General features: G+C 44.2%; 57 protein-coding genes. 21 read left to right on the top strand and 36 right to left on the bottom strand.

Annotated elements, in window-relative coordinates; translation table 11 throughout:
• Positions 1-657 precede the first annotated feature (657 nt).
• Positions 658-867, bottom strand: a complete 210-nt coding sequence (locus tag F0364_RS25925; RefSeq protein ID WP_153800728.1) for a hypothetical protein — start codon at positions 865-867, stop codon at positions 658-660.
• Positions 868-983: 116 nt separating this feature from the next.
• On the bottom strand, positions 984-1,328 hold the full coding sequence (gene ytxJ, locus F0364_RS25920; RefSeq protein ID WP_153800727.1) for a bacillithiol system redox-active protein YtxJ: 345 nt from the start codon (positions 1,326-1,328) through the stop codon (positions 984-986).
• A 250-nt stretch (positions 1,329-1,578) separates the two neighbouring features.
• Here ytxJ and F0364_RS25915 point away from each other — a divergent pair, with 250 nt between their 5' ends.
• The 4 genes from F0364_RS25915 (at position 1,579) to F0364_RS25900 (ending at position 7,854) form a co-directional block, all read left to right on the top strand.
• The gene (locus tag F0364_RS25915; RefSeq protein ID WP_153800726.1) at positions 1,579-2,943 is read left to right on the top strand and encodes a UDP-N-acetylmuramate--L-alanine ligase; all 1,365 of its coding nucleotides are present in this window, start codon (positions 1,579-1,581) and stop codon (positions 2,941-2,943) included.
• 104 nt (positions 2,944-3,047) lie between these two features.
• On the top strand, positions 3,048-5,660 hold the full coding sequence (locus F0364_RS25910; RefSeq protein ID WP_235921293.1) for a zinc-dependent metalloprotease: 2,613 nt from the start codon (positions 3,048-3,050) through the stop codon (positions 5,658-5,660).
• A gap of 808 nt (positions 5,661-6,468) precedes the next feature.
• Positions 6,469-7,425 (top strand): BON domain-containing protein, encoded by a 957-nt coding sequence (locus F0364_RS25905; protein ID WP_207632888.1) that lies wholly within the window; start codon positions 6,469-6,471, stop codon positions 7,423-7,425.
• A 225-nt stretch (positions 7,426-7,650) separates the two neighbouring features.
• Positions 7,651-7,854 (top strand): cold-shock protein, encoded by a 204-nt coding sequence (locus F0364_RS25900; RefSeq protein WP_153800725.1) that lies wholly within the window; start codon positions 7,651-7,653, stop codon positions 7,852-7,854.
• Positions 7,855-7,910: 56 nt separating this feature from the next.
• Here F0364_RS25900 and F0364_RS25895 read toward each other — a convergent pair whose 3' ends face one another.
• Positions 7,911-8,159, bottom strand: coding sequence for a short-chain dehydrogenase (locus F0364_RS25895; protein WP_153800724.1), 249 nt, complete (start codon positions 8,157-8,159; stop codon positions 7,911-7,913).
• A 139-nt stretch (positions 8,160-8,298) separates the two neighbouring features.
• On the opposite strand from F0364_RS25895, the gene F0364_RS25890 reads away from it, so the two are divergent.
• The 4 genes from F0364_RS25890 to F0364_RS25875 all read left to right on the top strand — a co-directional run bounded on the left by F0364_RS25890 (position 8,299) and on the right by F0364_RS25875 (position 10,606).
• Positions 8,299-8,772 carry a c-type cytochrome gene (locus F0364_RS25890; RefSeq protein ID WP_153800723.1) on the top strand — a complete coding sequence of 158 codons (474 nt, stop codon included), beginning with the start codon at positions 8,299-8,301 and terminating at the stop codon, positions 8,770-8,772.
• A 66-nt stretch (positions 8,773-8,838) separates the two neighbouring features.
• On the top strand, positions 8,839-9,048 hold the full coding sequence (locus tag F0364_RS25885; protein WP_153800722.1) for a hypothetical protein: 210 nt from the start codon (positions 8,839-8,841) through the stop codon (positions 9,046-9,048).
• 46 nt (positions 9,049-9,094) lie between these two features.
• Positions 9,095-10,213 carry a hypothetical protein gene (locus tag F0364_RS25880; protein ID WP_153800721.1) on the top strand — a complete coding sequence of 373 codons (1,119 nt, stop codon included), beginning with the start codon at positions 9,095-9,097 and terminating at the stop codon, positions 10,211-10,213.
• A 33-nt stretch (positions 10,214-10,246) separates the two neighbouring features.
• Entirely contained in the window at positions 10,247-10,606 is a 360-nt protein-coding gene (locus F0364_RS25875) for a Spx/MgsR family RNA polymerase-binding regulatory protein (protein WP_153800720.1), read from the top strand.
• A 198-nt stretch (positions 10,607-10,804) separates the two neighbouring features.
• Here F0364_RS25875 and F0364_RS25870 read toward each other — a convergent pair whose 3' ends face one another.
• From F0364_RS25870 to F0364_RS25760, 23 genes are all read right to left on the bottom strand, one after another.
• A complete protein-coding gene (locus F0364_RS25870) occupies positions 10,805-11,872 on the bottom strand; it encodes a TlpA disulfide reductase family protein (RefSeq protein WP_153800719.1) in 1,068 nt (355 codons plus the stop codon).
• Between the two features lie 2 nt (positions 11,873-11,874).
• Positions 11,875-12,471, bottom strand: coding sequence for a bifunctional phosphoribosyl-AMP cyclohydrolase/phosphoribosyl-ATP diphosphatase HisIE (gene hisIE / locus F0364_RS25865; RefSeq protein ID WP_153800718.1), 597 nt, complete (start codon positions 12,469-12,471; stop codon positions 11,875-11,877).
• Positions 12,472-12,807: 336 nt separating this feature from the next.
• Positions 12,808-13,599 carry an imidazole glycerol phosphate synthase subunit HisF gene (gene hisF, locus F0364_RS25860; protein WP_153800717.1) on the bottom strand — a complete coding sequence of 264 codons (792 nt, stop codon included), beginning with the start codon at positions 13,597-13,599 and terminating at the stop codon, positions 12,808-12,810.
• Between the two features lie 56 nt (positions 13,600-13,655).
• Positions 13,656-14,375, bottom strand: coding sequence for a 1-(5-phosphoribosyl)-5-[(5-phosphoribosylamino)methylideneamino]imidazole-4-carboxamide isomerase (gene hisA, locus F0364_RS25855; RefSeq protein ID WP_153800716.1), 720 nt, complete (start codon positions 14,373-14,375; stop codon positions 13,656-13,658).
• Positions 14,376-14,477: 102 nt separating this feature from the next.
• Positions 14,478-15,167 carry an imidazole glycerol phosphate synthase subunit HisH gene (hisH, locus tag F0364_RS25850; RefSeq protein WP_153800715.1) on the bottom strand — a complete coding sequence of 230 codons (690 nt, stop codon included), beginning with the start codon at positions 15,165-15,167 and terminating at the stop codon, positions 14,478-14,480.
• An 86-nt stretch (positions 15,168-15,253) separates the two neighbouring features.
• Positions 15,254-15,820, bottom strand: coding sequence for an REP-associated tyrosine transposase (locus F0364_RS25845; RefSeq protein ID WP_153800714.1), 567 nt, complete (start codon positions 15,818-15,820; stop codon positions 15,254-15,256).
• A 193-nt stretch (positions 15,821-16,013) separates the two neighbouring features.
• Positions 16,014-16,811: a tryptophan synthase subunit alpha gene (gene trpA, locus F0364_RS25840; protein WP_153800713.1), complete on the bottom strand. Its 798-nt coding sequence runs from the start codon at positions 16,809-16,811 to the stop codon at positions 16,014-16,016.
• 217 nt (positions 16,812-17,028) lie between these two features.
• Positions 17,029-18,270, bottom strand: a complete 1,242-nt coding sequence (trpB, locus tag F0364_RS25835; protein ID WP_153800712.1) for a tryptophan synthase subunit beta — start codon at positions 18,268-18,270, stop codon at positions 17,029-17,031.
• A gap of 70 nt (positions 18,271-18,340) precedes the next feature.
• On the bottom strand, positions 18,341-18,841 hold the full coding sequence (locus F0364_RS25830) for a GNAT family N-acetyltransferase (protein WP_153800711.1): 501 nt from the start codon (positions 18,839-18,841) through the stop codon (positions 18,341-18,343).
• 21 nt (positions 18,842-18,862) lie between these two features.
• Positions 18,863-19,552 carry a phosphoribosylanthranilate isomerase gene (locus tag F0364_RS25825; RefSeq protein ID WP_235921291.1) on the bottom strand — a complete coding sequence of 230 codons (690 nt, stop codon included), beginning with the start codon at positions 19,550-19,552 and terminating at the stop codon, positions 18,863-18,865.
• Between the two features lie 32 nt (positions 19,553-19,584).
• Positions 19,585-20,385 (bottom strand): indole-3-glycerol phosphate synthase TrpC, encoded by an 801-nt coding sequence (trpC, locus tag F0364_RS25820; RefSeq protein WP_153800710.1) that lies wholly within the window; start codon positions 20,383-20,385, stop codon positions 19,585-19,587.
• Positions 20,386-20,427: 42 nt separating this feature from the next.
• A complete protein-coding gene (trpD, locus tag F0364_RS25815; RefSeq protein WP_235921290.1) occupies positions 20,428-21,483 on the bottom strand; it encodes an anthranilate phosphoribosyltransferase in 1,056 nt (351 codons plus the stop codon).
• A gap of 63 nt (positions 21,484-21,546) precedes the next feature.
• A complete protein-coding gene (locus tag F0364_RS25810) occupies positions 21,547-22,179 on the bottom strand; it encodes an anthranilate synthase component II (RefSeq protein WP_153800709.1) in 633 nt (210 codons plus the stop codon).
• A 50-nt stretch (positions 22,180-22,229) separates the two neighbouring features.
• Complete coding sequence (locus F0364_RS25805; protein ID WP_207632887.1) at positions 22,230-22,652, bottom strand: endonuclease domain-containing protein; 423 nt, start codon at positions 22,650-22,652, stop codon at positions 22,230-22,232.
• A 66-nt stretch (positions 22,653-22,718) separates the two neighbouring features.
• Complete coding sequence (locus F0364_RS25800; RefSeq protein WP_153800708.1) at positions 22,719-24,137, bottom strand: anthranilate synthase component I family protein; 1,419 nt, start codon at positions 24,135-24,137, stop codon at positions 22,719-22,721.
• 280 nt (positions 24,138-24,417) lie between these two features.
• Entirely contained in the window at positions 24,418-24,678 is a 261-nt protein-coding gene (locus tag F0364_RS25795; RefSeq protein ID WP_153800707.1) for a hypothetical protein, read from the bottom strand.
• A gap of 136 nt (positions 24,679-24,814) precedes the next feature.
• The gene (hisB, locus tag F0364_RS25790; RefSeq protein ID WP_153800706.1) at positions 24,815-25,954 is read right to left on the bottom strand and encodes a bifunctional histidinol-phosphatase/imidazoleglycerol-phosphate dehydratase HisB; all 1,140 of its coding nucleotides are present in this window, start codon (positions 25,952-25,954) and stop codon (positions 24,815-24,817) included.
• 59 nt (positions 25,955-26,013) lie between these two features.
• Positions 26,014-26,742 (bottom strand): tRNA pseudouridine(55) synthase TruB, encoded by a 729-nt coding sequence (truB, locus tag F0364_RS25785; RefSeq protein ID WP_153800705.1) that lies wholly within the window; start codon positions 26,740-26,742, stop codon positions 26,014-26,016.
• Positions 26,743-26,919: 177 nt separating this feature from the next.
• Complete coding sequence (locus F0364_RS25780; protein WP_153800704.1) at positions 26,920-28,263, bottom strand: DUF58 domain-containing protein; 1,344 nt, start codon at positions 28,261-28,263, stop codon at positions 26,920-26,922.
• 2 nt (positions 28,264-28,265) lie between these two features.
• Complete coding sequence (locus tag F0364_RS25775; RefSeq protein ID WP_153800703.1) at positions 28,266-29,243, bottom strand: AAA family ATPase; 978 nt, start codon at positions 29,241-29,243, stop codon at positions 28,266-28,268.
• A gap of 338 nt (positions 29,244-29,581) precedes the next feature.
• A complete protein-coding gene (locus tag F0364_RS25770) occupies positions 29,582-30,817 on the bottom strand; it encodes a DUF4350 domain-containing protein (protein WP_153800702.1) in 1,236 nt (411 codons plus the stop codon).
• A 17-nt stretch (positions 30,818-30,834) separates the two neighbouring features.
• The gene (locus F0364_RS25765; protein WP_153800701.1) at positions 30,835-31,674 is read right to left on the bottom strand and encodes a DUF4129 domain-containing protein; all 840 of its coding nucleotides are present in this window, start codon (positions 31,672-31,674) and stop codon (positions 30,835-30,837) included.
• A gap of 7 nt (positions 31,675-31,681) precedes the next feature.
• Positions 31,682-32,632 carry a stage II sporulation protein M gene (locus F0364_RS25760; protein WP_153800700.1) on the bottom strand — a complete coding sequence of 317 codons (951 nt, stop codon included), beginning with the start codon at positions 32,630-32,632 and terminating at the stop codon, positions 31,682-31,684.
• A gap of 141 nt (positions 32,633-32,773) precedes the next feature.
• Between F0364_RS25760 and F0364_RS25755 the strand changes: the two genes are divergently transcribed.
• Positions 32,774-33,568, top strand: coding sequence for an RDD family protein (locus F0364_RS25755; protein WP_153800699.1), 795 nt, complete (start codon positions 32,774-32,776; stop codon positions 33,566-33,568).
• Between the two features lie 190 nt (positions 33,569-33,758).
• Here F0364_RS25755 and F0364_RS25750 read toward each other — a convergent pair whose 3' ends face one another.
• A complete protein-coding gene (locus F0364_RS25750; protein ID WP_153800698.1) occupies positions 33,759-34,217 on the bottom strand; it encodes a DUF5362 family protein in 459 nt (152 codons plus the stop codon).
• Between the two features lie 126 nt (positions 34,218-34,343).
• Here F0364_RS25750 and F0364_RS25745 point away from each other — a divergent pair, with 126 nt between their 5' ends.
• From F0364_RS25745 to F0364_RS25720, 6 genes are all read left to right on the top strand, one after another.
• A complete protein-coding gene (locus tag F0364_RS25745) occupies positions 34,344-34,697 on the top strand; it encodes an ArsR/SmtB family transcription factor (RefSeq protein ID WP_153800697.1) in 354 nt (117 codons plus the stop codon).
• 217 nt (positions 34,698-34,914) lie between these two features.
• Positions 34,915-37,962 carry a tetratricopeptide repeat protein gene (locus F0364_RS25740; protein ID WP_153800696.1) on the top strand — a complete coding sequence of 1,016 codons (3,048 nt, stop codon included), beginning with the start codon at positions 34,915-34,917 and terminating at the stop codon, positions 37,960-37,962.
• 48 nt (positions 37,963-38,010) lie between these two features.
• Positions 38,011-39,756: a TonB-dependent receptor gene (locus tag F0364_RS25735; RefSeq protein ID WP_153800695.1), complete on the top strand. Its 1,746-nt coding sequence runs from the start codon at positions 38,011-38,013 to the stop codon at positions 39,754-39,756.
• 30 nt (positions 39,757-39,786) lie between these two features.
• Entirely contained in the window at positions 39,787-40,353 is a 567-nt protein-coding gene (locus F0364_RS25730) for a hypothetical protein (protein ID WP_153800694.1), read from the top strand.
• Positions 40,354-41,595: 1,242 nt separating this feature from the next.
• Positions 41,596-42,276, top strand: a complete 681-nt coding sequence (locus tag F0364_RS25725; RefSeq protein WP_207632886.1) for a redoxin domain-containing protein — start codon at positions 41,596-41,598, stop codon at positions 42,274-42,276.
• A gap of 179 nt (positions 42,277-42,455) precedes the next feature.
• Positions 42,456-43,679 (top strand): sterol desaturase family protein, encoded by a 1,224-nt coding sequence (locus F0364_RS25720; RefSeq protein ID WP_153800692.1) that lies wholly within the window; start codon positions 42,456-42,458, stop codon positions 43,677-43,679.
• 172 nt (positions 43,680-43,851) lie between these two features.
• On the opposite strand, the gene F0364_RS25715 is transcribed toward F0364_RS25720, so the two are convergent.
• Both F0364_RS25715 and F0364_RS25710 read right to left on the bottom strand, forming a co-directional pair.
• Positions 43,852-44,196 (bottom strand): hypothetical protein, encoded by a 345-nt coding sequence (locus F0364_RS25715; RefSeq protein ID WP_153800691.1) that lies wholly within the window; start codon positions 44,194-44,196, stop codon positions 43,852-43,854.
• Between the two features lie 28 nt (positions 44,197-44,224).
• Positions 44,225-46,690: a penicillin acylase family protein gene (locus F0364_RS25710; RefSeq protein ID WP_153800690.1), complete on the bottom strand. Its 2,466-nt coding sequence runs from the start codon at positions 46,688-46,690 to the stop codon at positions 44,225-44,227.
• 529 nt (positions 46,691-47,219) lie between these two features.
• On the opposite strand from F0364_RS25710, the gene F0364_RS25705 reads away from it, so the two are divergent.
• A complete protein-coding gene (locus F0364_RS25705) occupies positions 47,220-47,627 on the top strand; it encodes a nucleoside deaminase (RefSeq protein ID WP_153800689.1) in 408 nt (135 codons plus the stop codon).
• 18 nt (positions 47,628-47,645) lie between these two features.
• On the opposite strand, the gene F0364_RS25700 is transcribed toward F0364_RS25705, so the two are convergent.
• A complete protein-coding gene (locus F0364_RS25700) occupies positions 47,646-48,647 on the bottom strand; it encodes a GlxA family transcriptional regulator (RefSeq protein ID WP_235921289.1) in 1,002 nt (333 codons plus the stop codon).
• Between the two features lie 115 nt (positions 48,648-48,762).
• Here F0364_RS25700 and F0364_RS25695 point away from each other — a divergent pair, with 115 nt between their 5' ends.
• The 3 genes from F0364_RS25695 (at position 48,763) to F0364_RS25685 (ending at position 50,040) form a co-directional block, all read left to right on the top strand.
• Positions 48,763-49,155, top strand: coding sequence for a VOC family protein (locus tag F0364_RS25695; RefSeq protein WP_153800688.1), 393 nt, complete (start codon positions 48,763-48,765; stop codon positions 49,153-49,155).
• A 61-nt stretch (positions 49,156-49,216) separates the two neighbouring features.
• On the top strand, positions 49,217-49,615 hold the full coding sequence (locus F0364_RS25690) for a VOC family protein (RefSeq protein WP_153800687.1): 399 nt from the start codon (positions 49,217-49,219) through the stop codon (positions 49,613-49,615).
• Between the two features lie 41 nt (positions 49,616-49,656).
• Positions 49,657-50,040: an iron chaperone gene (locus F0364_RS25685; protein ID WP_153800686.1), complete on the top strand. Its 384-nt coding sequence runs from the start codon at positions 49,657-49,659 to the stop codon at positions 50,038-50,040.
• Between the two features lie 96 nt (positions 50,041-50,136).
• Here F0364_RS25685 and F0364_RS25680 read toward each other — a convergent pair whose 3' ends face one another.
• The 4 genes from F0364_RS25680 to F0364_RS25665 all read right to left on the bottom strand — a co-directional run bounded on the left by F0364_RS25680 (position 50,137) and on the right by F0364_RS25665 (position 52,511).
• On the bottom strand, positions 50,137-50,709 hold the full coding sequence (locus F0364_RS25680; RefSeq protein WP_153800685.1) for a pentapeptide repeat-containing protein: 573 nt from the start codon (positions 50,707-50,709) through the stop codon (positions 50,137-50,139).
• Between the two features lie 16 nt (positions 50,710-50,725).
• Positions 50,726-51,139, bottom strand: coding sequence for a DUF805 domain-containing protein (locus F0364_RS25675; RefSeq protein ID WP_153800684.1), 414 nt, complete (start codon positions 51,137-51,139; stop codon positions 50,726-50,728).
• 64 nt (positions 51,140-51,203) lie between these two features.
• Positions 51,204-51,638 carry a DUF805 domain-containing protein gene (locus tag F0364_RS25670; RefSeq protein ID WP_153800683.1) on the bottom strand — a complete coding sequence of 145 codons (435 nt, stop codon included), beginning with the start codon at positions 51,636-51,638 and terminating at the stop codon, positions 51,204-51,206.
• A gap of 126 nt (positions 51,639-51,764) precedes the next feature.
• A complete protein-coding gene (locus tag F0364_RS25665; protein WP_153800682.1) occupies positions 51,765-52,511 on the bottom strand; it encodes a sulfite exporter TauE/SafE family protein in 747 nt (248 codons plus the stop codon).
• A gap of 90 nt (positions 52,512-52,601) precedes the next feature.
• Between F0364_RS25665 and F0364_RS25660 the strand changes: the two genes are divergently transcribed.
• Both F0364_RS25660 and F0364_RS25655 read left to right on the top strand, forming a co-directional pair.
• Positions 52,602-53,195, top strand: a complete 594-nt coding sequence (locus F0364_RS25660) for a nucleotidyltransferase family protein (RefSeq protein ID WP_153800681.1) — start codon at positions 52,602-52,604, stop codon at positions 53,193-53,195.
• Positions 53,196-53,551: 356 nt separating this feature from the next.
• Positions 53,552-54,334, top strand: a complete 783-nt coding sequence (locus F0364_RS25655; RefSeq protein WP_153800680.1) for a class I SAM-dependent methyltransferase — start codon at positions 53,552-53,554, stop codon at positions 54,332-54,334.
• A 154-nt stretch (positions 54,335-54,488) separates the two neighbouring features.
• Here the strand turns inward: F0364_RS25655 and F0364_RS25650 are convergent, their stop codons facing one another.
• Both F0364_RS25650 and F0364_RS25645 read right to left on the bottom strand, forming a co-directional pair.
• Positions 54,489-56,810 carry an FdhF/YdeP family oxidoreductase gene (locus tag F0364_RS25650; protein ID WP_153800679.1) on the bottom strand — a complete coding sequence of 774 codons (2,322 nt, stop codon included), beginning with the start codon at positions 56,808-56,810 and terminating at the stop codon, positions 54,489-54,491.
• A gap of 61 nt (positions 56,811-56,871) precedes the next feature.
• Positions 56,872-57,360, bottom strand: coding sequence for a DUF421 domain-containing protein (locus F0364_RS25645; RefSeq protein ID WP_153800678.1), 489 nt, complete (start codon positions 57,358-57,360; stop codon positions 56,872-56,874).
• Positions 57,361-57,671: the final 311 nt, after the last annotated feature.

The raw sequence follows: 57,671 nt of genomic DNA, 5'->3' as shown, positions 1-57,671 counted from the left end.
TACCGATAACGGGCTTTCGGATACCCCCACAATCGTGGCAAAGCTCCGTAGGAGCGATATATTAGTAGCAAACATACAGTCACGACCTGTTTGTAAAGCCTCGTAGAGGCGGCATGTTAAGCGGCCTCCTGCAACAGAACCTGTTAATTACCCAACATGCTGTTTCCATCACCCTGCTTAACATATCGCACCTACGGCGCTCTTTGCAAACCGTATGTTTCCTTGTCTACTAACATAGCGCCTCTACGAGGCTCTGTGTTCAATGTCTTTTGTTTAAAGTTTAATGTTTGCCGCAGTGGAGAACTTGCACATCATCCCCCCTAAAAAGCCTCAACCACTTACACAATCAACAGACCTGTAACCAGTAACCGGCAACCGTTCAATTTTCGTTTGTTTAAAAGTTTAATATTAGCAGCGGGTAGGTGTTTCTGCGCTTCCGCAGCTAAACAACTCATCAGCCTTTTACACTTCAACAGACTGGTAACCAGCAACCGGCAACTGTCTTTTGGGTGAGGGATTGAAGCGGTTACCCCGGTGAAGGTCTTGTGCGGTTGGTCTGTGCCGGAGTATGAGCGGAAAGCCCGACCCCTTGCGCAGCTTGGGGGCACCCCCTGATTAATTTAATTGATTATGGCAAAGAATGTTTTTTAAAAGATACTATTCTTTGGCTGCGCTATTTATGCGCTTAAACAGTCCAAAGAACACAGCGCCCATTACGGCAAAATAAATAGTACTGCGGTATGGGTTGGAAGTAATGGCGCAGGTACCGGTAACACAGCCTACCAGCTTCCAGTACAGCCAGCCTGCTACAGCGCCAGTAAGGGCGCCAATAAGATAAAGCCGGTTTAAAGCAAGCCATTTTTTCATACCCTCAAAGGTAATGATGCTATGGTTTAAACTACCAGCATTGTAAACGACTCAATAATTATCAGCGAAAAGAAGCCATACCGGTAAGCAACCGGTAAAATAATGGGCAGCAGTAATCAGTTAAGGTTAACCTTATTTACCTGCTCTTCAAGGTCGTCTGTAGAAATGCCGAAATGGCTTTCGTCGTAAATGCATTCCCCTTTTACAATCAGCAGCACCTGGGGAGATTCGTGGTACACATCAAACTCTTCCGCTACTTTATTGGATACTTCGCGATAAGTGATTAAATCAAGGAAATGAAAATCCACGCCGGCTATTTCGCCGCCTCTTTCCAGCCTGTTTTTAACCATGTTGCTGGTACCGCACCTGGTGCTGTGCTTAAATATTACCTGGGGGGTTTGGAAGGATTTTTCTTTGATATGATGGATCTGCTCAGTGGAGTTTAACTTTTTCCAGTTCATGCCTGCAAAGATATTGCATTAGCGCCTGAAAAAGTTTTTGTCGTTGGTTGGACAATGGCCGCCCCTTTTTGCTGTAATGCAAGATGACATGCTTGCAACAATAATGATTATAAAGAGCAGCGCTGCAAATTTTCTTGACATAAAAGTTCAGGATTAAGTTTTAAAAATTACTTTGCGCTTTTTGTGTAAACGCAAAGATACTCGTAACCCGTTATTATCAAATTAATATCGGCGGAAAAAATTATTAAAAATGCCTAAAGTTCATTTTACTTCTGTTGGTGGCAGCGTTATGCACCAACTGGCTATTGCTTTAAAAAAGAAAGGCTACGATGTTTCAGGTACCGATGATGAGATTTTTGAACCGGCCAAATCTAACCTTGAAAAAGAGGGCTTGCTGCCGGCCACGATAGGCTGGGACGCCAGCCAAATAATCCCTCAACTGGATGCCGTAATACTGGGCATGCATGCAAAAGCCGATAACCCTGAAATTTTAAAAGCAAAAGAACTGGGTTTAAAAATTTACTCTTTCCCCGAATATATTTACCAGGAAAGCACGGGAAAAACCCGCATTGTGGTTGGTGGCAGCCATGGCAAAACCACTACAACCAGCATGATTATGCATGTGCTGCGCAACACCGGCAAACAATTTGATTACCTGGTAGGCGCCAGGCTGGAAGGCTTTGAACAAAGCGTAAACATTACCGATGCCCCGGTAATAGTTTGCGAAGGCGACGAATACCCGGCCAGCGTTATTGAAAAACGTCCCAAGTTTCATTTTCTTTTTCCGCATGTAGCTATTATTACCGGCATAGCGTGGGACCACATTAACGTGTTCCCCACTTTTGACAATTACCTGGAACAATTCCGCATCTTTATAGATAAGATTGTGCCGGGTGGATTATTGATTTACAACGAAACCGATGCTGTACTGAAACAACTGGTTGAAACACATAACAGGGAAGATATACGATACCAGCCATACGGTGTGCCAGTGCACCAGATAACAAACGGCACAACCACGGTAGAAATCGGAGCCGCAAAAAGTACATTGAAAGTTTTTGGTAATCACAATTTGCTTAACCTGCATGCGGCGTGGTATGCCTGCAAAGATCTGGGGTTGCGCCCACAGGATTTTCTAAGTGCCATAAGCAGTTTTACAGGGGCAGCCAAAAGGCTTGAACTGCTGGCAAACAGCCCGGGAGTAAATGTGTACCGGGATTTTGCCCACGCACCCAGCAAACTTACCGCCACCATTGAAGCGGTGAAACAGCAGTACCCCAACCGCAAACTAGTAGCTGTTTTTGAGCTGCATACGTTTAGCAGCCTTAATGAAGCCTTTATGAAAGAATATAAAGGATCCATGGACAAGGCCGATGTAGCAGCCGTATTTTTCAGCAGGCACGCACTGGAACTGAAGCGTATGCCCGATTTACCCAAAGAAAAAGTAGCAGACGGATTTGCCAAACCAGGGCTGGCGGTAATAACAGACAAAAACGAATTGAATGCCTGGCTGCAGCACCAGGATTATACCAACAGCAACCTTTTGCTAATGAGCAGTGGCAATTATGATGGCCTGGATGTAAATGCCCTGGCCGCAAAAATTACCAGCATTTAAAGCTCCAAAATGGCCACATCACACCCTAACGCACCATTCATAAAAAAGGAAAATCAGTTTGTCAATTATTCCCTTATCTTACGTTTTTTAAAAATATTCACTGCATGAAAATGAAATTTACTGCGCTAACCCTGGCGGTACTGTTGCCCGGGCTTGCCGTACTTGCTCAAAAGAAAGAAAAAGACGTTGTGGCTTTGCCTAAAGCGGTTGTTGATTCTGCGTCCAAAGCGGCTTCTGCCAAAAAAACAACCACTATTGCGGACAAGACCAAAGGAAACACCAAAATGGAGGGTCTTTTTACGCTTTACCAGGATACCGCTAACGGCAGTATACAGATGTATGTGAAAAAAGACCAGCTTGACAAAGAATTCATCTATCAGAGCTTTTCCATCAGCGGCCCTACTTCCCTGTTCCTTAACCAAAGCATGCACAGGGCAACAGTTGTTTTTGAAGTAAAAAAGACCTTTGACAAACTGGAATTTCATGAAGTAAATACCAACTTTTTCTACGACAAAGAGAACCCCATCAGCAAAACCGCGGATGCTGATAAACCAGAAGCAGTATTTTATTCAGATAAAATCGGTGCAGAAGACTCCCTGGGTTATCTCGTGAGTGCAGACGGCTTATTCATCAGTGAAAAATTAGACCCGGTGAAACCCCAGTTTCCACCGGGCCCGTTCAGCTCTTTTATCTTTAACCTGGGCGGTTTAAATCCATCCAAATCAAAATACTATACCGTACGTTCCTTCCCCAACAATACAGATGTTGTAGTAGATATGGCCTATGATAACCCTATGACGATGGCGTCGGGCGGGCCGGATATCACAGACCCCCGTTATGTACGGGTAAGGATGCAGCACAGCCTTATTGAAATGCCTAAAAACGACTTCAGGGCAAGAAGGGACGACCCCCGGGTGGGTTATTTTATGCAGGAACGCAACAACCAAACCAGCATAAGCCCTACGCCTTATAAAGACATGATCAACCGCTGGAGCCTGGTAAAGAAAGACCCTTCCGCCGCGCTTAGCGAACCGGTTGAACCCATTGTTTTCTGGGTAGAAAACACCACCCCCTACGAATACCGCCAAACCATTATAGATGCAGGCTTAAAATGGAACGAAGCGTTTGAAAAAGCGGGCTTTAAAAACGCAGTGCAAATGAAAATAATGCCTGACACCGCCACCTGGGATCCTGCTGATATACGCTATAACGTTATTCGCTGGGTATCCTCGGCTCAGCCGCAATATGGAGCAATCGGGCCCAGTTTTGTTAACCCGAGAACCGGCCAGATATTAGGCGCGGACATTACGGTTGAATGGTATTCAGGCAGTGCCACGCCTATACAGGATGAGTTGTATAACGACAATAAAACGGCAGCGTTATTACAATCAAAGGAGCCTTTTACCGCTTATGCAAAAATGCAGGAAGAAAAATATGGTCACGATGCTTATGGCTGTGTGCTGGCCAGCGAAATAAAAGCCCAGTTTACCGCAGGTTTAACGGTAATGGATGCAGATGGCGCCTCCCAAAAAGAAATAGGCCAGATGCACAAAGAGTTTCTCACCTATCTCATACTGCACGAAATGGGGCATACGCTTGGCCTTAACCATAACATGAAAGCCACTCAAATGCTTTCGCCTGCTGAGGTAAACAATAAGGAACTTACACAAAAGGTAGGCCTCATGGGTTCTGTAATGGACTACCCCGCAGTAAACGTGTCTTTAGACAGGAGCAAACAGGGCGAATACTATACCACTAAAGCCGGCCCTTATGATTTGTGGGCAATAGAATATGGCTACAAACCTTTTAGTGAAGCTGAAGAGGAAAAAGGCATAACCACCATCCTGGCCCGCAGCACAGAGCCTCAACTGGCATTTGGTAATGATGGGGATGACATGCGTTCCCCCGGTAAAGCCATTGACCCCCGGGTGAATATTTACGACATGAGCAGCGATGCCCTTGCCTATGCTGAAGACCGTTTTAAACTCATTAACCAGTTAATGGGCAAGATTGTTAAAAAATACAGCAAACCCGGCCAGTCTTATGCTGAATTAAGGGCCCGTTATGGTACATTAAATTCCCAGCGCTTACAAATGGCCAGTGTGGTAAGCCGTTACGTTGGCGGCGTATTTATTGACAGGAGCTATCCCGAGCAAAAATCTGCCACCAAACCCTACACGCCTGTAAGCCTGGCACAACAGAAAAAAGCCATTGAATTACTGGGTAAATATATTTACGCCCCCAATGCGCTGGAAGCAGATGCGCAGGTGCTGCCTTACCTGCAGTTACAGCGCCGCGGCTTTAACCAGCCTTACACCGGCGAAGATTACAAAGAAACCAATATGGCTTTAAACCTGCAGGTGGCGCCCCTGGCACACATTCTGCACCCCATAACCATGCAGCGTATTACCAACACCAGGCTTTATGGCAACCAGTACAGCCTGGTGGACGTAATGACAGACCTGCAGAAAGCCATTTTTGACGCCGACCTTAACGGCAACGTCAACGTATACCGCCAGTACATACAAACCATCTTTGTAAGAGGGGTTGCTTCTTACCTGGATAGCCCGGTAGATGACGTTTCCAAAGCTGCAGCCAGGTATTCGCTCAAAAAGCTGAAAACCAAACTGGCCACCGCCGTTTCACCCAGCGAAGAAACAAAAGCCCACAGGGCCAACATGATCTTCCTGATTGATGAAGCCACAACAGTAAAATAAAACTCACTTTATCTGCATAAAAAGCGGGGCCTGAAAAGCTCCGCTTTTTTTATGGCCGGTTTTATGGGCCCGGCAGAAGAATATGCATGTAGCTGCCGTTGCGTCGCACTCTTGTACTTTTGGATTCGCTATTCAGCTTTTCCCACCGGGTATAATTGGTTCTGCCGTTGCCCCGGAAAGTGGCAAGACCATGCATTCATCACTCAGATTAAAAATTCAAACGCAGCATCTCCCCTATTCCGTTCTTGAACCTTTTGAGGTTGCCCCAGGCTGCGCAAGGGGTCAGAACTACGTTCGCAACCTTCATCAAAGCACATTTAGTTGCCTTTCCTCGGTTGTGCTATTACTGCACCACAAACAATGCTGCGATGGCTTCAGCGGGGTAGCCTTTTCAATCCCTCACCCGGGGTGTAACATGCGGCTTACGCTACAACCAGCTCAGAATAAATTACGGCATCGGTATCAGCACCAACTTATCAAAAAACGTGGAAATATGCCTCGCGATACCAACGAATTACCCACAAAGATTAACACTTCAACATTTGATTATGAAAGCGTTTGATATAGTTTATTTATATAAAGTGAAGATATTTTTTGGGGGTACAAATTGTTTAATCAAATGGCAAAGAAATATACATCCATATTTTAAAAACCAGTCAATAGACCTTTACTATAGTCTCTCACAGCAGCCACACATTAAATAAATAAACATACGAAAATAGGGCCTCTCAATATTTTGGCTTATAGCGGGCACAGTTATGGATGCTGTTATTACCGCTAACATTGTTAACCACAAAAACTAAGTTTTATGGAAAATAACCGCAATCAACGTTTTCCAGAAGATGAAAACAGGGAATACCAGCAACGCAACAGGCAGGGTTACGAAGATAACCGGGACCGGGATAGAGACGAAAGAAGCGAAGATTACCGCCAGCGGAGCAGGGGCTATGAAGGTGGGAATTTCGGCAGCTCAAATGACCGTAATCACTGGAATGAAGACCCCCAGAGAGGCGGCTTCACCGGCAATTATGGCTCGCAGGATTATGGCAGCGACGATTATGGCCGCCGTAACCAGGACATGAACCGCAGACAGGATACGGGCCGCTGGCAAAACAACGAAAATAACCGCCGGAGCGGTAGCCAGCAAGGAAGGGGTTACGGAGACCAGGGCAGCTACGGTAATGAGTATAATTGGGGCAACCAGGATTATAACCGTGGCAATTCCGGTAATTCCGGCAATTACGGGAGAGGCTTTAGGCCAGATGCCAACGATTACGACCGCAACCGCTGGAATGAAAACAACAACCAAGCCTCATGGGCAAACAGCGGCAGTAATGAAGGATGGGGCAACAGGGATACGGGCCGCAACTATGGCCAAATGCAGGACAATAATAGCAGCCAGCACCGCGGTAAAGGACCTAAAGATTACCGGCGCTCTGATGACCGTATAAAGGAGGATGTTTGTGACAGGCTGTGTGATGATGGCAGCATTGACGCATCCGATATTGAAGTACAGGTGAATGGAGCGGAAGTAATTTTAACAGGCAGCGTGGAAGACCGGAATGCAAAGCGCCGTGCGGAAGATGTGGCGGAATCTGTATCGGGGGTTACCAACGTGCAAAACCAGTTGAGGGTTGGGGCACAAAAGAGCCAGCAAGAGAATTCTACCGGTGGTTCTTCGGGCAAAGGAAAATCCCAGGTGAGCACTACATCTACAACCAACGTTGGCAACTCAGTGAAAGCCGATAAATATCAACATAGTTAGGCCGTCTTTACTTGCCTGCTTTACAGCCGTAACGGTAAAACGTTGCGGCTTTTTGCTTGTAATAGCCTCACAACAAAGGGAAAAGATCGTTTTTGACTTGCGTTCCGCATAGATTGGTTAAAACATCATAATGCCCCGGATGTGCAAATGTTATCAAGGGATTATACAAAAGAAATAGCCTTCCATGATATAATCCCCTACCTTTGGCGCTTAATACATTACACAATGAGCACAAAACAACAGGGAACCGTTAAGTTTTTTAATGCCGATAAGGGTTTCGGCTTTATCAAACACAGCGATTCCGGCAAAGAAACCTTTGTACATGCAAGCGGGCTTGTAGATCAGGTTACTGAAGGCGACAAAGTAGAATTTGACGTACAGGAAGGCAGAAAGGGCCCAAATGCAGTTAACGTAAAAAAGACTTCCTGAGTTAGAAGGGATAAGTTTAAAAGAAAAGGGTTGCCGGTGGCAACCCTTTTCTTTTATTACGCTTCGGAAAGTTTAGTTATCTCGGAACCGCTGAAGATTCTCGCCAGGTTGTTATCCGGCTTCTTCATCCAGTTGTTCATATTGTCACCAACCACTATACGCCAAAAATTTTTGGATTTCAGATCCTGGTAATCCGGCGTTTGAATAAATAAACCAGTTAAGGCATTACGGGTTTTAAAGTGGATTTTTACAGGACTTTTAAAAAGATTTTTAGATAAAAACTTTTCAATTTGCTCGTTCGTCATATTATCACAATTTGGCGAAAGGTAAGCTATTTTTTACCAAAAGATTGGCTTTTAACATTCTCTAACTCCTCCCTGCTACAGCGTAGCCGTATTTGTTAAAATTATGTACACCGGCAAAAATTTGTAGTGTACTTAAGGCATGAACAAAGAACTAATCCATATCGTGAAAGCACTGCCATTGATTGTTATTTTCTTCTTATCGGCAAGGGTAGCTAAATATGCATGGCAAACCCCGGGCAACTTATTATCGGAAGACGGTGAGGGCTTTTGCGGTACTACAAATGAGGTTACAAGCCCGTCAGTAACCAGCTTTCCCGAAGGCAGGAATTTATTCATGGCTAACTGCGCATCCTGCCATAGCCTCTCAAAAAATTTAACCGGCCCTGCGCTGGCAGGCGTTACCGGCCGGGTAAACAGAAAGCTGCTACATGAATGGATAAAGAACAGCCCAAAGGTGCTGAAAAGCGGCAATAAGTATTTTAATGAGTTGTTCCTTCAATATGACAAAATTCCGATGAGCAGTTTTCCCAACCTTACTGATGCGGAAATTGATGCCATACTGGATTACATTGATAATAATGTGGCTACTCAAGTAACATCCATGAAAAACTAACAGCACAAAAATTGCTCAGGAATTAGCCGCATACATGTTAATTTACGGCTTCAATTTCTATAATTCATGAAGCAACAAAAATTATCCCCCAAAAAATATATTGAGACAAAAGCCAGATCGCTGCCTATTTATAGATGCTATGCTACACAGGATTGGGAAGCGACTAAAATGGCCAGTGTAGTTGTAATGCGCAGGCATGTTAACGGCAATGTTACAGTTGGCTTTTACCTTGTTGACCTGATGTGCCTGGGCATAAAAGATACTTTCTTTTTTTAATGAAACGGAAGATGAAATAAATGAAAGAATACAGATTGCATCCGGCATGTATACAGAGATTGATTATACCCTTGCCCATAACATTATTTACGCCGGTCATGATTTTGCGGCTGAATTTGAAATTAACCCTCACAAAGAATTTGCAACAACACGTTTTATACTGGAAGAAGATGATGACAAGGTTCCACTGATAGAAATAGAAACCGGGGATGAGGATGGCAACCCATACCTTATGGTTGACAAATCTTACAACTACGGGCCTGCCTTAAGCAAGCTGGAAAAGAATGCAGGGGAAGGTAATTATTCGTTTTATATAAACGACGAGGATGATTTTGACGATGAGAACCAGGAAGATATGGATGATGATGCTTTTTTAGATGATATTGAACCTGATTACATTGACTTTAATAATATAGTCCCCGCATTAGATGAAGAGTTAGAGGTTGAATTGGAAAATGAAAACCGGACGATTGCAGACCTGATATTATTGAGAGCAGAGTTAAATATACGCTACAGGGAAGACCTATTCGCAGATAAGATGGTAGAAATAGCTAAAGAAACCACAGAGTACAACCGTTATGAGGAAGCCATTGAGTTACATACTAATGCATTTAACCAATGCAAAGACATGCTGGGCAGCCTTGTGAATGACTTAAACAGCTTTGATGGAGAGAAAATGCCTGTAAAAAACAGTGAAGATTCAGACTTTTACTTACTTTTTACAAAATATATTACAAACGAATTATGTGCCCACAGCTTTTTGAACTCGGTACCTACCGCACATACTTTGCTTCATCTTGAATTGCTGCAGAAAAATATAGATGAATACCCGCCGCTGGTGCAGCTTACAATCGCGGCCTTTTCTTACGGATATCAAAAAAAGCTGTTGCCAGTTTTTGAAAACCTGCCCCGGTGTAAAGACGTGCAGGAACTTTTTCCCACAAGGGTTGGCCTGCATGCCATGCACCATAAACTATTTTGGTTGCTGAAAGCAATTGAAGCTATTGACAATGAAGACCTGCAGCAGCTACTGCACTACCACTCCCTGCTGAGGATTACGGGAGTTGGCGGCAGACTGAAGCAGTGCTATGCACTACGGATAAACGAGCGGCTTGATGAAGGTACTGAAGGTGAAGACGAAACAGAAGAAGAAAATGAACCGTAACACACATCTCTTACATTTGCGCAAATTTTTTCTATGTACGTGGTTTATGGCATCCCTAATTGCGATACGATAAAGAAAACACTTGACTGGTTAAACGAACACAAGATTAGTTACAGCTTTCACGATTACAAGAAAGAGGGCATAAGCATGGATAAGCTGAAAGCGTGGAGCAAGCAGGTGGGCTGGGAAACCATTTTTAATAAAAAGAGTACTGTTTGGAAGGAGCTTGGCGCTGAAGCACAGGCCAAAGTGGTTAATGAAAAAACGGCCTTGCCTGTTTTAAAAGAAAATACCAGCATCATTAAAAGACCGGTGATTGAACTAAACAGTAAAATTGTGGCGGTAGGCTTTAAAGAAGCCGAGTTTAAAAAGGTTTTCATGGCTGCTGGGTAGCAAGACTTTTTGAGGCTGCACTTTATAGGCAATTTGCAATGCGAACAGGCTACACCACGAACTGCAGATGCCCACTGATATGCAGATGAACGGATTGCGACGCAAGGGACGATGCCATGAAAAACCAATGCCGGTACCCAAAAAAACAAAAGGCGCATGCAGCGCCTTAATTTAATATGGTTTGTTGCTACAGTTAATTTATTTAACCACTTCGCTTAGCTTGGAAATCAACTCTTCGCCACGAAGATTTTTGGCGATGATGGTGCCGTCGGGGTCAACAAGTATGTTGTGAGGAATGGACTGCACATGGTACAATTGCGCCACCGCATTGCTCCAGAACTTAAGATCGCTAACATGGCTCCAGGTAAGGTTATCGGCTTTTATGGCCCTTAGCCAGTTGTTTTTATCCTGGTCTAAAGAAACGCCCAATACAGTAAAATTTTTGTCTTTAAACTGGTTATAAGCAGCTACCACATTAGGGTTTTCCATACGGCAGGGTTTGCACCAGCTTGCCCAAAAATCTACCAGTACATATTTGCCCCTAAACTGCGATAATGAAACAGGCTTACCCTCGGTATCGTTCTGCGTAAACTCAATTGCCTTGGTACCCACAGAACCTATTTTAGCAGCGTCAATAGCCTGCTTAATGTATTTGCCATATACACTTTGCTGAACAGCCGGGCCAAGATTATTGTAGTGCTGCTCTGTCATTGCAATATCGTCTTTAAACTGCAGCAGCAACAGTGGTGTAACAAAAGAGTTTTTGTATTCCTTTACAAAGGCATCGGTTTTAGTTCTGAACTCGCCGTTAAGTGCCATTGCTTCCTCCCTTAGTTCGGGGGTAACGCCTGAGTCAGCAGCCACTTTTTGAAGGCGTGCAAATTTTTCAAAAACAGGGTCGAAAACAGCATGCATCTGTTCGTATTCTTTCTGAGCAACGGAACCGCTTATCTGCGGCTTGCTTGCGTCCTTGGTATCGGTATTTATATCTATGGTACTGTTTTCTACAAAGAACACCACTTTTTTATTGATGCCGCTAAAGTTTAAGCTTGTTAAAGAAGGCTCTGCAACATTGCCCTTTAAAATAAACTTTCCTGCTTTTGCTTTTGCTTTGGCTATGGTGTCTGCCTTTTCAGTTAATGTTACCAGCGACACTACTGCGCCATCGTTAAGCCCTGTCACGGCTCCGTTTATTACAAAATTTTTCTGCTGGGCAATAAGCGAAAGTGGCGCCGCCAAAAACGCGGCAAGAATATGCTTAGTCATAATTATCTGGAATGTCTTTGTTGCAACACGTCAATTACGTCGTGCAATTTAAACCCTTTGGCGTTAAGCAAAAGTAAATAGTGAAACAGCAGGTCGGCAGCTTCTCCCAGGAACAAATCCTTGTTTTCATCTTTGGCTTCAATTACAAGTTCCACCGCTTCTTCTCCCACTTTTTGCGCCACCTTGTTTATTCCCTTACCCAATAACCTTGCCACATAAGATTCATCCGGCGAGGCCTGCTTGCGCAGCCTGATGATATCTTCCAGGTAAAACAAAAAGTCTTCGCTATGGTTTCTTTCGCTCCAGCAGGTATCGGCGCCCGTGTGGCATACAGGGCCGGTGGGGTGGGCCTTAATCAGCAACGTGTCTTTATCACAATCCGCCGCTATGGATTTCAACTCGAGAAAATTGCCGCTCTCCTCCCCTTTCGTCCATAACCTTTTTTTACTGCGGCTGTAAAAGGTAACCTTGCCCGTTTGCTCGGTTTTTTGCAGCGCTTCGGCGTTCATAAAACCCAGCATTAATACTTTGTGGGTATCATAATCCTGCACTATGGCAGGCGCAAGGCCATCGCTGTATTTATTGAAATCAATCTGCATAATCGTGTAAATAAATTTTATGTTCCCGGCTGAGGTTTGTTGTGGCATCGCCGGTTGAGCAATCTTGCGTGACAAAGCAGCAAGATTGGCACACTTGTACGTTCTGAACTTTATTAAGCAACCCGTCTGAACCAGGATTTTAAACTGATTGTTATGATTCAACTGATTGCATGTAAGCTGTGCAAATACTTTGGCTAAAGCCTGTATCCTGATTCATCATTAACCCAAGGCTTAAGCCTTGGGTTAATGATGCTTTTAGTTACACTGGCTTTAGCCGATGCGTTTAATCAGCATCTGCAGAGCATTTATAGTGTAGCAATATGCGTTGCTGGTTCTCTATTCTTCAATCCTCACATTAACCGCTTTGCCTTTCAAATACTGCTTTAGTTCCCCAATGCCCATCTCCTTAAAGTGAAAGATACTGGCCGCCAGCCCGGCATCCGCTTTACCTTCTTCAAAAACATCCACAAAATGCTGCATGGTACCGCCTCCGCCGCTTGCAATAACCGGAACTGGCAATTGCGTTGCCAAAGTTCGGGTAATATCCAATGCGAAACCCTGTTTGGTTCCATCGTGGTTCATAGAGGTAAGCAGTATTTCTCCGGCCCCGAGTTCAACCGCATGCCTGGCCCAATCCACGCAACGTGTTTCTGTTTTGGTACGGCCACCGTTCAGGTACACATACCATTCGCCATCTTCTTCTTTTTTAGTATCAATAGCCAGCACCACGCACTGGCTGCCAAAGCTGCGCTCTAATTCCCGTATTAACCCGGGCCTTTTATACGCTGCGGTATTAACAGATATCTTATCTGCGCCGTTTTGCAGCAGCACGCTTACATCCTCAACAGAAGCAATACCACCGCCCACAGTAAACGGTATATTAATGTGGTGCGAAATTTTGTTTACAAGCTCACTTAATGTTTTGCGCTTTTCAACAGTGGCGGTAATGTCCAAAAACACCAATTCATCAGCGCCCTGCTGTGCATATAAAGCACCCAGTTCAACCGGGTCGCCGGCATCACGCAGGTCAACAAAGTTGGTGCCTTTTACGGTGCGGCCGTCTTTAATATCCAGGCAAGGGATGATTCGTTTGGTTAAACCCCTGGCAGCGTAATTATTTTCAGTCATTGATTATTCTTTAGTAAGCTTTAGGCATTTTGTTGTTCACAGTAGCTGTCACCCCTTCACACTCCAAACTTCTTTAACTCTTCCAAGCCAATCCTGTTTTCATATATCGCCTTACCTACAATAGCGCCGCTGCAACCGGCTTGCTGCAGGTCATCCAGGTCTTTTACAGAGCTTACGCCCCCACTGGCGATAAAGTGCAACCCGGGAAATTTTGCGATGATATTTTTATACAAACCCACGGCCGGCCCTTCCAGTTTTCCATCCTTGCTTACATCGGTACAAAAAACCTGCTGTATGCCATGCTCAATATACTTCTGAATAAAATCATACACCCATACATCCGTTGTTTCCAGCCAGCCGCCAACAGCTATCTTTTCATCTTTTACATCCGCACCTAACAGAAATTTACCGGCGCCGTAAGTAAGCAGCCATTTTACAAATTCGGTTTCATTTTTTACGGCTATGCTGCCGATAGTGGCCAACGCCGCGCCTGAGTTAAATACAATCTTTACGTCATCTTCCTTTTTTATACCACCACCAAAATCTATCACTAAAGATGTTTTACCGGCAATGGCTTCCAGTACTTTCCAGTTTTTTACTGCACCGGCTTTTGCGCCATCCAGGTCAACAAGGTGAAGCCTTTTTAAACCGGCATCCTCAAATTGCTTTGCCACTTCCAACGGATGTTCGTTGTAAACTTTCTTTTGCGCATAATCGCCTTGCGTTAAACGAACGCATTTGCCATCAATTACATCAATCGCAGGTATTATTTCCATCCTTTCTTTTTTTATGGGCCCGGCAGGACTGCTACTATGAAGCTTTGCTTGCGTCGCACTCTTCTGCGTTCTTATCAATATTCAGCATTGTGCAGCAACTCATTAAATCAATTCAACAAAATTTTTAAGGATACGTTCCCCCACTTCTGCACTTTTCTCCGGGTGAAACTGGACACCATAAAAATTATCTCTGTGCAACGCGGAACTGTAAGGCTGCACATAGTCCGTTGTTGCAATGGTATGTTCACCCAAAGCGGCGTAGTAACCGTGTACAAAGTAACAATAGCTTTCTTCCTTAATTCCTTCGAACAAGCTTGTTTTAAGGTTATAGATATTGTTCCAGCCAATCTGTGGAATTTTTAGCACCGGCTCTGCCTCTTCCTCTACATTGTCCCTTAGCATTGACGCTTCCCTCATGGCCAGCATTTCATTCAGCCCATGCAGCAGGTGATGGCGTTTAGCGTGTTCTTCAGGGCGAAAAAGTTTGACTTTTTCATCAAATATGCCGAGACAGTCTGTATTGTTCTCCTCAGAATACCGGCACATCAACTGCATGCCCAGGCAAATGCCCAGTACCGGTTGTTTCAACTGCCATATAAGCTTATCCAGGTTTCTTTCCTGCAGGTAACGCATGGCACTGCTGGCCTCCCCCACACCGGGAAAGATAACTTTATCCGCAGCCATGATGGCTTCGTGGTCATCTGTAACCACGGCTTCCATTCCAATACGCTCCAGCGCATACAATACTGATTGTATGTTACCTGCATTATATTTAATGATTGTAAGAACCATGATTAGAATGATTTAGATGTTTGTATTGATTTTTTGCTCTGCGAAGTCTCTGACTTCGCAGAATTATGCAATGAGTCTCTGACTCATTAAAGTAACTCTACATCAATTATTCCTTTTTTGCCGGCATAGTTGGCAGCACTGAAATATATATAATCTTCCGGGTTTTCCACTATTCCGGCCCTTACAGGATTATCATGAATATAATTCAATTTGACATCCGTAAACTTCTTAGTAATACATTCTTCAGGGTGATTGCTGTTTGTCCATATTTGCATCGCTTCATTTTTAGGATTTTTTCTTCCGTAATAAGCAAACTGGTGCATCATCCACTCTCTTCTGCTTTCTCTCTCACTTTTGATAACAGTAATCATTTCACGATGAGTAAATTTTTTAAAGTCCCGTATAATATCACTTAACGTTTTCCTTTGTTTCTCTTCAGCTCTTGCAATAAGATGCATGTGGTTGCTCATGATAACATAAGCATACAAAACAAGTTGCTGTTGCTTTTGTGTATATTTCAAAGATTCAATTACAATATCCTTATACACTTTCCGGGTAAACAAGTCAATCCAACCGCATACAGTAAAAGTTAGAAAGTGAGTAGCGAATTGGTCTTTAATTGAATAGCCTTCAGTAAAATACGGATTTTGCATGGCTGTTGTTTTAAACCCGTCGGAGACGGGAGCATAAGGCTACAAAGTCTCCAGACTTCGCGGAGCAGGAATGGATTTTAATAGCCTTCGTTAAAATACATCTTTTATAGTGTTACTGGTTAAACCCGTCGGAGACGGGTGGCATAGCTCTGCGAAGTCTGGAGACTTCGCAGAGCAGAAAGCTGCTCTCAAATCATTTTTCCAGCACACTACTTAAAAATGCTTTGGTTGACGCAGCAATGTCTGTGCTGTTTTCAACCGCTTTTATGTAAGCTGTTCCTATAATGGCGCCATTGGCATACCTGCATGCTGACTGAAAAGTGGATTTGTCTTTAATACCAAAGCCAACCATTACCGGATTTTTTAACTGCATGCCCTGCAAACGTTGCAGGTATTTTTCCACTGCCGAAAAATCTTTGTCTGTACCCGTTATGGAAGACGATGATACAGCATACAGGAAACCAGTGCTTAAACTATCCAGCTTCCTGATCCTTTCTTCTGATGTTTCCGGGGTAATGAGAAAAATGAAATTAAGCCCGTAACGCTGCATGACAGGGCCGTACTCTGTTTCAAATTCGTATTCCGGCACATCGGGAATTATTAAGCCATCAATTGGAAGGTCTGCAGCGTGCCGGCAAAATTTTTCAAATCCATACTGCAAAACCGGGTTAAGATAGCCCATCAGGATAACCGGCACATAAATGCCCCCGCCATCACCAAAGGCTGTTGCTTTCCGGAAGCCCTGTAGTTGTTCAAAGAGTTTTTCTATGGTCATACCGTTGGCAATGGCACAGGAACCGCTGGCCTGTATAACGGGGCCATCGGCAAGCGGATCGCTGTAAGGCATACCCAATTCAATAATATCGGCGCCATTATCCTGCAGGGCTTTCATTACCTCCACTGTACTGTTAAGGGCCGGAAAACCTGCCGTACAGTAAACATTTAAAACGTTCTTATCCTTTTGCTGAAACAATTCCTGTATACGGTTCATGTTGGTATTAAAATGTTACGCTGATAGTTGACTAACTGTTACACTAAAGTTTGTTGCCATTTGCAAACCTGCGGCGGATTGCCGGGTAAAGAACAAGGCCCTTCGGTTTACCCAGGGATGGCCACCGCAGCAATTGTTGAATAGAATTGCTGCAGTACAAGTGAGTGACACAACGATGCTTAATAGTAGCAATGCAGCTAAGTTCATAATACTTCGCTTACATATATTTCATGTAAGTGCCCAAATCTTTATCGCCACGTCCGCTCAGACAAACCACCACCACATCGCTTTCTTTGTACTTCATTTCTTTAATGGCAGCGAGGGCATGTGCACTTTCCAGCGCAGGAATGATGCCTTCCAGCTTGCACAGCTCGAAAGCCGCCTGTACGGCCTCTTCGTCTGTAGCGCTTAAGAAAGTGCCACGGCCGCTATCGAACAAATGCGCATGCATGGGCCCAATGCCTGGATAATCAAGCCCTGCCGAAATACTATGCGGCTCTACCACCTGGCCATCCGCCGTTTGCATAACAAGGCTTTTGCTGCCATGCAATACACCCGGCTTGCCCAATTGCGTTGTGGCCGCACTCATGCCGCTGTTAACACCATGGCCCGCCGCTTCAACGGCTACAAGCTGCACACTTAATTCATCAAGAAAATGATAGAACGCACCAGCCGCATTGCTGCCGCCACCAACGCAAGCCATTACATGTGTGGGCAGTTCGCTGCCTGTTTGTTGTTTAAGCTGCCAGCGGGTTTCCTGGCTGATGACACTTTGAAAACGCGCCACCATATCAGGATAAGGATGGGGGCCCACAACGCTGCCGATGACATAATGCGTATCTGCGGGGTTATTAATCCAGTGCCGGATGGCTTCGTTGGTTGCATCTTTTAATGTTTGGCTGCCACTGGCTGCCGGCATTACTTTAGCGCCCAGCATTTTCATGCGGGCTACGTTTGGTGCCTGTCGCTCTATGTCTTTCACACCCATGTACACAATACACTCCACACCTTTTAAAGCGCATACCGTTGCCGTGGCTACCCCATGCTGGCCTGCACCGGTTTCAGCAATGATGTGCTTTTTGCCAAGCCGCTGCGCAAGCAACACCTGGCCGATGGCATTGTTTATTTTATGTGCGCCCGTATGGTTTAGATCTTCCCGCTTTAGATAGAGTTTGGTTTTGTATTGCTCACTCAACCGCTTTGCATAATACAGCGGTGTAGGGCGGCCAACATAGTCACGCAGCAGGTCATTAAACTCCTGCTGGAAAGAAGGCTCCTGCATAATTTCCAGGTAGCGGTTGCGTAATTCTTCCACATTGCGATGCAACATTTCGGGGATGAATGCGCCGCCAAACTTTCCATAATATCCAAAGCTGTTGGGGAAAGTATAACCCGGCTCGCCACCATCGTTTAAAATGGCTGTGGGGGATGATGTTGTATTTATTGTTGTGTTTGACATTGTACTGACCGGGATTTTAAATTGATTTTTCGGATTAGCCTGATTTTTTAATGGATCTCTATTAAGAAAATTATCGCTCATTTATTATCAACTGCATAAATACCAAATCAAGCCATCGGTTAAACTTATAACCTACCTGCTTAAAGTATGCCACTTCTTCAAACCCGAACTGCGCATGCAGCCTAATACTAACTTCGTTAGTGGCGTCTATGCCTGCTATAATGGTGTGCAGTTTCAATTGTTTTGCGGCATCAATCAAGGGCGCCAGTAATAACTTTCCTATTCCTTTGCCACGGCAACCATCCTTTACATAGATGGAATTTTCCACAGAAAACTTATATGCCTCCCAGGCCCTGAATGGCCCAATGGAACTAAACCCTACAATTACATCATTCTCTGTAGCCACAAATACCGGGAAACCTTGCTGCCGCTTCGCTTGAAACCACTGCTGCCGCATGGATAATGTGTGTGGTTCATAATCATACACAGCGGTAGTATTAAGAATGGCATCGTTGTATATTTCCAGGATGGCGGGCAAATCAGCCGCCAAAGCTTCACGTATATTTATCATTACTCATCGGCTTCGTTCATGTTATTGTTTCAGCCCCTCCAAAAACTCCTTTATCACCACCATATCTTTAACACCCGGCACCACTTCAAATTTGCTGTTAATGTCTACGGCGAATAAGTCTTTGGCTACAGGGTCGTAAGTAAGCTCTTTAAGTTTATCCGCATCATCAGGACTAATACCACCACTTAAAAAGAACGGCTTACGGATATTTTTTCCCTTCAGCAATTCCCAGTTAAATTTTTTACCGGTTCCGCCATATCCCGCTCCTTCGGTATCAAACATAAACATATCTACAGCCTCGTAATACTCCCTCACTTTCCACTCTATGTTATCGTTTTCGCTAACGCGAAAGGCTTTGATTACAGATACATAGTTGGCAATCTTTTCGCAAGTTCTTGGGCTCTCGTCCCCATGTAACTGTACCAGATATAAGCCACATTCATCCACCATTTTTAAAACCTGCTCCGGTTCCGGGTTTACAAAAACACCCACTTTATTTATTTTGCCTTTTATTCTTTTTATGTCTGCAACAGACATGCTTTTTAAAGCATACCGTGGGCTTTTAGGATAAAAAATAAAGCCGGCAAATTCAACACCCCAATCGTTAAGCTGCAACACCTGCTCCATTTTTGTCATGCCGCATACTTTAACACGCAGTTTACCTTTAAGGTAAGAGGCAGGCGCTGTGTTATTACTTGTAGGTTCACTCATACCAAATGCTGATGATTAAAAATTGACATGCCTTACACACTAACCTGCAGGGAAGTACGTAAGGTATTTACAAATTCAGCAAAGGCAATCGAAGGCTGTGCCGCTTTCATAAAATTCTCTCCAATCAAAAAACCTTTAAAACCGGCACGCTTCAAAGTTACAATTGTATCTACATTACTAATGCCACTTTCTGCAATGGCAAGTTTATCAGCAGGTATATGTTGTATCAGCTTCAGCGATGTATTGATATCAACCTCAAAGGTTTTTAGGTTGCGGTTATTTACACCCACAAAATCCACCTCATCGCAAATATGCGGCAATTCGTCTTCGTTGTGTATTTCCAGCAATACTTCAAGCTGCAGTTCTTTTGCAATACCGGCAAGCTTTTTAACCTGTTGTGGTGTAAGGCAGGCTGCTATTAATAAAATAACATCTGCTCCCATGGCCCGGGCTTCGTAAAGCTGGTAAGCATCTATCATAAAATCTTTTCGCAGTATGGGTATGTTGTTTGCCCTTGCCGCTATTAAATCGGCTGGTGAACCGCCAAAAAATTTCTCATCGGTTAATACCGATAAGCAGGATGCCCCATACTTTTCGTAAGCGCCAGTTACCTCTGCCACAGTGGCCTTATCATTAATAATACCCTTGGATGGAGACTTACGCTTAAACTCCGCTATAATTCCCGTCCTTTTCTCATCCACCAAAAATTGCTTTAAAGAAAGTGTTGGCCTGCCAAAAGCTGGCCGTTGTTTCAACTCATCAACGGAAACCTTTGCTTTGGCAGCTTCCACTTCTGTTTTTTTGTGAGCCACTATTGTTTCTAATATGTCCATTGTTCTGTTATTGTTTTTATACGGGCATACTTTTTCTGCGGTTCAGGCAGCATTCATCTCCACCAGTTTTTTTAATACGCCATAAGCCCTTCCACTTTCGAGGCTCTCCACAGCAGCATGATAGGCATCATCATAGTTCTTATAGTCAGCCGTACAATGTAATGCCATTGCGGCATTGGCCAGCACTACAGCGTTTTGCGCAAAGGTTCCTTCCCCTTTAATAATTTTCAAAAATATTTTTGAAGCTTCTTCAACTGAGTTGCCGCCCAATATATTTTCGGGAGATACCATGCGTTTACCTAACTGTTCCGGCGTCATAATATATTCACCCTTATTGGTAATTACCTTAGTGTCGTTGGTTAAGGAAATTTCGTCGTATCCGTCAAGTCCATGAATGATGGTAAAAGGCTTGCCGCTTTGCTGCAACAGGTAGGTATAAATGCGGGCCATTTCCAGGTTGTAGACACCTACCAACTGGTATTCCGGAGATGCAGGATTAACCATAGGCCCCAGCATATTAAAAAAGGTTCTTATGCCAAGGTTTTTTCTTATAGGCCCAACAGTTTTTAACGCCGGGTGAAACATGGGTGCATGCATAAAACAAATGCCGGCTTCTTCAATTTCTTTCTTTAGCTGGCTGCTGTCGTTTTTAAACTTGTAACCCAGTTGCTCCATTACATTACTGGCGCCGCTAATGGCAGAAGCTCCGTAATTGCCATGCTTAGCCACCCGCTGCCCTGCGCCAGCCACAATAAAGCAGGCAAGCGTAGATATGTTGAAGGTATTCTTTCCATCGCCGCCGGTACCCACAATGTCCATCGTTTTATGGCCATCCAGGTCAACTTTTACGCAAAGCTCCAGCAAGGCATCCCGAAAGCCCTGCAGTTCTTCTATGGTAATACTTCGCATGAGGAAAACGGTAATAAAAGCGGTAACCTCATGTTCACTATACAGGGCCTTTGAAATATTGGTTAATATCTCCTTAGCCTGCTCACGGCTTAGTGTTTTATGCTCAAATAAGTATTGAAGAATCTTTTTCATACCCCTAACCCCAAAAGGGTGATTTTTTTTATCGTGATTATATTTTACTTCTTTCAAACAATCCGATATTGTTTATTTAAAAACTTTTCAACTCGACAGCACAGGTCCCCTTCAGGGAATTCAGGAGTTCAGCCAGTTTCTCATAATTTTTTCACCATCTGGCGTTAGTACACTTTCCGGGTGAAACTGCACCCCCTGTACATCGTATGTTTTATGCTGCAGTGCCATAATATATCCATTGTCATCTTCAGCAGTAATTTCCAGTTCATCCGGAAAACCTTCACGGCTTACAACCCATGAGTGATAACGCCCCACTTCCAACTCCTGCGGAAGCCCATTAAAAACTTTTTGCGAATGGTTACTGGCCAATGTTTTATTTCCGCTATGTTCTACTAACAATTCTCTATTCTCCGTTAGCGGCGCCACCTGATTAATCTTCGTTGCCACACCATGATATACAGACGACAAATTAACCAGCTTACCCCCAAACGCCTCACCTATAGCCTGGTGCCCCAAACACACACCCAGTATGGATTTGGTTGCTGCATACTCCTTTATCAAGGGTAACAATAAACCAGCTTCTTCAGGTATGCCCGGCCCTGGCGACAGAATAATTTTATCATAGTCCTGTACTTTCTCCAGCGCAATTTGGTCGTTGCGGTAAACATCCACTTTGCTGTGGATTATTTTTTCAACCAGGTGTACCAGGTTGTAGGTAAAAGAGTCGTAATTATCAAATACTAATACTTTCATGATAGTAACCCTCCTAAATCCTCCCTATAGGGAGGACTTTAGCTCTTGTGCTATTTTGAACTTTTACTTAAATTTTCAGCTATTAACCCTATTTCGGCAATAACCGTAACAATTTCCTTTAATACTTTGTCGTTTGTAAATCTTACTACCCTATATCCTTCATTTTTCAGTTCAGTCTCCCGTTTGATATCGTATAGTTTGACGTCATCTTTCTCATGTATATTTCCATCTACCTCAATTACCAGCCTAATCTTGTGACAATAGAAATCCGCTATATAAATTCCTAATGGGTGTTGCCTTCTAAACTTCAATCCTTTTAGGCCCGCCTTTAAGTAACCCCATAAAACCTTTTCTGCATCTGTCATATTTTTCCTCAGGCTTTTTGCCAATTCAAAAATCAGAGGATTTGCTTCGTTGAACATTCCTTCTCTCGAAAAAGCTGATTTACTTTTCTTTAGCGGCTTATTTGTCATATTATACGGATTAAAATAAAAACTTACTCTGTCACCTCAACAGCCAAAGTCTCCCTTTAGGGAGATTTAGAGGGTCTCAGCCAGCTCAATTGCTTTTTTAAGTGCCCCGAGTTTGTTATTTACTTCCTGCAGTTCGCTTTCAGGTTTGGAAGCTGCCACCACACCTGCCCCGGCCTGGTAATGCAATGTGTTTTGCTTACTCAGGAAGGTGCGTATCATAATCGCATGATTGCAGCTTCCATCAAAGCCAATAAATCCTATACAGCCTGCATAATATCCGCGAACAGAAGGCTCGTACTCATCTATCAACTGCATGGCCTTAAACTTGGGTGCGCCGCTGAGTGTGCCCTGGGGAAACGTTAAGGCTATTAACTCAAAAGGGTTGGCGCCTGGCCTTGTTTTGCCGGTAACTTCACTTACAAGATGTATTACATGAGAATAATAATGCACCTGTCTGTAATGATTAACCACCACTTCATCACAACAACGGCTAAGGTCGTTACGGGCCAAATCCACCAGCATGGTATGTTCCGCGTTTTCCTTGGCATCTTTCAAAAGTTCTTCAGTAAGCTGTTTATCACGTTCTGCATCGCCTGTTCGCTTAAATGTGCCGGCTATTGGGTGCACTATGGCGTATCCATTCTTTATAATCAACTGGCTTTCCGGGCTGGAGCCCATCAGCTTGTAATCGCCATAATCAAAATAGAACAAATAAGGAGATGGGTTTACACTGCGCAAAGCACGGTACACATTAAATTCATCACCACTAAACTGCTGGTTATACCGGCGGCTTAATACAATCTGGAACACATCGCCCCGCAAACAACTGGCTATGCCTTTTTTAACCATAGACCTGTAATCCTCATCCTCCATATTGGTTGTTTCCGCACCCTGCTGTTTAAAGGGAAACACAGGCACATCCTTGCTCCTTATCAAAGATTCCACAACTGCCACGTCGCTTTCCACTCCGCCTATTACGTTTTCGCAGAGAAACATTTCATCTTTAAAATGATTAATCACAATCACGTACTGGTATAACCTGTAACGCATCAGCGGTATTTCGGGGGCTTGCTGCGCTTTAGACGACTTCAGTTTTATTGTTTCAAAAAATTGCACAGCATCGTAAGTGCAATACCCAAAAAAGCCCTGCGCCATTTTAAGGTTTTTATCTTCGGGTTCATTCACTTCAAAGTTTTGCATAAACTCCCATACCAGCGCCGGCACATCAACACCTGCATCTATATTCTGGCGCTGCGGTTTTTGCGCAGGCAGTTTAAATTCAACCGAATCATAACCGCTTATTTCTATGCCACCAATGGCATTTACGCCAATGTAGGAATAACTGTTTTCCGCGGCGCGGTTATCAGCGCTTTCCATCAGTATAGTATCCCTGAAACGGTCCCGCAACCGCAGGTAAATACCTACCGGCGTGTAAATATCCGAGAGCATTTTTTTGTAGCGTGTGGTAATGTTAATCTTCTTCATATCCCTATCCCCAAGGGGAAAATTTGTTTCGTAAATGGTGAATATTTTTATGGGCCCGGCGGCATTACTACTATGATGCTTTGCTTGCGTCGCACTCTTGTACGTTCTTATCGCTCTTCGGCAATGTGCAACATCTTAACAAATCTTACAAACCCTTACACTCAGTTCGCAGCAAAAAAAAACCCCGACATATATGTCGAGGCCTACTATTTTATAGAACATCATCAGCAATGACGCTACAAGCCCCGACAGGAGTTTGTGTGCCACCACCAATGAATATTTAAAATTGTTTTTTGCATTGCGTTGCGAATATGATACAGAAAATTGAAACGAACAAAAGTTTTTTAAACAGTTCGCTGCCACTATCGTTCGCATTGCCGGACTTTTTCATTTTTTGCAACCAGCAATTGATTTGCTTTTGCATTTCTGCATGTGTTATAAAACGGCCCTGCTCATAATCATTCAATGCTTTCTGTAACTTATTCTGCAATTCCGGGCTAAGTAAACTAAAATCAACCGGCTCCAGTCCTTTTATTTTCAAAAAGTCTCACATTTTGCGAAGCTGTCTACCCGGGTCTGAAAAGCCCCCCAATGAACCGAACGATGAAAGGATTGCGACGCAACAGGCGATGCCATGAAATTCTATCGCTGGTATCCAAAACCTATTGCACAAAATTCTACAGCACACCTTTGGTGCTTGGCAAATAGTTACTCAACGGATCCCTTTTTACGGCCATGCGTATGGCTTTGGCAAAGGCTTTAAATATAGCTTCTATTTTATGGTGCTCATTGGTACCATCGCACTCAATGTTAAGATTGCATTTAGCAGCATCGCTGAAAGATTTAAAGAAGTGGTGAAACATTTCGGTAGGCATCTCCCCCACTTTTTCCCGCTTGAATTCCGCATTCCACACAAGCCAGTTACGGCCCCCAAAATCAATCAGCACTTTTGCATCTGCTTCATCCATCGGCAGGGCAAAACCATAGCGCTCCATACCACGTTTGTCAGCCAATGCTTTAGCGAAAGCCTCACCAAGCGCCAACCCGGTATCTTCTATGGTGTGGTGTTCATCTATATGTAAATCGCCCTTTGTTTCAATAGTCAAATCCATTTTACCATGGCGGGCAATCTGCTCCAGCATGTGGTCAAAAAAACCAATACCGGTATGTATGCTGGCGTGGCCGCCGCCATCAACATTCAGCTCAACATGTATTTTTGTTTCGTTGGTATTGCGGTTGTGCTGCACCTGGCGCAACCCAAGTTTCAAAAACTCATAAATGTCTTTCCAGCTAATGGTTTCCAGTGCAATAAAAGGCCGGAGCGCATCAATACCAGATTTAATTTCGGACGCACCAAGCGAGGCATCGTTATTGAGCCAGATAGCTTTGCAGCCCATGTTTTTTGCCAGTTGAACATCCGTAATCCTGTCGCCAATTACAAAAGAGTTTTCTATATCGTAGGCAGCATTATGCATGTAGCCGGTAAGCATGCCGGCATTAGGCTTTCTGGTAGGGGCATTGTCTTTTGCAAAAGTTCTGTCAAAATGAAAAGCGGAAAAATGTATGCCTTCGTTCTCCAGGCTTTTGGTTACAAAATTCTGCACGGGCCAAAAAGTATCTTCAGGAAAATCAGGCGTTCCCAGGCCATCCTGGTTACTAACCATTATCAACTCGTAATCCAGTTCTGCCGCAATAGCCGACATATACTTAAACATGCCGGGGTAAAACTCCAGCTTTTCAAAGCTATCAATCTGGTAGGTTGGCGGTGCTTCTTTAATAAGCGTTCCATCGCGGTCTATAAAGAGTATGCGTTTCATGCTGCAAGAATAATGATTTTACCATAGCGAAGTGTTTTGACACAAGCCATGTTACAGGTTTAGCCAATTATATTGAACTGTTCGAATTTTTCTTTAAGGGCTGTTATCTCTTTTTCAAAATCTTCCAGGCTTTGCGCTTCAGGCAAGCCAAACATACCAATTCTTGTGCGGCACAACTTGCTGAGGTAGGCGCCAACGCCAAGTGCTTTTCCAAAATCGTTGGCAAGGCTTCTGATATAAGTGCCGGTTGAGCACACAACCCTAAATTCTACCAACGGCATATTTAGTTTTGTTATTTCGAATTCTTTAATGGTTACAGGCCGGGGTTCCAATTGCACTTCAATGCCCTTTCTTGCCATAAGGTAAACTGGTTTTCCATCTTTTTTTATGGCGGAATGCATGGGCGGCACCTGCTGTATTACACCGGTGAACTGTTTTGTTGTTTCCTTCAATAATTCCGCGGTTATGTGGGAGGTATCCTTAATATTTTCCGGCACGGATTCAAGATCGTAAGTGGGTGTTACCGCACCTAAAGTAAATGTTCCGGTATATTCCTTTTCCATGCCCATGTACTCATTAATCTTCTTGGTAAACTTTCCGGTGCATATAATCAGCAGGCCGGTAGCCAGCGGGTCAAGCGTACCGGCATGGCCAATTTTGGAGATCCTGGTAAGTATGCGTATTTTTTTAACGGCGTCAAAACTCGTCCAGTGCAGGGGCTTGTCAATCAATATCACTTTGCCATCAAGATAAGGCTGCAGCGCAGGATGAATGGGCTTTTGCTTCATAGCGGCGAAGGTAAAGAAAATAGAGGTTAAGCTACCTGACCTGCGCCTGCCCAGGTAGCTACATGTTGTTGCACATTGCTGCGCAGAGAAATGAAAGTACAAGAGTGCGACGCAACGGAAGCCCAATGCTTATTCTTCTGCCGGGCCCATAAAAAGTATTTGCTTTGGCAGGTATGCCTACAGCATCTGCTGTGCTTTTATTTCCAGGTATTTATTAATAGCATTAACGGTTAACTGTTGCGGCGTGGTAAGCAGGGTAAGTATGCCCTGGTGCTGCAATTCTTTAACCATCTGCCTTTTTTCCAGTGTAAACTTTTCGGCAATGGTCTTTATGTAGATTTCTTCCGTATTGGATGCCGGGCTGTGCAACAGCGTTTTAACCTCTGTATTTTCAAAGAATACCACCAGCAGCAAATGATAATGGGCAATCATTTTAAGGTAAGGCATCTGGCGCTGAAGGCCGTACAAAGATTCAAAGTTGGTAAACAGCACCAGTAAGCTTCGCTGTTTTACACGGCCGCGTATATAGGCATACAAGGCTTCGTAACTGGCATCGGCAAAATTTGTTTGCTGCCGGTAAAGCGTTTCCAGTACAGCTTCCATTTGCATGGATTTTCGTTCAGGCGGCAGGTAGCTGTCCACTTTCTGTGCAAACGTAAGCAAGCCCGTTTTATCCTGTTTATGCAGGCCAATGCTGGATAAAACCAGCGCAGCGTTAATGGCATAGTCCAGCAATGTAAGGCCGTCAAAAGGCATCTTCATGCTGCGGCTTTTATCAACCAGGCAAATAATTTGCTGGCTTTTTTCATCTACATAGGTGTTTACCATCAACTGAGATTTCCGGGCCGATGCCTTCCAGTTGATGGTGCGGTAGTCATCGCCGCGTACATATTCCTTTATCTGCTCAAATTCAACACTCTGCCCGCTTTTGCGCAAGCGCTTGGTACCGGTTTCCTGCAAGTCGTTGGATACAGCCTGCAAGCTGTACCTGCGCATCTGCACATAAGAAGGATAAACCTGCACTGTTTGAGCGGCCGGAAAGCTAAATTTTCTTTTGGCCAGCCCCAGCGGACTGCAAACTATAGCCACAATATTGCCAAACAGGTACTCGCCTCTTTCATAAGGCTTTACTATATATTCCAGTTCAGTTTCACTTTCAGGCTGCAGTTTAATACGCTTAAGCATTTTACCAAATTGAAACTGGATGGGCAGTTCATCAATAATTTCAGCCTCTGCAATAAAGTTGTATTGGTTATTCAATACCAGCACCACCTTATTATCATCTCCGTTGCTAAAACGGGGGGATGTTATGCGTTGTGCCTGCAGCGCCTCTTTTTTGCGATACAGGATAAACACATCCACCAGTATGGCAAAGCACAAAAAAGCCAACCCGGCTTTGCCAACGTTCAGCAATGCCGGCACATAAAACGAAATAATAAACAGCAGCACCAATGCGGCGCCGGCCACATAAGTACGTTTACCCAGGTAAAAGCTATGGTAAAAGGTAGCGGGGTTTGCCAAGGTTAACGCGGTATTTCAAGTGAGTGAATAATCTGCTGTATAACGTCATCGGTGGTAACGCCTTCCATTTCTTTTTCAGGCGAAAGGATGAGCCGGTGGCGCAGCACATGCGGTGCCGCAAACACAATATCGTCGGGTATTACAAAGTCGCGGCCACTGATGGCAGCTATGGATTTGGATGCATTCATCAATGCCAGCGACGCCCTTGGCGATGCACCGAGGAACAGCGATTTATGGCTGCGTGTGCTGGTTACCAGTTTGGCTATAAACTGCAGCAGTTTTTCATCTACAAGTACCTGTTTTGAAAGGGCCCGCACAACCTGCACATCTTCCGCACTTAAAACAGGCTGCACGTTAGAGAACACATCACTGTTGCCCAACTGGTGAAAATTGGCAAGTATTTTCGTTTCCTGTTCCTCTGTTGGGTAAGGCACGTTTATCTTAAACAAGAACCTGTCAAGCTGCGCTTCGGGCAGGCGGTAGGTACCCTCGTATTCAATCGGGTTTTGTGTAGCTACAATCATAAACGGCGGCTGCATCGCGTAACTGTTACCGTCAATAGTAACCTGCTTTTCTTCCATTACTTCAAACAGGGCCGCCTGCGTTTTTGCCGGTGCACGGTTTATTTCATCAATCAGTACCACATTGCTGAAAACAGGGCCTCGTTTAAATTCAAACTGCGACTCTTTGGGGTTGAATATGGATGTACCCAGTACATCGCTGGGCATAAGGTCTGGCGTAAACTGTATGCGGGAAAAATCCACCGCCATACTTTTGGCTACCAGCTTGGCGGTTAAGGTTTTGGCAACACCAGGTGCGCCTTCAATCAGCACATGGCCATCAGTAAGTACAGCCGCTATAATAAGCCTTATCATTTCATCCTGCCCCACAATTACCTTCTTTATTTCACCGGTAATCGCAAACACGGCCTCGTTAAGTTTGGCCAGGTTAATCCGCTCTTCAAATATGCTTTCTTCCATTATGTATGTTTTATGTTCTTTTATAGATAAAGGATTTATATTCCATTATTCTTTATGCCCGCATTTTTTTATGGGACGAGCTTTGGTTACTACTATGATGCTTTACTTGTGTCACTCACTTGTACGCCTTGTCCGCTACTCAGCATTGTGCAACAGGTTTTGATTGTTCAATGTTCGTTTGTTCAATGTTCGTTTGTTCTTTATTCCGGCTCAAACATTAGCACCTTTTTTTAAAATCCTACATGCTCAGTACTTGTCCGCATCATACACCCCACATCTAACATCTTACATATTTAGGTTGCCTACATCGTACATCCCACATCATACATCTTACATTTTCACGCTGCTGTTGCATAAAACTCAGTAAATTCCTGGTGCAGTTCAATTAATCTCTGTTCGTCAACATATCCGTCTGCCTGTACAAGCTGTACTTTTTCAATCAGCCTGCGTGTTTTTTCTTCATCGTAACCAGATTTACCAGACAGCGTTTTTATAAAATCATCATCCAGTTGCCCGGTTGGGATAAGGTATTTGGTACGCACAAAATCAAGAAAATAAACCACCATTTTCCGGGCCAGGTTAGCATGGTCGCCTTTCTCAAAATAAAGCCTGCCAATGGTTTTAATAAAATCCATTGAATCATTTTTAGGCTTCTCCAATACAGGCACAAAACGCTGTGCCCGTTTGGCATTCAGCAGTATAAATATACCTATCATCGCCATGGCTAAAAGCAGGGCCCAACGGAAAGGCTCATGCTTCATCAACACCCTGAAAACAGAGGGTTCTTCACCGTCCTCATCTTCCGCCAGCTTATACCTGTAATACTCATCCCAAATTACCTTTTTCGTTGAACCCTCCGGTACCAGTGACAGAATACTTTCCAGATATCTGATGTTTTCCTTGTACAATAAAAAATAGTTAGCCAGCAGTAAGGGATCGCTATGAATCAAAAAGCTGCCCTTTCCGGAGCGTAGACGTAGAAAATTTATTCTGTTATCAGAATTTTTTCCAAGCAGTTCATAATACGAAGTATCATAAGAACGAAAAAAAGTGGAAAAAGAAATTCCCGGGTTAACATAGCTGCTAACACTTGCAGGAAACTGCGGCGTTACGAGGCTTACCTTATTAGACGGTTCAATGAAATATGAATTACCCGTTTGTCCATTTGATGATCCGCTTTCAATTTCCAAACCCAGAAAATCTTTTGCCTTGCTGCTCATATCACTTGTACTGATGAAAATGGTATTGCCCTCTTTTACAAATTCATTCAAAAACTTTAATTCATCATGTGAAGGATTAAACTGTTGACTTACTATAAACATAAGCGTTTTGCCCTCACTTATATAGTCATAATCGCCCCACTGTGCAGGTGATGTGCGCCCAATACTTGTTTCTGCCCCTCTAAACATACTATCCAGCAGGTTATACACCGCGTACAGCCCGTAAGGGTTTTTATACTTGCGGTTGAGTGTAATGCGTTCGTCAAAAGTTTTGCTTTTGTTACCGGCTATGACTAATATTACCACCAGCAGCACAACCGCCCCCAAAATGATATAAATAATATTCTTCTTCAACAGTAGGTTTGTTTCAGTTAATTAAATTTTTCAAAGCTGCCCTGTATAGCCGCAAACTGTTGCTGGCTGATGGTAAAGTTGCCATACCACACATACTCGTAATTGCGGGCCGCTGCTGCAAAGTCTTTAAAATATGCGGAGCCATTCAGTTCCAGCAAATAATCCATATTGGTTTTATCTTTTTCGTACCGCAGCAGGCTTTTCTCAGACATGGTTTTGAGCATGCGCAAAAAAAACAACCTGGTGGCAAGCCGGTAGTTATTTTCCGCAACGGCCTTATTAATGTGCGTATTAAAATCAATATCAAAAATATTCTCCGGCAATTCACCCTGCGCTACCTGCTGTTGAATGCGCTTTCCGTGAGACCCAAATCCAATTCTATTATTTACCAGGTACATAATAAATACAACCACAAGGGTACCAATCATTAATGTCCAGATAATGGCTTGGGCTGTTGAACTGCCGAGTATTTTAAAGAAAGACTGCCAGAAATCTGAAGAATTGTTAACCGCCTCTTCCTTTTTTTTGAACTCCTGGTTAATGTACCAGAAATCTTCGTCTTGTTTAATATTGCTGACGGCTGTTGGTGGAAAACTGCGTACGGAAGAAAGGGTATCGGGCTGTTTTAAAGAAAACCGGGTACCGAAATCGCCAAAAGAAGTATCGGCTTCTTCATCGTATTCTTCTTCGCTATCGCCGTAAACTACAGAAGTATCAACCATGGCATCAGTAGAATCTACGTAGTCTTCGTCATCCAGGGATCGTGTTTGCGTAGTATCTGTAACCTGCCCGGTTGCGGCGGAACAGATAACCTGCATCAACAATAATAACAATAACAGGGGCCTCAATTGCTTCATACTATCACTATGCGGTTCTTAATTTTTTACTCAAATTACGCGGATACACTACAAAGTAGCCAATAATAAAAAAAAGCGACAGCAGCAATATTGGCAGGCTTAACCAAACCGGCATACGGTAATAACGGGTGATAAAGCCTTCTACAAAAGCCGCTACAACAAACACCGGTACCAGGCCTATAATTATTTTAACCCCTTCTTTCGCGCCAAGCTTTAAAGCTTCCAGCCGCTTTAACGTACCGGGAAAAAGCCAGCTTTTACCCAATACCACGCCGGCAGCGGCGGCTATTATAATAGCTGAAAGCTCCAGCGTACCATGCAGCATAACCGTTAAAAAAAACAAGCTGCCATAGCCCTTGTTATAAAACATGTACTCAAAAGCGCCGAGCCTTACGGCTTCTTTTATCATGCTGTATAAAGTAGGTATGCCCGCCAGTATGCCCTCAGCATAGTATTTAAAAGATACGCCGCAATTATTGATCATGATGCCCAGCCACATTAAAGTACTGTTGCCCCCTTGATAAACCCCAAACGGGTTACCGTCTTCAATATTTTTTTCCGTCATATTCACGTAACCGTCGCCCATCATATCCCTTACAAACCGTTCATCAGTTTTAGAGGAGTAAAACCCAACAAAAAAGAAGAGCATAAATAATACAAAGCAAACCAGCAGTACATAATGGTGTTTGGCTACGGTAAGCGGCAGGTCGTACTTAAAAAAGCGTACAAAACGGTTGGCTTCCTCCTTCCTGTTGCGGTAAATGGACAGGTAGCGCCTGGCAGCTTCCGCGTTTAAAAACCGGGTTACTTTGCTGTGCGGGTAAAAAGTTTTGGAATAGCCGAGGTCGTCTGTTAACTGTATAAACTCCGAAGCCATTTCATCTGTATCGGCAGAGGGTTGGCTGCTGAACTGTTCCCACCGGTCTTTGTTCTTTTTAATAAATAAGGCTTCTCTCAAGGGTATTTTTTTTCAAAATAAACAATTAGTTGTTACACACGCCACTAAATAATAATTTTAATCTTTGGGGCTGCGCCGGTAACCAGTTCTAAACCCTCCGGCAGTTAGCTGTACCTTTTTTTGCATCAACAAGTTTTTTACATGAGCCGGCTTAAAATCCTTACATCCTTTAACATTGAGCTTGATTTTGAAACCGCGGAGTTTCACAAAAGGCTTTTTGCATGGATAATAGATTACATCATCATCATCATTTACATGTTTATCGCGTTCAGGCTTAGTAGCTCACTGCTACAAAATACCGCTAAAGTTGATGACATGGACCTATGGTCTATTTTTTTAATCATTCTTTTACCCACTTCTTTTTACCCCCTGGTAACAGAACTTACCATGAATGGCCAAACTATTGGCAAAAAGCTGCTGGGCATACGGGTAATTAACGAAACCGGTGGCAACGCTACCGCCAGCCAGTTTGTTATCCGCTGGATGCTGCGGTCTTCCGGCTTGCTGGTGATTATAGTTATTTTGGCAGTTCTGAGCCTTAACCAGCAATTAATAGGCTCTTTATCTTTTACATCAATCATTGTAATAGTAGATATTCTTTGTGCAGTTATTTCCAAAAAAGGCCAGCGCATAGGAGACCTTGCGGCCGGTACATTGTTAATTAACACACGCAGCAAGGCAGACCTGCAGGAAACCGTTTTTGTGGAAACGGAAGACACTTATGTTCCCGTTTACCCGGAGGTGATGAAACTGAGTGACCGCGATATGAATGTTATCAAAACCGTATTGAGCGCCATCTCTAAAAGAAGCGACTGGGCCCTTGCAGACCGCACAGCAAGTAAAGTTGAGTCTGTACTGAAAATTAGTTCCAAACACGATTCTGTTACTTTCCTGGAAACGTTGATGAAAGACTATAACCACTTATCAACCCGGTAGTGCCAGGGTAAGGGTTTACATTTTAAACTGCCAGGTATATTGCCTGCCTGCAAAAAAAACAGCGTGCTGCACTTTTGGGTGAGGGATTGAAGCGGATACCCCGGTGAAGGCATTGTGCGGCGGCTTTGTGCCGGAGTATGAGCGGAAAGCCCGACCCCTTGCGATAGCTTGGGGGCACCCCCTAAAAGATTTATCCAACCGCAGCGCCAACTACAATCAATATTAATATAAGAGCATATAAAGCAAGGCCTATAATAGTTAACACACCCAGAAATTTAAAGCAGGACTTAAGTTGGGAGAAAGACCGTACGAGCTTTTCCTGGTCCTGCGATTCCAGCGCTTTAAGCATTGAACTGGAATAGTTGTAAAGAAACAGGCAGGGAAAAAAATACAATATTGCACAAACAACATAAATAACAGTAAGGGTTGTAGCGCCTAACACACCGGCGTTGGAATACCTACCCCCACCATCCATACTGGCCAATGTATTAAGAAAAGTACCAGTAAAAGCAGCAAGCAATAAAGCTAAGCCACAAAACACAAACCCGACAATGGCTAAAAATTTTCCCCATTTGGCTGAGCTGTAAAGATGGGCAGAAGCTGGCTGGTCAATGTGCAGCTCAAATAAAGACACCTGGTTTGTTTCCATAACTGGCAGTTAGTTTAAGGTTTATAAAGAACTGAAAATACAACATTCTTATTAATGGCGGCAATTACTGTTGTTTAGCGTAACCAACCCGCTACATATCTTTGCTGCCGGAAATTTTACTAATTTATGAGAAGAGATGTTTTTCAGGCCATTGCCGACCCCACCCGCCGCGAAATAATCAACATTATTGCCCGCCAGTCGCTTAACCTGAACGCCGTGGCCGACAACTTTGAAGTAAGCAGGCCTGCTATTTCGAAACATATTAAAATTTTAACGGAATGCGGTCTTGTTATCATCAGGCAGCAAGGACGGGAACGCTTTTGCGAAGCCAATCTCTCCTCGCTGGGGCAGGTTTCTGACTGGATAGACCAGTACCGTGTATTTTGGGCCGGCAAGCTGGATGCACTTGAAAATTTTCTTGCCAACGAAAAAGTTACTCCCCTAAAAAAAGAACGCAGAAAAAAAACGAAAAACAAATAGCATACACTGTTATGCCGGCCTGCAATTATCTCACCTGGTAAAATTGAACTTTTTATTGGCTCTTTCAGGTTTTTAACGAGCGGCAGCAACGTTATCCACAATTGTGGAATGCTCTTTGTTTGTAAGCCCTGCCGTGCATGTTACCTTAGCGGCGATTTTACGTTTTCTTAAGAAAGCATTCAAAATATTCGCAAAAAATATTCGTTCGGAACAAGATATGAACCAACATATAAAAAAGGCTGCCCTGTTAAGCGTAATTCTACTTTCCACCTACGTTTCAAGGGCGCAGTTTACCAAGGCCAATGATGACCCCGATGCAGATTTTAAACTTGCCAAGGAGTTATTTCAGAAAGACCAGTTTAGCCTTGCATATCCTATGTTTAAAATGCTGGATGAAAAAACGAAAGCCAACAGCAGCATACCTGTAACCATACAGTTGGAAGCCCGGTATTATTCACTGGTTTGCGGGCTGCAGTTAAACGATATTACAGCGGAAGACAAAGCCAAAGAGTTTATTGCCATAGAGCATAATACGCCACGCATACAAATGCTGAGCTATCACCTTGCTGAATATTATTACCGGAAGCAAAAATTTGAGCAGGCGATTGATTATTACGAGAAAACAGTGGAAGATAACTTAGGCAACCGCGAAATTGCCAATATGAAATTTCACATGGGCTATGCTTACTTTACTATGCAAAGGTTTAATGAAGCAAAACCGTTATTCAATGCTATAAGGCAAATACCATCCGATCCAAATTACTACGATGCCAACTACTACTACGGCTTTATAAGCTTTAATGAAAAAAATTATAAGGAAGCGGTAAGTGCTTTTACTGTGATAGATAATCAGCCTGCTTACCAAAGCGTTGTGCCCTACTATGTTGCGGAGATATACTATTTTAACGGTGAGCGGGATAAAGCCATTGAATATGGCGAAAAGGCTTTACAAAAAGGCGGCCAGTACTACGATTTAAAATTGCGCCAACTGTTGGGCCATGCCTGGTTTGAGAAGAAAGAATTTGCCAAAGCCATGCCTTACCTGGAAAAGTATGTAAGCAATACTGAAAAAGTAAGCCGGGAAGATTTATACGAGCTTTCTTACTGTTATTACGAAGCCAAACAATGGAAAAACGCGATAGCCGGGTTTAAAGAACTTGGCGGCAAAGAAGATTCGTTATCGCAAAACAGCATGTACCTGCTGGCAGACGCTTATTTAAAAACAGGGCAAAAGCCAAGCGCCAGGAATGCGTTTTTATTCTGCGCTTTAAACAGCAGCAACCTTACCCAAAAAGAAATTTCCAAATTTAACTATGGCAAGCTTTCTTACGAACTTGGCTACCAGGATGTAGCATTAAACGAGTTGCAGGGTTTTGTAACGGGCTACCCCAAAAGCGAATACATTGTTGAAGCAAAAGAATTGCTGTTAAGCGTACTGGCCAATACCAACAATTTTAAAGAAGCCCTTAGCCTTTTTGAAAGTATGGGCTCGCAAAGCGAAACTGTACGCAAAGTATATCCGCGGGTTTTATATGGCAGGGCTGTTGAACTGGTTAACGACCAACAGGTGGCACAGGCCGACAATCTGTTGAACAGGTTGTATGCGGCGCCTTATAACCAGGCGCAGTTACCCTACGCCAACTTCTGGAAAGGCGAGATAGCTTACCGTACCAACCAGCTTGATTCGGCTATTTACTACATGGAAAATTATCTTAAATCTTCCGTTAGCCTGGGTGATGTAAACCCCGCCAACGCAAAGTATATTCTGGGGTATGCCAATCTTAAACAGGAGAACTACCCCAAGGCGCTCAGTTGGTTTGAACAGGTTACCAAAACAATTTCCGCACAGTCTGACAACGTGCAGCAGGATGCCTACTTACGCAGCGCAGACTGCTACTTTATGGATAAGAAATTTCCGAAAGCTTTGCAGATGTACGAAACTGTGTTAAACTATAACCTGCCCGCTGCAGACTATGCGCTTTACCAGAAAGCCATTATTTCCGGTGCATCTAACAGGTATGCGGAAAAGATTAGCCTGATGCAATCCCTCTCCCAGCGTTACCCGGCTTCATCGCTGGCCACCGATGCCAATATGGAAATAGCAGGCACCTACATGGCCAATGAAGAATTTCAAAACGCCGTAGCGCCGCTCAGCAATATTTTAAAAGCCAAAAACAGCGAAGCATACAAGCCACAGGCTTATTTGAAACTTGGCGTGGTATATTATAACCTGAACAACAATAATGAAGCGCTGAACAATTTTAAAAAACTCATCTCCGGCTACCCTAACTCATCAGAAAGCGAGGAAGCCGTAGAGTATGTAAGAAGCATTTTTATAGAAAACCAGAAACCATCAGAATTCATTGCTTTCATGCGCCAGAACGGCAAGAATGTTAGCTATACAGAGGAAGATTCCATTACTTATGTTGCAGCCAACATTGCTTACGAAAACAAGAACTATGATGCCGCTGCCGGTGCCCTTGGTAATTATGTAAAGCAATATCCTGATGGGCGCTATGTAATTGATGCCACCTACCAGATGGCGGATATTTACAACAACAGGAAAGATTTTCGCAATGCGGCCAATTATTACCAGGCCGTTGCTCAAAAAGCGCCTAACAAATACGCAGAGATAAGCGCCCTGCAGGCAGCCCGCATCAGCTACTTTGAGCTGAAAGATTACAATACAGCGGAAACCTATTTTATACGGCTGAAGGATTTGGCCGTATCTCCCGAAAACAAACTGGAAGCTATGCGTGGCTTGTTGCGCTGCCAGTACAAGCTGGCCAAATGGAGCGATGCGGCGCCCAACGCACAGGATTTATTGCAACAAAAAGGCATAGCTGCAGATGATAAGATGATGGCCAATATGGTTATTGCCAAAAGCCTGCAGGCCAACAACGAGCTTGACAATGCTATTACTACTTACCGCCAGGTGGTGGCGTTGGGCAAATCAGAATATTCTGCTGAAGCCCGCTACCGCATAGCAGAAATATTGCTTAGCCAAAACAGCTATGCGGATGCTGAAAAAGCTGCTTTTGATGTTATTAACAAAGCCGGTTCTTACGATTACTGGATTACGAAATCTTACATATTGCTGGGAGATATTTACTTTAAGCAAAAAGATTATTTTAATGCCGAAGCCACGCTGAAGAGCGTATCAGAAAATGCTACGGATGAAACATTGCGTAAAGAAGCGCAGCAAAAGCTGGATGTTGTAATTGTTGAAAAAAACAAAAACAGCAAAGTAGCCAGCAACCAGTAATACCAGTATTACATTAACAGCGCAGCAGCGCCAATTAAACAACACTGAATGAAAAGGATATTCGTCATCATACTCCTGTTAGCCGTAGCTGCATCTTCTGTAAATGCACAGGGCAGAAAAAAACGCACAAGGGCAAAACAGCAAAAGGCACGGACAACAGCGCCTGCTAAAAAACGGCAGGCAGCGCCTAAGGCAGATGAAGATAAAACCGATACGTTGCTTCCTAAAAACGTTATTATCACCTCTACTTTTAAACCCGTTTTAAAGAATGCTTCTAAAATAAACTTCAACGGTACGGCCCTGGCACCGGATAATGAAAGGCCGCAACTGGCTTACAATATCCCATCGCAAAACCTGTTCTTTGCGTACCAGCCTGCTACCCTGCAGCCTATGGCCGCCAATATAGATTCCTCTATTCAATGGGAAAATAAAAGCTTTGTAAAGGCAGGCTACGGTAACTATACCTCCCCATATTTTGAAGCGGGCCTTTCCCTCGGCGATGGCACCAATTCAGTTGTTAATGTGCATGCAAAGCATACTTCTTCCAAAGGCAGCTTGCCTTTTCAAACAGTAAGCAGAACGGGTGCGGATGTTACCGGTGTTTTTCATAATAAAGACAATACACAAGAATGGGCGGGCAAGGTTTTCTTTGACAACAGCGTGCAATACCAATATGGTTTTCAGCCCGATTCTCTTAAAGATATATACACCAAAGACAGCCTGCGCCAGCGCTTTACCCTACTGGGCATGACGCTCGGCCTGCGCAATAAAACGCAGAACATGTACGGGCTTAACTATAACCCCAACATTTACATGGATTTTTTCAGGGATAACCGCGGCGCCAGCGAGCAAAACTTTGTACTCAATACACCCTTGGAAAAATCAATAGGTAAAATATTTGCTTTGGCACTGGGCTTTACCGCTGATTTTACCACTTACAAAAGGGATACCGCCGACAGGATAAACAACAACCTGTTCTACCTTACCCCTGCCGTGCATTTTAAAACACCCAACTTTAACCTGGTGGCGGGTTTTACCCCTTCCTGGGATAACAAGACTTTTCACTGGCTGCCCAACTTTAGTGCGGATGTAAAACTGAAAGAAGAGAAGTTTATCTTCCAGGCTGGCTGGGTGGGCTACTTCAACAAAACCAATTACCGCAATTTGGCCCAGATGAACCCATGGCTACAGCAGCCAACTTTCCTTAACAATACCAAGATAACTGAAATGTATGCTGGCTTCAAAGGCTCGGCAGGCAGCCACGTTACTTATAATGCAAGGGTATCTTACCTGCAGTTTACCAACCAGCCTTTATTTGTAAACGATACCCTCACCGGTAAATCTTTTGAGGTAGTGAACGAGCCTGAAATGAAAGCCATAAGGCTGCACGGAGAGTTGGGCTATACACTGCAGGAAAATTTCTCGCTGCTGGCAGGCGCTACGTTTACACAGTACAGCAACCTTAAGGTAAATGAAAAAGCCTTTGGGTTACTGCCAATTGAAATAAATGGCGCCCTGCGCTGGCGTGTAATGAAAGACATCCTGGTAAAGGGCGATGTATTCTTTTGGGATGGCCCCCGCTACCGCAACAAACAACTGCAGGCCGGCAAGCTTGACCCCGCCTTCGATCTTAACGGCGGCGTTGAAGTTGCCGTATTGCCAAAGTTGAATGTTTGGCTGCAGTTCAACAATATCTTCAACAACAAGTACTACCGCTGGAACCAGTACCAGATGCTGGGCTTTAACGTATTGGCAGGAGTTGTATATTCGTTCGGCCAACCGGCTGCAAAATAACCGGCAAAGGCAAAAACGGAAATACGTATTATGTACGAAGCGCTGCACAATTACCTGGTATTACACAAACAGTTAAACCTACCCGGCATTGGCATGTTAAGGCTGGAGCAGGAGCCTGCAAGGCTTGATTTTATTGAAAAAACGCTTCATTCGCCAAAGCCAGCCATTCATTTTTTAACCGATACGCCTGCACCTGCCAGGCACTTTTATCAATATCTCTCCCGTTGGTTCTCCTTCGAGGAAACCGATACCATCCGCCGCTTTAACGAGTTTGTTTTTGACCTTAAAAGCGATATTGCCGGCAAAGGCAAAGCTATATTGCCTGGTATTGGCACCATTGCTAAAAACCAGGCGGGCGCCTACACTTTTCAAACAGAAGACATAGCTGTTGAGCAGTACTTTCCGTCCATCAGGGCAGAAAGGGTATTGCGGGAAAACGCAGAACACAATATCCGTGTTGGGGAAGATGAAAAAACCTCCACCCAAATGCAGGAACTGCTGTCTGAAAAGCCCCAAAGCCAGCGCTGGTGGATAGCCGCTGTTATACTTGCCGCCGCGGGTATTGCCGTAATAGTTTATTACCATCTTACACATTAAAGCTTTTTTCAGGGGGTGCCCCCAAGCTATCGCAAGGGGTCGGGCTTTCCGCTCATACTCCGGCACAAACCAACCGCACAAGACCTTCACCGGGGTATCCGCTTCAATCCCTCACCCGAAAGACAGTTGCCGGTTACCAGTTGCTGATTGCCGGTCTGTTGATTGTGTAAGTGTTTGAGGCTTTTTAGGGGCGATGGCGTGCAAGTTCTCCACTGCGGCAGAGCCGCAAACATTGAGCTTTGAACAAAAGACCATCGAACAGCAAGCCCCGTAGGGGCGGCATGTTAGTAGATAAGGAAAGATGCGGTTGCAAAGAGCGCCGTAGGTGCGATATGTTAAGCAGGGTGATGTGAACCGCATGTTGGAGGATTACCAGGCTCCGTTGCAAAAGGCTGTTTAACATACCGCCTCTACGAGGCTTTACAACAGGCCGCGATGGTATACCTGCTACTAACATATCGCTCCTACGGAGCTTTGCAGTTGGTTGCGGAAAGGTAAATCAAAAAGCTACCAGAAGGCAGGTTTCCGGTTGCAGGTAGCTGGTTTGTTGTTGGGTAAGTGGTTGAGGTTTTTTAGGGTGATTATGTGCAAAGCCATACAAGGTCAGAGCCGCAAACATTGAACGTTGAACAAAAGAACATTAAACAACCAAAGCCTCATAGAGGCGGCACGTTAGTAGCTAACGAAAGAAAGATTACCCGGAGCGCCATAGGTGCGATATGTTATGCTAATGATGTAAAACAAAGTCCCTGAAAGCAATAAAATAAACGAAGAATATTAAGTGCCGAGGTAGCCAACATTGAACGTTGAACAAAAGAACATTAAACAACCAAAGCCCCGTAGAGGCGGCACGTTAGTAGCTAACGAAAGAAGATTACCCGGAGCGCCGTAGGTGCGACATGTTTCTCACGGGTTTTGAACAAAAAAGGAGTAGCACAAAGCAAAACAAACACGGGCCACGCTATTGCCACTAATACTACCTATCTGCAAGTTACCATCAGGTAAATACGTATTTTCAGTAACCCCAAGCCGCTCTTCCGATTAAAAATAAATTTTTTCAAAAATTAGTCCATTAAATTTGTGGACTAATAATTTTGCAGTATTCTTGCACTAACAAATCACGCTTTATGCAGGTATTTCTTCCACATGTACGATGTTGTTGTGTTTGCTGAAACACATTTTCATTTCCGCCCCGGAAATTCAACCTCAACCTATTTACTCATATCCAATTATTATAGTTTTATGTCAACCATAGTTACTGGCAGTACAAAATTACGCCCTGTAAATCCAGACGATTTACTTTCCGCCCAATCCCGGCATTACGGGTATTACCCGCTTATTAAAGGCAATACAGCACCCTCTTTTTACCTGCACGGGCAGGATGGCATTGCACGCCACCTTGCATCAGGTACGCTAAGCAACGAACTCTTTATTTCCATACAGGATTTTCTTGATTACCAGCAACCGCTGGTACTTACTTTCTATAATGGCCGGCAGGGACAGGAGCCTGCTGTAAAAGCTTTGGAAAGCCTGCAGGCCGATATACAGGTAATGGGTGGCCGCCTGGTTGTACTAACCAACACCTCTGCGAGGTACTTCAAAAAAGCTTTGCGGCATCAAAATAACCTCACCATATTTTACGACAGGGATAACGCCATTGCAGAGCTATTCGGTCTTTACGATGCCTTCAACCCGCTTTGGCAATGGGTTTCCGGTGTGGAGCAGGATGACCTGCCTTTACCGGCTTTCTACGTAATCTCGCCAGACAGGCAAATAGCCTGGCACCACATAGATTACAACCTGTTAACCTATACGAATGACAACTTTGCCCAGCAACCATTCGTTCGGGATTTACTTACTGCGGTATACCATACCCATCAACGGTATAGCTATCAGCCGGTACAATACCGGTCAGTTTCGTAACAGTGTGGGCAGGCATGTACCTGTTTATTGCTGTATGCCTGAATACTAAAACATAAAAATTTCTACCGTTACACCAAACGGAAAGCCAAAATATATCGTGTACCAAACGTTGGCCCGCAGGGCGTATAACCGGGGCACAAACTTTCAAGCAGCATATACCGAACCGATTATTTATAAAGATGCAGATTAATATTCTTGCTTTCGCGGTGCCATTATTTATCAGCCTGATGGTATTGGAGTACCTGGTAGCCAAAAAGAAAAAACTTGATTATTTCAGCCTGCACAACTCCATTGCCAACATAAGCATCGGCATAGCCGAAAGAATTTGCGATGTACTGGTAACCGGCTCTTTTTACTTTGTATATGATTACCTGCAGAAAAACTATGGCCTTATAACCATAAAGCCCGGTATTATACTGTGGATAGTATTATTGCTTTGCACGGATTTTATATGGTACTGGTATCACCGCCTGGCACATGAAGTAAACCTGCTCTGGGCGGTACATGTAGTGCATCACCAAAGCGAAGATTTTAATTATACCGTTTCAGCAAGGATAACTGTAATGCAGGCAGTTGTACGCACCGGCTTTTGGGCGGTACTGCCCCTGCTCGGTTTTCCGGCAGGCATGATAACATCTATGCTGCTGATACACGGTATTTACCCTTTTTTTATACATACCAGGCTAATTGGCAAACTGGGCATCCTGGAATACATACTGGTAACACCCTCTCACCACAGGGTACACCATGCCTCTAACGAAAAATACCTGGACAAAAACTACGGAGACGTATTCATTATTTGGGATAAACTCTTCGGCACCTTTCAAAAAGAAGAAGAAGCGCCTGTATATGGGCTAACCAAGCCGCTAAATACGTACAGCTTTTTATGGCAGCACTTTCATTTTTATATAGAGCTGTGGCTTAGCATAAAAGCCGCTAAAACCTGGAAAGAGAAGATTTCCGTAGCATTTGCACGGCCGGAAAAAATTGACCCATCTTTACGGGAGAAGGCAGAAAAGATATTCCACATCCAGAAAAACCCGGCAGCTATCACCAAGCCGTTAAACAATTATGTTATCTGGCAAATGGCGATATTGCTATCGGCCCTTTTTCTGTTCATCCTGTTTGAGCACCACTTTGACATTTCAGTAAAACTGATTTTTACAACAGCCGTTATTATTACCCTTATTAACTGCGGCGCTATAATGGAGCAGAAAAACTGGGTTTTTTACCTTGAAATATCCAGGTTAGTGGTACTTATGCTTGTTCCGTTTTGCTACCATTACAGTTATGCTGGTACCGCCACCCTGCTTTTCTTGTCTGCGATAGCCATGGTTTTAATAGCCGCATATCACAAAAGCCTGCAGCAACGTTACCTGGATATAGTATACCAGCAACGCTGATTGTAAAGACGTTTTACTGCAGTATGTAAACTGTGGTTGCCCTCCCAAACATCCTACCCGGTGGGCAAAGCTGCGTAGCGAACAAGCCGTACAAGTGAGTGACACAACGCAAGCCTCATAGTAATTCTTCTGCCGGTCCCAAAAAAAATCTGTACAAAATTTGAGGAAACAATCAGGATGGCTTTCTTGTAAAACTGCCGGCTAAAGCAGCAAAGCCAGATACCAGGCCGCCAACAAGCGCCGTAACTAACACCAGCATAAAAGCGGAACTGCCTATGCCCAAAACCTGGGCTATTTTTGTTGCCAGCAGGTGGTTGTTGGCACTATCCAGCAACAGCGCATGCATGCCCCATAAAAGGAAAAGGCCGGCAAAACCCGCCAGGAAGGCGCTTGCCGCTTTTTGGTGAACAATTACCGCTACAATAAACGATGTTGCCGCGAAGCTCCACCAGGGTAAAAATAACGGCGCCGCATATCCAAGTAAAGCGGTGAGTATTATAGCTATGAGAAATTTCATGAGTGCGTATTTTAAATACAAGTTGCAGCTATGCTTTGCTGAAAACAATTTTTCCTTTGACCATTTCTTTGGCGGCAACATCCTGGCCCACAATTTTAATGCGGTAGTATTTGCCCTGTACCCAGTCGTTAATAAAATTATCATAGTATTTGCTGCCGGGGTTGCCGCTTTGGCCGCCGGGGTAAATACCGTAGGCTTCTGTTTCATCGGTAAGATGCACCACCATGCGCCAGCTTGGGCCGTGATACTGCTTGTGCGCATTAATAATGTGCACACCGCCGCCGGCCAATAAGTGCAACCTGCTTAGTGCAGGTATGCGCAAAAGGTGCCTTATGCCACTGTCTTTAAACTTACCCCATGCAAGACTGTTACCCGTGTTGGCTTTCTGCAAAACCTCAGCAGCTTTTTTAAAGGCAAGTACTACCATATCGGTAATGGTTTCTTTTTGCGGTGTGCGAATATCGTCTGCAAATTCATACAGCGAGTCTTTGCCAATACCTTCCAGCAAGCTGCTTTGCGCAGGTTCGGGCAGCGGCAGTTGTGTTTGGGCAAATTCATCCTGGTACATAACAGACATCAGGCTGTCGTACCAGGCGGTAAACACAGAAGCGCCTTTTTCAGCGGCATCGTTGCGCAGGTTCCAGGCAATAAAAATGTCATACAGTTTTTTCTCACTGTTGCTCAGTTGTGATGCATCCATGTATTTGGTGAGCACCGGCTTGGCCAACCTTGCAAATACATTGTAGTTATCTGTTTGCATTATCTGCATGTCTTCGGCGGTAAAGTTCTGGCGGTTGGCCAGCTTCCAGTTAATGATAAAACCGCGGTAAGGTGGATAAGAGCCCCCGAGATAGTAGGGATAAGCCGTATCGTAAGGGTATTGGTTAGCGCTGCTTACAAAACCCCTTTGCGGGTTTAGCATGGTAATGTTCATGCTGTCTGGTATCATGCTTTGCCAGCGGTAAGCACTGTCGCTGCCGGGCATTGCAAAATCTCCCTGCCAGCGCCATTTGGCCGGAAACTGTCCCTGCTGGCGAATAGCTATATCACCGTTTTTAGCGGCAAAAACCATGTTTTGGCCAGGGCATTGGTAAGTGGCAATGGCGTTGGTATAATCATTAAAATTTTTGGCCCTGTTTAAGCGGTTAAAAGTAAGCAACTCGTTGCTGGCATCGTGCGCTTTCCAGCGGCAGGCATAGGCTTTGCCGTCTTTAAGGGCATCCTCGTAACGGCTGTCGTACATTACAGGCCCCCATACGGTCATGGCTATGTGTTGTGTATCGGCAGGTGCTCCTTTTATTTTTATTACTTCATCTCTAAAGGTGGTGGGTTGCCAGGTGCTGTCAAACCAGTATTCCCGCATGCTGGTATCCCTGAATGTTATTTCATAATAATCCCTGACATCTCTTTCTGCATTGGTAAACCCGAATGCGCAGCTATCGTTAAAGCCTATCACTACCGAAGGCGTGCCGGGAAAGGTAGCGCCATAAGCATTAAACTCCGGGGTGGAAATCTGCATTTCGTACCAGATAGACGGCAGGTTTAAACCCAGGTGAGGGTCGTTGCACAAGATGGGCTTACCGCTTTTTGTTTTGCTGCCCGCTACCGCCCAGTTGTTGCTGCCATTGGCAGGGTCTGGTTTTAATTTGACCTTAACGGGTATCGAATCGTTTTTCCTGAAGTCAAAGTACAACGAATCCGCTGTGGCCGGCTTTTTTACGACCAGTGCAGATTTTGCTATAGGTGTGCCTTTGGCTATTACAGGGTCAAGAATATCCTGCCCGTAAGGGTACAATTTTTTAAACTGTTCTTTGGTAAATATGTGTTTGGCGTTGGTTTTTTCAAAGTCTTCTTCAAAGCCGGCCAGGTCGTACGCCATGTACTTCATAAACAGCGCGGTTTTAAGGTTGGTCCAGGATTCGGGCTTATAATCCAGCAGTTTGTATTCCAGGGGCAGGCTGCCTTCGTCCAACGAAGCTATGTAGGCATTAACACCCGCGGTGTAGGCGTCAATTTCAGGTTTTATAATCTCATCCGCCTCCATCACTTTCAGGGATTGTTCTGCAGCGTACACCATGCCCAGCCGGCGAAAGAATTTATCTATGGAAAGAAAGTCAGTACCGGCGTAACTGGCGCCCATTATTTCGCTTAACCTGCCACCGGCGGCATGTGTTTGAAACTCCATTTGCCACAGCCTGAACCTTGCGTGCAGGTAACCCTGCACAAAATAAGCATCCGTTTCATGCTCGGCATACACATGCGGTACCAGCCGGTCATCAAAATAAACATCTGTTTTACCCTGCAGGTAAGCCGACTGAATATTGCCATCAAATTTTTTAGTGTCTGCCTCTGCATTTTGCCAGAAGCCCTTTTGCGGAGAAAGGAAATAACCCAGCCTTGGCGTTTTTACATTGCCCATGGCAACAGGCTTGTCAAGCAAAACAATCAAAGCAACCGTTATCACCGCACTCAGTACTGATAAAAACCACCGCATAACCATTATTTAAAACTGAAAGTAATAATAAAAGCAATGATAACATTTTTCAGCAGAAGAATAAGACCGGCAGGTAAGTGGCGGAAACTTCACACATCATACATCTAAACTAAAAAAGGTACTTCGTATTCCCCCCTTCGTACATGTTTTCATCGTACATCCCACATCTAACATCTAACATAGTACAGGTACTTCGTACTTCACCCTTCGTACTTGTTTTGGGGGTGCCCCCAAGCTATCGCAAGGGGTCGGGCTTTCCGCTATTACTCCGGCACAAGGCCATGCTGCGATGGCCTCACCGGGGTAACCGCTTCAATCCCTCACCCGAAGGTGCAACAGGCTGCTTCTTTTGCTGGCATACTTTATTTGCTACCGTCATATTATGCAACTCAACATGAGCCCTGCCAGGTTGGCTGATGGGGTACAATAGTACCTGGCTATTGAATACCTGTTGGGGCCCTTGCTTTGAAGAACAAATTACGGGACAACACTACCTGACCAGCTAACTTTACACCTTAACTATTAACGGATGAAAACCACGCCCGATTTTATAGACAGGTGTTTGATTTTGGCAAAACAAGCCGCGGAAAAAGGTAACAGTGCAGTGGGTGCGCTTATTGTAAAAGACAATTACATAATAAGCGAGGCGGAAGAGGCAGTTAAAACAAAAAGCGACATTACCTGTCATGCGGAAATAGAGGCTATCAGGCAGGCCGTTACAACGCTGATGACAAACGACTTGTCAGATTGCGTATTATACTCAACACATGAGCCATGCATTATGTGCTCTTATGCTATACGGTATTATAGCATTAAAGAAGTTATTTATTTGCAGCCATCCCAATACCTGGGCGGGGTTTCATCTGCGCTGCCGTTGTTAACTACTCCTCATGTTCCACCCGGCTGGAGCAATGCGCCCAGGATTAAGCGTGTTTAGTGCAGGCAGGTAACTACTTTACGCTTCTGCAGCCACTCTTGCATACTTGTTGCGGTATTCTATGGGTGTTAGCCCGGTAATTTTTTTAAATGTATCCCTGAAAGCTTTGGTATCCGTGTACCCCACATCAAACATTACCTCGCTTACATTTTTCCTGGAAACTTCAAAGAACCGTTTGGCCGCTTCAACACGCACCCTTTGAATGTATTCAAAAGGTGTATTGTTGGTGGCCTGGCTAAACCTGCGTTCAAAAGTTCTGCGCCCGGTATTAACGCTTGACGCCAGGGCGTCTATCGTTAGTTTGTCGCTGTAGTTTTTCTCAATAAAATCCTGCACATGGATGATGTCTTTATCCGTATGTGTTTTTTGCCCTTTGAACATGGAAAAAACAGCCTGGCTGGTGCGGTCAATATCCAAAGCAAAATTTTTTGAGATAAGTACAGCCGTTTCCCTGTCAGAAAACTTTTCTACCAGGTAGAGAACCAGGTTCCAGAGACTGCTGGCGCCGCCGCTGCTGTATATATTGCCCACTTCGGTGATAATAGCGCCATCCGTTACAACTTCTACATCGGGGTACCGTTGCCGAAACTCCTCCAGGTAGGCCCAGTGGGTAGAGCACCTTTTACCATTTAGCAAACCGGTTTCAGCAAGTAAAAAAGCGCCTAAGCACAAACTGGCAATGCTGCACCCGTTTTTATACAGTTGCTGAATGTAGGGTATAGCTTTTGCATTTGCCTTTATGCCCTGCAGGGTATCGCCGTAAGCAGGGGGAACAATTAAGAGATCTGTGGTAGTTACATCTTTCAGCAAGCGGTCAGTTTTTATGGTGTACTCACCATCGTTTGCAGGAACAAATTTTGTAAGGCCCACGTATTCCACATCGAAAACAGGCTTTTTGCCACCGGCAATAAGAAAGTCGTTAGCCGTTTTAAAGGCACGGTATGGCGGCGTTACCGCTTCTATAACGCCCCTGGTTGGAGCAAACACAGACACCTTCATGAACTTGTAAAATTTAAGCATAAATATAAGGTATGGTTGTCGCTTTTACCCCATGAAGTTGTCGTTTTTGCCGTGGGTGCCTGTAAGAACTAAAACTCATTTTTGTGTTATCCAATTAACAATAACACAGCAAATTATGGCAAAGAAAATTTTTATCAACCTGCCGGTGGCAAACCTTACAACGTCTATGGATTTTTACACAGCAATTGGGTTTACCAATAACCCTGCTTTTTCTGACGACACGGCTGCCTGCATGGTTTTAACGGAAGAGATATATGTGATGCTGCTGACACATGCCAAATTCGGTGAGTTCTCCAACAAAAAATTAACGGAAACCGGCACCGGCAGTTGTGCCATCTATTCCGTTTCTATGGACAGCCTTGAAGAAACAAATAAGATGGCGGATGCCGCACTGCAAGCCGGCGGCAGTGAACCTAATCCGCCAAAAGATTATGGCTTTATGCAGCAAAGAAGCTTTACTGACCCGGATGGCAACCATTGGGAGGTGATATACATGGCGAACAATTGATTAGCTGCACCACCCTGGCAGTAATGAGCACAGGGTTAAGTAATCTTAAATATCAACCTGCATGTTGAAAGATGATTTTTCATTTGGAGTATATCTTGCCTTTAATGGCAATTGCCTGCAGGCTTTCAATTATTACCAATCCTGTTTTGGCGGAGACCTGAGTGTGCAAACTATGGGAGCTACGCAGCATGGCCGGAAAATGACCAGGCAAATGCAGGAAGTTGTTATTTGTGCCACCCTGGAGAACCATTATTTTAAACTGATGGGAACGGACCTTACAACTGCCGGAAGACTTGTTCCGGGGAATAATATAAGTATCCTGGTCGAATGCAACTCCGCTGAAAGGGCCCGGTTTATATGCAACCTGGCAGGCAACAATTATTGCCCGGTAAGCAATACAGACCACCTGATTGAAATAACCGACAGGTACAGGGTACACTGGATATTCAGTCTTCGATAAAAATCATCAATTACAAGGCTATTATGTAAAAACACACCAAAATGGCAAAAACAGATTACAAAACAATTGACCAATATCATCAGGCTTTTCCCGCAGATATTGTACAGAGGATGCAAATCATAAGGGAGATTATTCACCAGGTAGTGCCCGGTGTGAAGGAGACGATCAGCTACCAGGTACCCTGTTTTAAGTACCACGGCTATTTAATTTATTACTGCGCATTTACCAAACACATAACGATCTCCAACCCTTACAGTGCGGCTTTTTGGGAGCATTTTAAATTAGACCTGGAAGGTTACAAGGTAAGCAAATCCGCTATCCAGCTACCGAACGACCAACCATTGCCGGAGAAGCTGATTAAGAAGATCATTGAGTTTCGTAAGAAAGAAAATGTTGCTGCTGCCAAAACAAAGAAAGCTGGTTAACGCATGCAAGCGTAGATGCTTTGGCTTGCCTCTTCCATCCACCGATCCATCAACGCTTACTGATTAATTTGCAGTATTTACAGTATAACTACAAAGTTAATCCACCTCTATATCATACTTGCGCAACAGACCTGCCAGGCCGGTAGCTGAGAACCTGGCTTTTTTAATTTTATTAAATTGGGGGTCAATTGTATAGTTGTAAGCTGTGCGAAAATCGGCTTTTTCAAGTATGCTGTTTTCAAACAGGGCTTTGTTTAAATCGCAGTTTGCAAATGTGGCGCCGGTTAGGTTGGCTTCGGTAAAATCAACTTCCTGCAGGCTGCAGTTTTTAAATACAGTTTTCTTAAGATTGCGCTGGTAAAAAGAACAAAGGTTGGCTACGCAGTCTTCAAAATAAACGGAGAACAAAAGTGTGTTGCAGTTTTCAAAGTGCAGGCCAAGCATTTTACAGCCGGTAAACTTTACGTCGCTAAACGTGGTATTGTGTACACTTGCTGTGCCCAGGTTGCACCCATTAAAAGTGCAGCCTGAGAAATTAATATTAGAAAGCTCGCTGCCGGAGAAATTACAGTTGATAAAACTGCAGTCTTCATAATCAGCCCGCGCCAGTGGCTGAAGCGTGAAATCCTTTTTTTCAAAAGTTTGTTCTTCGATATAGGTTTTGCTCATGAATGTTTCTGCAGAGTTATTGCTTCAGGTGGTTACCGATTTCATCAATCTCATCCAGGTTATGTATGGCTTTCGGGTTTAAGCCATATTTATTGGTGCCGGGTTCGCTATCAGTACATAAAAGAACCAACAGCCAGATAGCGCCTACGAACGGTACAAAATAAATAAAAAACCAGGTGCCGCTCTTACCAATATCATGCAGACGCCTTACCAAAACAGCAAGCCAGGGTATTAACATTGCCAACATGTATAATCCAAAAACATAAGAAAATGGATCCCAGGCGAGTTCGTAGAAATCCGAAATGTTTGCCAACAAAGCAAGTGCGAAGAAAATAGCAACATTAAAAAGTATAAAATACCAATATTCACTGCGCCTTGCCCTGCCGGTAAAATTTGCGTAGTTTTTTAAAGCGTTCAGGTAGTGTTTCATTTACAAAATTGTGTTTAGGTGAAGATTGTATATGCAAGCCATCAGAGGCTTTTAAATGGGTATGCTATTGGACTAAGTGATTGCCTATATTATCAACATCATCTGGATTGCCAATCCCTTTGGGATTAGGCCCCCACTTATTCGGCCCCACCTGGCTGTCTGTAAATAATAACACCAGCAACCATATAGCTCCAATAAAGGGAATAAAACTAATCAGGATAAACCAGCCGCTTTTTCCTACGTCATGCAGCCTTCGCACCAGAACCGCTAAACTTGGAATAAACACTGCAAGAGCATACACAATATAAATGGAGCCATAAAAAAGGCTTTGGGGACCGTAAGCAGTCTCGAAAGTAAAATCTGTACCTATAACATTATCCATTAAACCAGCAGCCAGGCTAAATAGAAAATTAAACAACACAAAATACCAGTATTCACTTCTACGGCTGCGGCCGGTAAATGTTGCATACTTTTTTAAGACCTCAATGTAGTACTTCATGGCAATTTGATTTTTTTTAAGAGAGTTAACCGTTAGGCTTGTGGGCCGATTACTTCTCAAGATAATCACTGGGGCTATTAAATAACCCCAATCCCATGTCTTTAAACGTAATTTAATGTTCTCCCCCTACCAATGCTTCCACAACACTTCCACTCCCGCCGCAAATACCACTACGGCGGTAATACGTTTTACGGCCAATTGGTTAAATTTCAGGGCAGCCATGCGGCTGCCAATCTGCCCGCCTGCAAGCACCGCCAGGCACAACAGCAAAATGCGGGTGTAGTTAATTTCTGCCGGTAAATTTTTTAGCTGCCCGGCTATGCCCGCCACGGAGTTAACCAATATGAAAACACTGGCCGTGGCGGCGATGCGTTTGGGCACGTCCCACCGGGATAGATTAAGCAGCGGAGATAAAAATATACCGCCACCTATACCTACCATGCCCGAAAGAAACCCAATGGCGCCACCCAGCAGGCCATCTCTTACATAGTTTGCGTTGTTACCGTTAGCGCCAACTATGGCATTCTTTGTTTTCAACCAAAGCAGGGCGCCCGCAACCAGCAGGCTAAAGCCCAGTACAATAAAAAAAGTATCCTGGCTTATTTTAAGGCTGGCGCCTGCATAAGCCAGGGGTATGCTAACTGCCACCAGGGGAATAATCTTGCGCCAGTTTACCTGCTTGTTTTTAATAAAGACGATGGTACCCCCCGTAACTACAATAATGTTGCACAGCAATGCTGTTAAGCGCATTTCCGCAAAAGGTAAATGGTACAATGCCAATATGGCCAGGTAGCTTGAGCCACCTCCCAACCCTACGGACGAATACACGAATGCTATTACAAGAAAAAAGAAAACAATTTCCAGGTGCTCCATAACAATTTTACAAGCTGGTTACACAGAAATGGTAAGATGCAGTAAATTTATCTGTTTCAGAAAAATTTCTATATCAACAATGCTATCATTATGCTAAGCGCTATTGTACTGGCCGCGGGTTTATCCAAACGCATGGGGGCTGATAATAAGCTGCTGCTGGCTTACAGGCAAACAACGGTGCTGGCAGCTACCATCGCTAACATTATTGCCGCGGGCATTACAGATGTTATTGTAGTTACCGGCCACCAGGCATCTGCGGTTAGTGAAAGCATTGCAGGTTTACCGGTAAAAATTATACACAATACGTTGTTTCAGAAAGGCATGACCACTTCTATACAGGCAGGTATTCAACACACTGCCGGGCAGGGTTATATGATATGCCTTGGCGATATGCTAACCATAGAGCCTGGGGAATATGCCCTGCTTGCCAAAGCTTTTACAGCGCAAATAATGGCTAACCCCAACTGCATTTGCCTGCCGCGCTATCAAGGGGAAAAAGGCAACCCGGTAATTTTTTCCACGGTATATAAAAAAGATATACTGGAGCATAAGGATATGGAGGGCTGCAAAGCCATCGTGCAAAACAACCGTCAGCATATAACCTGGGTAGATATGCCAACCAATCACATACTACAGGATATGGATTATCCTTATGATTACGAGCAACTGGTTTCGCCCGTTTAACATGCTGCTTTTCGTAGTGTAAAGTTTGGATTTTTCGGGGTGCCCCCAAGCTGCGCAAGGGGCCGGGCTTTCCGCTACTACTCCGGCAGAGGCCCCCCACTGCGACGGCCTCACCGGGGTAGCCGCTGCAATCCCTCACCCGAAGGTGCAACAGGTTGCTTTTTTGCCAACATGTTGTATACACAGCTCAATTGCACTTCATTGCAGTTAAACCAGTAAATACAACGTTAAATGTGCTATATAAAGACAGTGCTAAACCTATATATTTACAAACACTTACTTGTTGTTTACGCAACAACTACTAAACGTTGGCGTAAGTAATGTACAGCAATCACCAACAATTATTCTTTTGGAAAATGCGTGAATTAATTAAAAAGATAACCCCTTCGTTTTTAAAGAAACAGTATAGGGAATACGTTAAGAGAAAACAGGTTAAGCCCTATAAGGGAGATAAGGTAGTTTGCACTATTTGCCATTCCACGTTCAGGGAGTTTGGCCCCTTTGGTTTAGTAACCAGGCAAAATGCATTATGCCATAACTGTGGGTCTTTAGAGCGGCACAGGCTAACGTGGAAATATCTGCAGGAAAAAACAGATTTCTTTAACCCGGGCAAAAAGACACAGCTATTGCATTTTGCCCCGGAGAAAGCCTTATATGATGTTTTCTCTGAAAACGAAAATATTGAATACATCCCGTGCGATTTGTTTCCTGAATATTATAATTATAACGGAAAGGTTGATATAAGAACTGTGGACATAACCAATATTCCGTTTGAAGATAACCGCTTTGATGTGGTATTGTGCAATCATGTACTTGAACACATACCTGATGATAAACTTGCCATGCGTGAATTGTATAGAGTATTAAAAAAAGGAGGATGGGCAATTTTACAGGTGCCCATTGATTACAATAGGGCAACAACGTATGAAGATTTTTCTATTAGAACACCTGAAGAAAGGTTAAAGGCGTTTGGCCAAAGTGATCACGTAAGGTGGTATGGCCGAGACTACAAGGACAGGCTGGCGGAAGCCGGCTTTAAAGTAACCGAAGATAGTTATGTAAAAAGTTTTTCTTCCGGGGATTTATTCCGCTATGGGTTAATGGCATCCGAACTGATATATTATTGCAAAAAAGAATAGAAGGAATAATAAACTACGATGCTTCTACCATGCGGGAAAAGCCGCATAGCGAACCTAACAGCGCAAGAGTGCGACGCAACGGTAACTCAATAGCAGTTCTTCTGCCGGGCCCATAAAATTCTTGCAACAAATAACTTTTAGCCGCTTAAAAAAGCTACAAAGCTGCCCCATGTTTTACAAGCCGTACCACCACAGATTTGGAGGCAGGCGTATTGCTGGTATGCGCCACAGCATTAATACTTACCAATGCATTGGCTTCAGGAAAATAAGTAGCAACGCAGCCCCGGGCAATAGGCATGGGCACTACTTTAAACATTCCGGCCCTGCGCTCTTCATTATTAAACCTGCTGATGATATCCACCACATCAAACTTTTGTAAACCGCATAACTGCATATCCGCTTCGTGCATCATCACCACACGCCGCTCATTATGTATGCCTCGGTAACGGTCGTCCATACCGTACACAGTGGTGTTAAACTGGTCATGGCTGCGTATGGTCATCATCATAAATTCACCGGGCTGCAGCGTATGTTGCGGCAACGGTAACACGCTAAACACAGCTTTTCCGCTATTGGTTTTAAAGTTTCTTTCTTTAACAGCATTGGGCAAATAGAAGCCGCCTGGCCTGCGCACTTTGGCATTATAATCGTCAAAACCGGGAATTACTTTTTCCACCAGGTTCCTGATGGCGTCATAATCATTCACCAGGCCATCCCAGTCAACGGCAAACCTGCCGGCAAAGGTAGCTTTGGCCAGCCTGCAGATAATGGCTACTTCACTTAACAAATGCGCTGACGGCGGCATAAGCACCCCCTTTGACATTTGTACCACACCCATTGAATTTTCGCAGCTTACAAACTGCTCTTTGCCCTGTTGTATGTCTTTATCCGTACGGCCCAGGCAGGGCAATATAAGTGCCCGCCTGCCATGCACCAGGTGGCTGCGGTTAAGTTTGGTAGATACATGTACCGTTAACTGAGTACGCCTTAAAGCTTCCGCGGTAAAAGCTGTATCCGGCGTGGCTGATAAAAAATTACCGCCCATGGCAAAGAACAGTTTCACCCTTCCCTCATGCATGGCTTTTATGGATTCTACTACATCATAGCCATTATGGGCCGGCGGGGTAAAACCAAATACCTGCTGCAGGTTTTGTAACAACAGGGCCGGAGGTTTCTCCCAAATGCCCATCGTCCTGTCGCCCTGTACATTGCTATGTCCGCGTACAGGGCATACACCAGCGCCGGGTTTGCCAATGCTGCCCCTAAGCAGCAGCAGGTTTACAATTTCTTTAATATTGTCTACCGCGTTGCGGTGCTGGGTTAGCCCCATTGCCCAGCAAACGATGATCTTTTGGCTACTGCTTATTAAGCGTGCCGCCTGCTGAACAAGCTCCTCTTCTACCCCGCTTTGCTGCACACACTCCTCTAAAGAACATTGTTGCAGGGCGGCCATAAAATTTTCGTAGCCGGATGTATAGTTGCTGATAAAATCATTGTCTATAACGGTGCCGGGGTGCTGCTGCTCCTCCTTTATCAACAGCAACATGATAGCTTTTAACAAGGCCACATCTCCATTAATGCGTACCTGTAAAAAAAGGTCGGTAAGTTTTGTGCCGCCAGATAATATTTTTTGCGGGCTTTGCGGGTTAATAAAATTCATTAGCCCCGCTTCGGGCAATGGGTTTACAGCGATAATTTTCCCTCCATTCTTTTTGCATTTTTCCAATGCAGACAGCATCCTGGGGTGGTTGGTACCCGGGTTTTGCCCCATCACTATCACCAGTTCCGCATGCTGTATATCATCCAGCGTAACAGAACCTTTACCAATGCCAATTGTTTCAGTAAGCCCGGCGCCGCTGCTTTCGTGGCACATGTTAGAGCAATCCGGCAGGTTATTGGTACCCACCATGCGTACAAACAACTGGTACAAAAAAGCCGCTTCGTTACTTGTTCTGCCAGAGGTATAAAATACCGCTTCATCCGGGTTGGCAAGGGCATTAACCTGGGTGGCAATTAAACTAAAAGCATCCTGCCAGTTTATGGGTTGGTAATGGCTGCTGCCTTCTTCCAGCAATACCGGTTCTGTCAACCTGCCCTGTTTGCCAATTTCAAAATCGGTAAGCCTGCCCAGCTCTTCTACACTATGCTTAGCGAAAAACGCTGCTGTTATCTTTTTCTTTTGAGCTTCTTCCGCAATGGCCTTAATACCGTTTTCGCAATATTCGGCTATGGCAGAGCGCTCATCATCCGGGTCGGGCCAGGCGCAGCCCGGGCAATCAAAGCCGCCTTTCTGGTTTAATGCCAGCGATGTTTTCCAGGCATCGGCCAGGGACATATATTTCAGCATCTGCTTAAAGGAGGAAGCAATGGCAGGCAACCCTACTGCTTTGGGCAGCAACGGCGTTTGATGCAGGTGGCTAAAACGCTGCGGCGTTAAAGCGATATCATCTTTTACCAGGTTTTCTTTCAGTGGCATAAGCAACAATAAAACGGCTAAGTTAAAAAAAGCATGCGGGCGCCCTGGTTAAAAGTAAGGCTTATCCCTTCTTCAGCACGGTTATCTCACCGTTGCGCTCCATGTATACACGGTCAATTTTTTCCAGGTTTTCCGTCATGGCTGCGGCCCGTATGCCACGCATAATATCCTCTTTGCCCACCAGTGCCCGGCGCATATTAGCGTCTATAAAATTACCATCTTCATAAAGCAATATTTTGTTGCCTTCCGCAAAACCTCCAAACCTATTGCTGTGCAATACAAGCCAACCGAAAACACGGTGCAGCACAGCTATAACCAGGCCGGTAGCCACCACTGGTAAAAATGGCGAAGCCCCAACAATTGCCCGGCTTAATACGGCGCCCAGGGTTATAGAGATGATATTATCCATTGGCGTTCGCAAACCAAAAGAACGCCTGCCTGATATGCGGAGGAACAGCAGTGTAAGCAAAAAGATAACGATGCCCCTCAGCACCATTTGCAGCGTTTCAAGGTTGCTGCCCTGGCCAAAAATTTCAATCAGGTATTTCATATAGAAGCGGTTTTATCTGCCAAAAATTATCGGCGGCATACAGCAATGCCGGCTTTTACCCTCTCAATTTACAGGCCAGACAACAATGCGTTGCAATCGTAATTTATATCTATCTAAAAGTACGAGATACGAAGTACGAAATACGAAGTACGAAGTACCTGAATTCAACAGGTCTTTTCCTGGCCATCAGTATCTTTTCGTTGCCTCAGATTGTTATATTACAGCAAGTATGCAAATCAAAGTACTTTATACTTCACTTTTCGTACTTGCTTTTAGTATTCTTTCGCTACTTCTCACATTTTCACATAACA

Origin of the sequence: Foetidibacter luteolus (assembly GCF_009650435.1) — a bacterium.
Classification (GTDB): domain Bacteria; phylum Bacteroidota; class Bacteroidia; order Chitinophagales; family Chitinophagaceae; genus Foetidibacter; species Foetidibacter luteolus.
The sequence above is the reverse complement of the archived record's forward strand: the minus strand, read 5'-3'. Positions and strand labels throughout refer to the sequence as shown.

Excerpts from the sequence above, each read along its gene's own strand:
- F0364_RS25925 (WP_153800728.1), bottom strand. The coding sequence starts at position 867 with ATGAAAAAATGGCTTGCTTTAAACCGGCTTTATCTTATTGGCGCCCTT.
- ytxJ (WP_153800727.1), bottom strand. The coding sequence starts at position 1,328 with ATGAACTGGAAAAAGTTAAACTCCACTGAGCAGATCCATCATATCAAA.
- F0364_RS25915 (WP_153800726.1), top strand. The coding sequence starts at position 1,579 with ATGCCTAAAGTTCATTTTACTTCTGTTGGTGGCAGCGTTATGCACCAA.
- F0364_RS25910 (WP_235921293.1), top strand. The coding sequence starts at position 3,048 with ATGAAAATGAAATTTACTGCGCTAACCCTGGCGGTACTGTTGCCCGGG.
- F0364_RS25905 (WP_207632888.1), top strand. The coding sequence starts at position 6,469 with ATGGAAAATAACCGCAATCAACGTTTTCCAGAAGATGAAAACAGGGAA.
- F0364_RS25900 (WP_153800725.1), top strand. The coding sequence starts at position 7,651 with ATGAGCACAAAACAACAGGGAACCGTTAAGTTTTTTAATGCCGATAAG.
- F0364_RS25895 (WP_153800724.1), bottom strand. The coding sequence starts at position 8,159 with ATGACGAACGAGCAAATTGAAAAGTTTTTATCTAAAAATCTTTTTAAA.
- F0364_RS25890 (WP_153800723.1), top strand. The coding sequence starts at position 8,299 with ATGAACAAAGAACTAATCCATATCGTGAAAGCACTGCCATTGATTGTT.
- F0364_RS25885 (WP_153800722.1), top strand. The coding sequence starts at position 8,839 with ATGAAGCAACAAAAATTATCCCCCAAAAAATATATTGAGACAAAAGCC.
- F0364_RS25880 (WP_153800721.1), top strand. The coding sequence starts at position 9,095 with ATGTATACAGAGATTGATTATACCCTTGCCCATAACATTATTTACGCC.
- F0364_RS25875 (WP_153800720.1), top strand. The coding sequence starts at position 10,247 with ATGTACGTGGTTTATGGCATCCCTAATTGCGATACGATAAAGAAAACA.
- F0364_RS25870 (WP_153800719.1), bottom strand. The coding sequence starts at position 11,872 with ATGACTAAGCATATTCTTGCCGCGTTTTTGGCGGCGCCACTTTCGCTT.
- hisIE (WP_153800718.1), bottom strand. The coding sequence starts at position 12,471 with ATGCAGATTGATTTCAATAAATACAGCGATGGCCTTGCGCCTGCCATA.
- hisF (WP_153800717.1), bottom strand. The coding sequence starts at position 13,599 with ATGACTGAAAATAATTACGCTGCCAGGGGTTTAACCAAACGAATCATC.
- hisA (WP_153800716.1), bottom strand. The coding sequence starts at position 14,375 with ATGGAAATAATACCTGCGATTGATGTAATTGATGGCAAATGCGTTCGT.
- hisH (WP_153800715.1), bottom strand. The coding sequence starts at position 15,167 with ATGGTTCTTACAATCATTAAATATAATGCAGGTAACATACAATCAGTA.
- F0364_RS25845 (WP_153800714.1), bottom strand. The coding sequence starts at position 15,820 with ATGCAAAATCCGTATTTTACTGAAGGCTATTCAATTAAAGACCAATTC.
- trpA (WP_153800713.1), bottom strand. The coding sequence starts at position 16,811 with ATGAACCGTATACAGGAATTGTTTCAGCAAAAGGATAAGAACGTTTTA.
- trpB (WP_153800712.1), bottom strand. The coding sequence starts at position 18,270 with ATGTCAAACACAACAATAAATACAACATCATCCCCCACAGCCATTTTA.
- F0364_RS25830 (WP_153800711.1), bottom strand. The coding sequence starts at position 18,841 with ATGATAAATATACGTGAAGCTTTGGCGGCTGATTTGCCCGCCATCCTG.
- F0364_RS25825 (WP_235921291.1), bottom strand. The coding sequence starts at position 19,552 with ATGAGTGAACCTACAAGTAATAACACAGCGCCTGCCTCTTACCTTAAA.
- trpC (WP_153800710.1), bottom strand. The coding sequence starts at position 20,385 with ATGGACATATTAGAAACAATAGTGGCTCACAAAAAAACAGAAGTGGAA.
- F0364_RS25810 (WP_153800709.1), bottom strand. The coding sequence starts at position 22,179 with ATGAAAGTATTAGTATTTGATAATTACGACTCTTTTACCTACAACCTG.
- F0364_RS25805 (WP_207632887.1), bottom strand. The coding sequence starts at position 22,652 with ATGACAAATAAGCCGCTAAAGAAAAGTAAATCAGCTTTTTCGAGAGAA.
- F0364_RS25800 (WP_153800708.1), bottom strand. The coding sequence starts at position 24,137 with ATGAAGAAGATTAACATTACCACACGCTACAAAAAAATGCTCTCGGAT.
- hisB (WP_153800706.1), bottom strand. The coding sequence starts at position 25,954 with ATGAAACGCATACTCTTTATAGACCGCGATGGAACGCTTATTAAAGAA.
- truB (WP_153800705.1), bottom strand. The coding sequence starts at position 26,742 with ATGAAGCAAAAGCCCATTCATCCTGCGCTGCAGCCTTATCTTGATGGC.
- F0364_RS25775 (WP_153800703.1), bottom strand. The coding sequence starts at position 29,243 with ATGGAAGAAAGCATATTTGAAGAGCGGATTAACCTGGCCAAACTTAAC.
- F0364_RS25765 (WP_153800701.1), bottom strand. The coding sequence starts at position 31,674 with ATGAAGCAATTGAGGCCCCTGTTATTGTTATTATTGTTGATGCAGGTT.
- F0364_RS25755 (WP_153800699.1), top strand. The coding sequence starts at position 32,774 with ATGAGCCGGCTTAAAATCCTTACATCCTTTAACATTGAGCTTGATTTT.
- F0364_RS25750 (WP_153800698.1), bottom strand. The coding sequence starts at position 34,217 with ATGGAAACAAACCAGGTGTCTTTATTTGAGCTGCACATTGACCAGCCA.
- F0364_RS25745 (WP_153800697.1), top strand. The coding sequence starts at position 34,344 with ATGAGAAGAGATGTTTTTCAGGCCATTGCCGACCCCACCCGCCGCGAA.
- F0364_RS25740 (WP_153800696.1), top strand. The coding sequence starts at position 34,915 with ATGAACCAACATATAAAAAAGGCTGCCCTGTTAAGCGTAATTCTACTT.
- F0364_RS25735 (WP_153800695.1), top strand. The coding sequence starts at position 38,011 with ATGAAAAGGATATTCGTCATCATACTCCTGTTAGCCGTAGCTGCATCT.
- F0364_RS25730 (WP_153800694.1), top strand. The coding sequence starts at position 39,787 with ATGTACGAAGCGCTGCACAATTACCTGGTATTACACAAACAGTTAAAC.
- F0364_RS25725 (WP_207632886.1), top strand. The coding sequence starts at position 41,596 with ATGTCAACCATAGTTACTGGCAGTACAAAATTACGCCCTGTAAATCCA.
- F0364_RS25720 (WP_153800692.1), top strand. The coding sequence starts at position 42,456 with ATGCAGATTAATATTCTTGCTTTCGCGGTGCCATTATTTATCAGCCTG.
- F0364_RS25715 (WP_153800691.1), bottom strand. The coding sequence starts at position 44,196 with ATGAAATTTCTCATAGCTATAATACTCACCGCTTTACTTGGATATGCG.
- F0364_RS25710 (WP_153800690.1), bottom strand. The coding sequence starts at position 46,690 with ATGCGGTGGTTTTTATCAGTACTGAGTGCGGTGATAACGGTTGCTTTG.
- F0364_RS25705 (WP_153800689.1), top strand. The coding sequence starts at position 47,220 with ATGAAAACCACGCCCGATTTTATAGACAGGTGTTTGATTTTGGCAAAA.
- F0364_RS25700 (WP_235921289.1), bottom strand. The coding sequence starts at position 48,647 with ATGCTTAAATTTTACAAGTTCATGAAGGTGTCTGTGTTTGCTCCAACC.
- F0364_RS25695 (WP_153800688.1), top strand. The coding sequence starts at position 48,763 with ATGGCAAAGAAAATTTTTATCAACCTGCCGGTGGCAAACCTTACAACG.
- F0364_RS25690 (WP_153800687.1), top strand. The coding sequence starts at position 49,217 with ATGTTGAAAGATGATTTTTCATTTGGAGTATATCTTGCCTTTAATGGC.
- F0364_RS25685 (WP_153800686.1), top strand. The coding sequence starts at position 49,657 with ATGGCAAAAACAGATTACAAAACAATTGACCAATATCATCAGGCTTTT.
- F0364_RS25680 (WP_153800685.1), bottom strand. The coding sequence starts at position 50,709 with ATGAGCAAAACCTATATCGAAGAACAAACTTTTGAAAAAAAGGATTTC.
- F0364_RS25675 (WP_153800684.1), bottom strand. The coding sequence starts at position 51,139 with ATGAAACACTACCTGAACGCTTTAAAAAACTACGCAAATTTTACCGGC.
- F0364_RS25670 (WP_153800683.1), bottom strand. The coding sequence starts at position 51,638 with ATGAAGTACTACATTGAGGTCTTAAAAAAGTATGCAACATTTACCGGC.
- F0364_RS25665 (WP_153800682.1), bottom strand. The coding sequence starts at position 52,511 with ATGGAGCACCTGGAAATTGTTTTCTTTTTTCTTGTAATAGCATTCGTG.
- F0364_RS25660 (WP_153800681.1), top strand. The coding sequence starts at position 52,602 with ATGCTAAGCGCTATTGTACTGGCCGCGGGTTTATCCAAACGCATGGGG.
- F0364_RS25655 (WP_153800680.1), top strand. The coding sequence starts at position 53,552 with ATGCGTGAATTAATTAAAAAGATAACCCCTTCGTTTTTAAAGAAACAG.
- F0364_RS25650 (WP_153800679.1), bottom strand. The coding sequence starts at position 56,810 with ATGCCACTGAAAGAAAACCTGGTAAAAGATGATATCGCTTTAACGCCG.
- F0364_RS25645 (WP_153800678.1), bottom strand. The coding sequence starts at position 57,360 with ATGAAATACCTGATTGAAATTTTTGGCCAGGGCAGCAACCTTGAAACG.